Origin of the sequence: Sphingopyxis chilensis (genome assembly GCF_035930445.1) — a bacterium.
In the GTDB taxonomy this organism is placed as follows: Bacteria; Pseudomonadota; Alphaproteobacteria; order Sphingomonadales; family Sphingomonadaceae; genus Sphingopyxis; species Sphingopyxis chilensis.
In genome coordinates this window covers 3,450,000-3,501,883 of sequence record NZ_CP142394.1, presented here as the reverse complement: position 1 = coordinate 3,501,883, position 51,884 = coordinate 3,450,000, and the positions used below count along the sequence as shown (strand labels likewise).

The following is a 51,884-nucleotide window of genomic DNA, read 5'->3' as shown; positions in this document are numbered from 1 at the left end:
CGCTTCGACCCTGCCGGGCCGGGCGGGCGGCTCGTTACGCGCTTCGACGATGGCGAGGAGTGGGAGATTGGCGCGGTGCGCCACTGGCTGCCGGGCGAACGGCTGGCCTTCGCCTGGCGCTTGCCGAGTTTCCAGAAGGGCCAGCTAACCGAGGTCGATGTGCGGTTCGAGGCGGTGGACGGCGAAACGCGCGTGACGGTCGAGCATCGCGGCTGGGATACCATCCCCCCAAGCCATGTCGCGCGGCACGGCTTTGAGCTGATGTTGTTTCAGCGGCGGCTGGGCGAATTTTGGCGGGGGTTACTGAAGCGAATGAGCGCGCAGCCTTGAATGACTATCGGCTATGGGGTGGAGCGCGGGCCCAACTGTGGGATCAGCCTACGCACGCCCTGGGTCCCCGCTTTTCGCGGGGATGACGAAAGTAGGAGGGTGTGCGACGGCTAACGCTCGCTTTCAGCCCCGACCCATATTCAATGCGCGCGATGCTCGCCCTTGACCCAGCGTACCGTGCCCGACGAGGCGCGCATCACGACCGTTTCGGTGGTCATCACGCCGTCGCGCCGCCGCTTGACGCCGCGCAGCAGCGAGCCGTCGGTGACGCCGGTCGCGGCAAAGATCACGTCGCCGCTGGCGAGGTCTTCGAGGTCATAGACGCGGTCGAGATCCTCGATGCCCCATTTCTTGGCGCGCCGCCGCTCGTCGTCGTTGCGGAAGAGGAGGCGGCCCTTGAACTGGCCGCCGACGCAGCGCAGCGCCGCCGCGGCGAGAACGCCCTCGGGCGCGCCGCCCGATCCCATGTAAATATCGATGTTGGTTTCAGGGTTGGTCGTCGCGATCACGCCCGCAACGTCGCCGTCGGGGATCAGCGCGACGCCGCAGCCGATCGCGCGCAGTTCGGCGATGATAGCCTCGTGGCGCGGGCGGTCGAGCACGCAGACGATGATCTGTTCGGGCTTGCAGCCCTTTTCGCGCGCTACCGCCTCGACATTCTCGCGCACGCTGTTGTCGAAATTGACGATGTTCGGCGAATAGCCCGCGCCGACCGCGAGCTTGTCCATATAGACGTCGGGGGCGTTGAGCAGACAGCCTTCCTCGGCGATCGCGAGCACTGCGAGCGCGTTCGGGCCGGCCTTCGCCGTGATCGTCGTGCCTTCGAGCGGGTCGACCGCGATGTCAATCTTCGGGCCCTTGCCCGGCGCATTGCCGACCTTTTCGCCGATATAAAGCATCGGTGCCTCGTCGCGTTCGCCTTCGCCGATGACGATCGTGCCGTCCATGTAAAGGGTGTTGAACGCGGTCCGCATCGCCTCGACCGCTGCGGCGTCGGCGGCCTTCTCGTCGCCGCGGCCGATCAGCTTCGCGGCGGCGATCGCCGCGGCTTCGGTGACGCGCACCATCTCGAGCACGAGCACCCGGTCGAGGTTGCTGCTATTCGTCATGTCCGCCACTCTCCGTCTTTACTTGTTCCGCCCGGTCGGCATGGTGGGCGCCATATGGTCGCCCGCGCCACTTGTCGAGAACGCTTCGCCCGATTCGGTGCCGCTTTCGCCATGAGCTGTGTCATCGCGATGACCGGCGCGATAACCGCGATGGTCCCTGCGGCCGCGCAGGTGCAGGGGCCGCCCGCGCCCCCGACGGCGCGCGACGCCGAAACCGCCGCGGCCCGGGCGAAGGAGATGGTCGATCCGATCCGGCGCTGTAAACCCGCCGAAGACGGGTCGATCAATGTGTGCGGTACGGACACCGAACGCCACCGCCTGACGCCCGAACTGCGCGCGATCGCGGGCGTCGGCCGCGAGGCGCCGCCCAAGCTGCCGCGCGCCGAGGCGCGCGCGATGAGCCTCGACAAGCTGCCCTATAACTGGATCTCGATCGGCGGCGGCTATCCGCCGGGCCCTGAATATAATGCGCTCTATGAAATGGCGAAGCGCGCGACCGATCCCGAAACGGGCAATCCGCCGCCGGCGGAAGAGGAACCTTAAAGCGCGAGGATCGGCATGTGCATCGGCGCGCCGACGACATGGTCCGACGCGCCGAGCACGCCGAGCGCCGCGTGGATTGCGCGCGCGGGGCCTTCGTGCGTCACGAGCACGATGACGACGCCCTCGCCGTCCTCGCTGCCGCGCTGGATCAGGCTTTCGATCGACACGCCCGCATCGCGCATCGCTGCGGCGATTTCGGCGAGGACGCCGATGCGGTCCTCGACGATCAGGCGGACATAATGTTTTCCGACGCGCGCCCCGGCATCGGCGGCGGGCGCGGCGTCGAGCGAGTCGACGGGCATCGCGAAGGCGGGGCCATATTCGTCGCGCGCGATGTCGATGATGTCGGCGACGATCGCGGAGGCGGTCGGCCCCGCGCCCGCGCCCGCGCCCTCGAAGAACAGGCGGCCGACAAAATTGCCCTCGGCGACGACAGCGTTCAATGCGCCGGGGACATAAGCGAGCGGGTGGTCGGCGGGGACAAGGCACGGCTGGACATGCTGGTAGAGGCCGCCCCCGTTTTCGGCGCTGTCGCGCTCGGCCATGCCGATCAGGCGGACGCGGTGGCCGAGTGCCTCGGCCTCGCGGATGTCGGCGGCGATCAGCCCGCGAATCCCGTCGGCGGTCACCGCGCCGATGTCGAGCCGGGTGCCGAAGCAGAGCGCGGCGAGGATCGACAATTTATGCGCGGCGTCGATGCCGTCGACGTCGAAGCTCGGATCGGCTTCGGCGTAACCCTCGGCCTGCGCAGCAGCGAGCGCGTCGGCGAAGCTCGCGCCGTTCCGCTCCATCTGCGTCAGGATATAATTGCAGGTACCGTTGAGGATGCCATAGACGCGCGCGATTTCGTTCGCCGACGCACCTTCGCGGATCGCCTTGATCACCGGGATGCCGCCCGCGACCGCAGCTTCATATTTCAGCGGCGTGTCCTTCGCCTCGGCGAGCTTCGCCAAGTCGAGCCCGTGATGCGCGATCATCGCCTTGTTCGCGGTGACGAGCGCCTTGCCCGCGCCGAGCGCGTGGCGCGCAAGGGTCAGCGCCGATCCGTCGGCGCCGCCGATCATCTCGACGACGACATCGACATCGTCGGCCGCGACGATCGCGTCCATGTCGTCTTCCCAGCGATAGGGGGACAGGTCGACGCCGCGGTCCTTGTGGCGGTCGCGTGCCGACACCGCGACGATTTCGATCGGGCGGCCCGCGCGCCGGGCGATCAGTTCGCGGTTCGCCTCGAGCAACCGCACGACGCCGCCGCCGACGACGCCGATTCCCGCGAGCGCGACGCGGAGCGGCGGGCGGGGAGCGGTCGGGGCGGAATAGGGCGACATGCGGGAACTCCATAAAAGCGCGGAGCCTCGCCCCGTCATCGCGAGCGCCCTATCGGCTTTTCCCGCCGAAACAAGGAAGCTTTTCTGTTTCCACGACGCGGAAACATACGGCACCGCCTGCTCCCGGCCTCCCCAGGTTGCTATCGTTGGGAGGGCGGGAGGGAGCGAGCCGGTGCCGCTTACGACGTCAGGCGGAGATAATCGATCAATCTACCGGCGGCTTGCGCGTCCGCGTGCATTCGCCGAGCGCGCCGAGGATGACGCCATAGTCCGATGCCGCCTTGCGCCGATCCTCGGGCGGGGTCCCCGCGAGCTTGTTCAGCGGGAGCTGGCGCGGCAAGCCGCAGGCGAGGCGGTACCAGGCGAGCGTATCGCGCGCGGGCACCGCCGCCGATCCATCGACGATCTCGCCGAACGCCGCCGCCCAGCGCCGTGACCCGTCGGCAGCGGTCAGCACGGTGAGCGACACGGGGTCGCCGGTTTCGGTGCTCAGGAACAATTGCGTCTCGCCTTCGCCGGGAAGCGTGCCCGGGACGTGAAAGCCGTTGGCGATGCCGGTGATCGCCGGCGGCGCGCCCGGCTTGACCAGCTCGGTGAGGATCGCGCGTAATTGCGCCTCGGTCGCCGGGTCCCACGGGAGCTGCGCGTCGGGGGCGATCAGGCGGACGCTTCCCGTGTTGTTCGTCCCTGCGCTTGCGCCCGCGACGGGGCGGGCAAAGAGCAGGACGGGCTGTTTCTTCTTCAGCTTCGGCGGCTTGCCCTTCGCATCGACTGGCAGGTCGACGAGATAGGAGATTCGCGCGGCGAGCGGGCCGCTACCGCGAATCAGGCTGACGACGTCGGCTTCGACGTAGATTCGGACATGACCCGCCGCGACTCCGGGCGCGCGCTCGGGTTTCAGGACCGTCGCCTCGCGGATACGCGCGTGCAACGCAATCGGCGCCTCGGTCGCCAGGTCGGCGATATCGGCATAGGTGTAAGGGCCTGCCGTCGCGGCGGTGGCCGGCGCCTGCATTGCAGAAACGCTTGGGATTCCAAAGCTCAAGGTCAATATGCCGGCGATAGCGGCCGGGTGAGGGAGGCGCATGATCGATCTACTTTCCATCATCTGTGACACCGGTATCGGCGCCTGAATCCCCATCATGGGACAAGGCACATTAACCCCTGATAAAGGGTTTGCGAATGTGCCGCCACCGCGATAGGACGGGCCGCGAAGCGTCCGGCGAAAACATAATAAGCCGGATGCAGCGCCGTCGGGTCTGTGGAAACGCATCGGAAATCATCCGGGCATTTGGCAACCGTCCCGAGGGTTGGGAATTGGTGTCAGGATGATCTAGCAAGGAGCGTCGTCCCTGAATGGCTTATGGTGATAATGTCGACCCTAAAAACAGGGTAGTGGCGATTGTCTTGGTTGGTCTGTTTACGGCAGTTCTGGGCTATGGCCTGGTGAACGGCCTGAATATCAGTATCGTCAAGAAGATCGCCGAAAAATTGGATGTGGTGGACGTCGAAGAGCCGCCGCCGCCGGAGGAGCCCCCGCCGCCGCCGCCGCCGGACAACAAGCTGCCGCCGCCGCCGCCGGTTGTGACGCCGCCGTCTCCGATTCCGCCGCCGGTGACGACCAACACGGTCCAGTCGGTGCCGAAAGCGCCGCCGACGCCGCCGCCGCCCGTCTTCACGCCGCCGGCTCCGCCGGCTCCGCCTCCGACGCCCGACCTCAGTCAAGCCGGTACGCCGCGTGGCAACCCGGGACGTTGGGCGACGAACGACGACTATCCGGCGCGTGCCATGCGTGAAGAACGCGAAGGCACGACGGGTTTCCGCGTGACCTATAATGCCGAGGGCCGCGTGACCTCTTGCGACGTCACGTCGTCGAGCGGCCACGCCGACCTCGATGCCGAAACCTGCAAGCTTATCCAGCGCCGCGGCCGGTTCAATCCGGGCAAGGACCGTGCGGGTAATCCGACGGGCGGCACTTACAGCAATCGTATCCGTTGGCAGATTCCGCGCTGATCGGCGCCGGACCACCTGTTTTCGATTTTGAATATTTTGAGAGGGAATTTCCTATATGTTTAATCTGATCGCAAATGCCGCCGCTGCGGCGCCGGCTGCCGCTCACGACGCAGGCATGAGCCTGATGCCCGCATCGATGTGCGTGAAGGAAGAAGGCACGAACCCCTACGGTCTCGTTCCCGCGCTCTGCGAAGGCGGTATCGTCTCGCAGGTCACCTTTCTTGTCCTGCTCATCATGTTCATCGGCACGCTTTACATCCTGTTCACCAAGCTCTTCGAACAGAATAAGGTGATCAACCAGGGCAAGGCGGTTGACGCCAACTTCTGGCGCGCGCCGACGCTCGCCGACGGCGCGTCGAAGCTTGAAAAGAACAGCGCCTATCGCCAGGTCGTCGAAGACGGCCTGCGCGCCAACGAAGAGCATAACAAGCTGACCGACCCCGTCGAAGCCCACGACTGGATGCACGGCACGCTCGAGCGTTCGCAGAACCACATCAACTCGAAGCTGAATTCGGGCCTCGCCTTCCTCGCGACCGTCGGTTCGACCGCGCCGTTCGTCGGTCTGTTCGGTACCGTTATCGGTATTCTTCGCGCCCTTGTGAAGATCGGTGCGTCGGGTCAGGCCTCGATCGACACCGTCGCCGGTCCGGTCGGTGAAGCGCTGATCATGACCGCTATCGGTCTGATCGTGGCGGTTCCCGCGGTGCTCGCGTTCAACTGGCTGCAGAGCCGCAACAAGTCGATCGCCCGTCGCCTGTCGACCTTCTCGAACGACGTGCTCGGCTCGATCATGTCGAACGGCCAGGTGAAGCCGGCGTCGCTCGCTCCGGCGAAGGCGACCGCTCCGGCCGCAGCGCCGAAGAAGGCCTGATTGGTTCCTGGATCCCGGCCTTCGCTATGCGGCGAAGGCCGGGTCCGCTGGACCGGGCGCAGCGCCGGTGGCGCGACCACCCAAGGGTCCATGACAGTAATTTTGTGACAGGATGCTAATCCTATGGCGATGAGTGTAGGCGACAAGGGCGGCGAAGACGCCCCGATGTCCGAAATCAACACGACCCCGCTCGTGGACATCATGCTTGTGTTGCTCATCATCTTCCTCATCACGGTTCCCGTGGTGCTGGAGACGGTGAACCTCAAGCTGCCCGACGTGGTCTTCGAGCCGACGACGACAAAGCCTGAAAATGTGCTGCTGTCGATCCGTTCGGCCGATACCGACGGTGATGGCGAGCCTAATGCGGACAGCAGCGCGTGCGAAGTTTACTGGGGCCAGACCCCGGTCGATTCGCGGCAACTGCTCGAGCGCGGACAGCAGAAGCTTGAAAAGCTGCTCGAAGATATCGGCGGGCCGCAGAACATCACCGAAGAGAACTTCCCCGAAGTGCATATCCGCGGCGACGTGAATACGCCGTACCAGTGCATCGGCGGCGTGATCTATACGATGCAATATGCCGGCTTCCAGAAGATCGGGTTCATTTCCGAACCGGCTCCTGGCTCGGGCACGGTGGGTCGCCTTTAAGGGCGGTCTTCCGTTTAGGAACGAAGGAATAATCGCATGTCCATGGCAGTTGGAGATCGGGACGAAAACGAACCGATGATGGACATGAACACGACGCCGCTTATCGACGTCATGCTCGTGCTCCTCATCATGTTCATCATCACCATCCCGGTCCAGACCCACGCGGTGAAGATCGACCTGCCGGTCCCGACCGACAGCCAGAGCAATGTCGACCCCGAAAAGAACAAGGTAATGATCGATCCCGCCGGGACGATCACCTGGAACGGGACGCCGGTCGATCTCGCTCAGCTGGCGCAGTATCTGGAACAGACCAAGGCGCTGCCGGTCGAACCCGAGCTGCAGGTCCAGCCCGATCCCTATGCGCGCTATATCGTCGTCGACAACGTTATGGCGGTGATCAAGCGTAGCGGCGTCGGCAAGCTCGGCTTCGTCGGCAACGAACAATATGCCCGCGTCTTCTGATTTCTGATCAGAGTCGTCAGGCAAAAATAGATGGGGCCGCGAAGCGATTCGCGGCCCTTTTCTTTTGCGCGCGATAGGCAGAAACCGCCGGGAACCGCCGCTGGCTGCTTCCTGCCCCAAAACCCACGTGGGGCGGCTGGCATACGATTGTCAGCTTGACGGGGCGCGCCGGTCGCAGCATCTCTCATCATCATGCCCCGGCTTTACAAGAGTTTCGCCGAATTCTGGCCCTTCTACCTGCGCGAGCACAGCAAGGCATCGACGCGTGCGCTGCATTATGTCGGGACCAGTCTGGTTATGCTGATCGGGATCGCGGCGGTGCTGAGTGGGCGCTGGGGCTGGCTCGTGGCGCTGCCGGTCGCCGGCTATTTCTTTGCCTGGGTCGCGCATTTTGCGGTCGAGAAAAACCGGCCGGCGACCTTCACCTATCCACTGTGGAGCCTCGCCGCGGACTTCAAGATGTGGGCGATGTGGTTTGGCGGGCGGCTCGGGCCCGAACTCGATCGCGCGGGAGTATCGCGGGAAAATCGATAAGACTGAGCGAAAGCACTCTCTGGCACTTGTTGCGAACCATTCTTAATTTGAAAGAGTTCGCCGCTGCTGGAGACGGGCCATGCCGACCGACCTGATCAAGACCTTCACCTATCTCTCGATCCATCTGACCATCGGATTCAGCGTCGCTTATGTGTTGACCGGATCGGTCGCGCTGGCGGGCGGGATCGCGATCATCGAGCCGTGCATCAATGCGGTCGCATTCTTCTTCCATGAAAAGGCGTGGAAGCGTTTTGCTACGCGGCGTAAGCTGCTTGCCGCCTGAGGACTCCGAGTCTTCGGCGCCGTTTCCGTCTCGCCCCCTCGAAGGAGATATGAGCATGACCGTCAATCGCGCATCCGCCCGCTACGAAGGTTTCGGCAAGGAGGGCAAGGGATCGATCACGACGAAGTCGGGCGTCCTGAATGCTCAGCCCTATGGTTTCGGCACGCGCTTTGAGGGCCAGCCGGGAACCAATCCCGAGGAGCTGATCGCGGCGGCGCACGCCGCCTGCTTCACCATGGCGCTGTCATTCGGGCTCGCGCGCGCGGGTTATTCGGGCGACTCCCTCGAGACGAGCGCCGCGGTGACGCTCGAGCAGCAGGACGGTGGCTTCACGATCACCAAGTCGGCGCTGACGCTGACCGGCAAGGTGCCGGGAATCGATGCCGACGAATTCGCGAAGATCGCTGAAGAGGCCGAGAAGAACTGTCCGGTGTCGAAGCTGCTCGACTGCGAGATAACGCTCGAACATAGCCTCGAAGGCTAAGCCGCATGGCGCAGCAGCGGCGGTAGCGCGTCGTCCATGAAGTCGAACGCGCCCTGCGCAGATGCAGGCAGTCGCCAGCGCTGGAGGACGCGGTGACGGCTGTGACCGATATGGCTTTCGATCAAGACTAGTTCGCGCGGGGTCCAGTTCCACGCGACCCGTACCGGGTCGAACAGATGCTTGCCATAGCCGAGCGTGACATGCGGGCGGAGTCCCGACCGGCGATACCAGGGTGCGATCCCGTGCGGCGCGAGCAACGCGACGAGCTCGTCATAAAGCTGGCGAACAGCGGCAACGCTTCCGACCGTGACGAGCTCGGCGCCCGCCCCCCTGCTGACGATCCGGCCAAAGGGTATGGAACTGGCTGCGGGCAAGCCGGCTTCGAATGCCCTGGCGACGTGTTGGCGCAGGAAGGGATTGGGAACCGACGTTTCATCGATCGTGCAGAGCGTGAGGTGATAATATTGCGGTTTCAGTCCTGCGAAGAGATCGCCCGAAACCGGCGGCAGTTGGCGAGCGAGCCAACCGGCGCGGTCGGGGGCAAGCTGAAAGCCCAGGAAATAGCGGAACATTGGCGACATGGCGATCCCTCCGAATCAGATCAATGTTCCTATTATGTTCTCATGTGTGCGGAGAGTCGAATCGTTCCCGCTATTCCTGTTCGATCGTCATCCGGGTGACGTGGATATAGGCTACCTGCCAGCTATCGCCGTGACGCCGGAATATGTCAGTGAAGCGGATACGGACGCGGAAGGGCTTGCCTGCCGAACGGCCCGACAGGATTGTCTCGGCGCTTGCAAGGCCCGCATCCTCGCCGAGCGGCAGCACGATCCTGTCCTTCAACATCACCGGATCATAATCATCGTCGGGCCCGGTCCAGCCGTCGATGAAGAAAGCCTTGCCATAGCGTTTACCGCTCCCGTCGATGAAGACGAGGTCGTCGGCGACCATGCGCTCGAGCGCGGCGCGATCCTGCGCGATCTGCGCGGCGTCGAAGGCATCGGCAAAACTGGCGAGATCGGCACCGGTGCCCACGGGCGCTTCGGCGGCGATGGCGGGCGGCGCCATGACGATAGCCAACAATATTGCCGTTGCGCCCCGCATAAAGTCCTCCGAACGTGCCGCAGCCAATATCCCGACATGATGTGCGCCGGCATAGGCGCGCCCGCAAGGGCCAAGTTGCGGACAGCACGATCTTTGCGGGGTGTTGGTTGCCGGGCGAAGATTCGGGCTTGATCTCAACTGTGGTTGAGCTTTCATAAGGCGGGCAGTTGATTTGCGAACGGAGCATTATTGCATGTTGCACTATCCCGCTGCCCCCACCGATTCCGGCGAAGCGTCCTTCGCCGCCGCCGCCGGGTTCCTCCCGCGCTACTTTGCGCGCATCGGCTATAGCGGCGCCGTGGCGCCGACATGGGAGGTGCTCGCTGCGCTGCAAGCCGCCCATATCGCCGCGATCCCGTTCGAGGCGATCGACGCGCTGACCGGTGCGGGGGTCGATATCGGCGCCGACGCGATCGATGCGAAGCTGATCGGCCAGCGGCGCGGCGGATATTGCTTCGAGCAGAACGGGCTTTTCCTTCGCGTCTTGCAGGCGATCGGCTTCGCTGCCGAAGGGTTGATTGGGCGCGTGCGCTGGATGCTCCCCGACGATGCGCCGCCGACGCCGCGCACGCATATGGTCGTGCGGGTGACGATCGAGGGCAGGTCGTGGCTCGTCGATGCCGGCTTCGGCGCGGCGGTGCCGCCGCAGCCGCTGGCGATGGACAGCGAAGACCCCCAGCCGACGCGACACGAAAGCTATCGCGTCGTGCGGCATGGCGCCGAATGGCAGGTCGCTGCGTTGATCGAGGAGGAATGGCGGACGCTCTACCGGATCGAGAATGTGGTGCCGCCCGCGATCGATTATGAAATCGGCAACTGGTACACCTCGGCGCATCCGGATTCGCATTTCCGTCACCAGCTGATCGCGGCGCGTACGACCGCCGAGGCGCGTTATGGCCTGCGCGACAACCGCCTGACGACGCGGCTTGCCGATGGGCGTCTCGACCGCCGCTATCTGGGTGCAGACGAGATCGAACGCGTTCTGGGCGAAATCTTCCTGCTGCCGGCGCGGCCGCACTGGCGCCCGGCGATCGAACGGGCGGCGACCGCGGAGATCGCCGCTAGTCGCACCGCGGCTTGACTCGCCGCCGCCAGGGCTCTCTCATGCTCCGACAACAAAACAGCAGGAGCGGAAGCCATGACCCTTGTTGCAGCGCAGCGGGTGTTCGAGCGCGTGAAGGTCGCGCCCCTGACGCCATCGATCGGTGCCGAGATTTCCGGGATCGATCTCGCCGACGAACAGGATGATGCGACGATCGCCGAAATCCGCGCGGCGCTGCTCGCGTACAAGGTGATCTTCTTTCGCGACCAGTTCATCACGCCCGAACAGCATATCGTCTTTGCGCGGCGCTTTGGGCCGCTCGAAATCCATCCCGCGACGCCGAAGGAGCAGCCGAACCCCGAAGTGCTGCATATCGCGCACGGGCCCGAGTCGCGCGGGCGGGAGAATTTCTGGCATTCGGACGTCACCTGGCGCGCAGAACCGTCGCTGGGGTCGATCCTGCGCGCGATTGAAGTGCCCGAGGTCGGCGGCGACACGCTGTTCGCCGACATGGCGGCGGCGTTCCGCGGCCTGTCGCCCGCGATGCAGGACTGGTGCCGCTCGCTGAGCGCGGTGCACGATATCGCGCGCGTCTTCGCCAAAAGGCTGGGGAAGAGCGCCCACGAATTGCACGAGCAATATCCGCCGCAGCTTCATCCGCTGGTGCGAACGCACCCCGAGACGGGCGAACAGGCGCTGTACGTCAACACCGCCTTCACCAGCCATATCGAAGGTGTGTCGGCGAAGGAAAGCGAGTGGCTGCTCGCGCATCTTTATGCGCAGGCGGCGGTGCCCGAAATCCAGTGCCGTTTCCGCTGGCGCGCGGGGTCGGTCGCCTTCTGGGACAATCGCGCCGCGCAGCATTATGCCGCGTCGGATTATTTTCCCGCGGTGCGGCGGATGGAACGGGTGACGATCGCGGGCGACCGGCCCTTCTATCGCGACGAACGCTGACGCGAGGATTTGATGAGCGAAAAGAAGGTCGTGCTGCTGTCCGGCGGCAATCCCCAGATCGCCAAAGGCTATGGCGACGCGCCGGTGCAGGCCTATATTGCCGCGATGCCGGGGTGGAAGTCGGCCGCCTGGGCGCGGCTCGACAAGTTGATCGAGAAGACGGTCCCGGGGGTCGCGAAAGCCGTCAAATGGAATTCGCCCTTCTATGGCCCGCCGGGGCAGGGCGAGGAGCCGACGCACTGGTTCATGAGCATCCATTGCTTCGACCGCTATATCAAGGTCGCTTTCTTTCGCGGTCAGTCGCTCGATCCCGTGCCGCCGGTCGCATCGAAAAGCGGCGACACGCGCTATTTTCATATCCATGAAGACGATCAGGTCGACGAGGCGGCATTCGTCGACTGGGTGAAACAGGCCGCGGCGCTGCCCGGCGAGAAGATGTGAGGGAGACGATGGCGACGGATCTGATCGATGCGAAGATAGCCGGGCTCGGCGACTGGCGCGGCGAGATGCTGGCGAAGCTGCGCGCGCTGATCCACGCCGCCGACCCGGATGTCGAAGAGACCGTGAAGTGGCAGAAGCCGTCGAACCCGGCGGGCGTGCCGGTGTGGGAACATGCCGGAATCCTGTGTACGGGCGAGACATATAAGGACAAGGTCAAGCTGACCTTTACCAAGGGCGCGGTGCTTGCTGACCCAGCAAGCCTGTTCAATTCGAGTCTCGATGGCAACACGCGGCGCGCGATCGATCTGTTCGAGGGTGACGACGTCGACGCGGCGGCGTTCAAGGCGCTGGTCCGCGCCGCAGTCGCGGCGAACCTGGAAAAGCCCGCTCGCCCAAAAAAGGGCTAGTCGCAGCCCGTCCCCTCCTTGCGCGCTGCCCAGGCGATTGCGCCGTCGACGACCTTCAGATGCACGGGGTCGGCCCATGCCTCGGCCTTGTGGCCGAGCGCCGAGTAGAAGATGCGCGCGCGGCCTTCGCAGCGCCACCAGATAAGGGCGTGGTGGCCCATCTCGAGCTTGGGCGTCAGCCGCATCCCGGTCTCGTCGAGCGAGGCGAGGATATGCGCGTCGGCGGCGGGCGGGGCGTCCCAGCTGTAATATTCGTCGGTCCAGCGCCAGCGGGCGGGCAAGTGGTGCGTCGCGGGATGGTTATGGTCGGCGACGATGAGATCGGCGGGCTGGAACTGGTCGCCGCCGCCGGGATGGCCGGTGAAGTTACCGTTGCCGCGCATCTTCACGAACCAGTCGGGATGGCTGCCGTCGCCCGCGCTGTGGAGGCCGACGAAGCCGCCGCCGTTGGCGACCCACGCCTGAAACGCGGCGCGTTGGTCCGGGGTATAGATATCGCCGCTGGCATTGGCGAAGACGATGACATCGAATTTGGCGAGGTCCCGCGGATTGAACACCGCGGCATTTTCGGTCGCGAAGCTGCTCCAGCCGCGCGCCTCCACCACCGATTCGATCGCGGGCACCGCTTCGGCGATGCTGTCATGGCGGTAGCCGTTCGTCTTGCTGACGATCAGCACGGCGGGGCCGTCCAGCGCAGGCAACGCGGGCGGGATGCTGTCGAATGTCGGCGCCGGGCGCCGCGGGTCGGGTGCCGCCTGCGCGGCACCCAGCGTCAGCAACAGCGCGGCGGCCAGCGTGGCGGCGGTGATCATTTGGGCTCTCCCGATATTATCGGGCACAGACTAATGACACCGGTGAACCTCCGCAAGCCGCCGTGGCGTCGCGCCCGTTAGCGGCAGCGCACGTCGTCGTTGCCGCTGCGTTCGATCGCGCGCCCGGCGACCGCGCCGCCGACCGCGCCCAGCACGGTGCCGAGCGTCTTCGAATCGCCCGGCGCAATGACGTTGCCCGCGATGCCGCCGACGACGCCGCCGACGATCAGGCCGGTCGAGCCGTCGTTGCGGCGGCAATAATATTTGCCGTCGCGGCCGCGATAGACGCGGTCGTTGTTCGACAGGCGGCGTTCGCGGTAACGGCGGTCGTTGCGGTAATAATTGTCGGCATAATAGCCGTCATAGCGCGGGTCGGGCCGGGCCGTCAGTCGATGATCCCATCTTTCCCCTCGGCCTTCAGCTTCGCGAGGCCGTCCTTCATCGCCGCGAGCACCTCAGGCGCGTGCGGGGTCCAGCTGGCGACTTCGCCGATGATGCGCAAGGGGGCGCGGCTGCGGTAGCTGCGCGTCGGGTTGCCGGGGAATTTCTGATCGGTGAGGTTGGGGTCGTCGAACCAGTCGCCGGTGGGCTCGACGATATAGATGCGCTCGCGCCCCGCACCTGCCGCGAGCTCGCAGCCCCAGATTGCGGATTCGAGCGCGGCGGAAAAATAGATCCACGACAGCGGCTTTTCGGTGCCGTAATTGCTGTTCCAGCCGGCGGCGAGCAGGTCGCCGGCGGCGAGGTCGGCGCGCGTGCCGTGATAGAAGGTCGCGCCCGCGTCGGGGCCATTGGCGTCGGGGCCGGTGGGCGTGTCGGTCATCGGCGTGCCTTGGCTCAATATTCGTTGCGCGTCGTGCGCAGCACGGCCTTGCCGTCCTGCCAGTTCACCTCGGCGGCGGGCTCGTCGGCCTTGCCCGGCGCGAAGAGTTCATAGACGATCATGCCGTCGTTCTGCGTGCTTTCGATGACGCGCGCGGGGATGAAGGCATCGGTCGCGGCGGCGGCCACCGCGCGCACCTCGGCGGGGGCGTCGGCCCAGGCGATGTCGCGCTGCATCTCGACCACCGTGTAGGCGCCCGCTTCCTCGATCAGGTCGAGCTCGACGGGGCTGCCGTCGGGGCGCATCCCCTCGACATCATAGAAGATCCTGCCGCCCCGTTCCTTGCGCTCGGCCTCGGCAATTTTCATGCCGGGCACGCGGGCGAGCACGGCATCGCGCACCCCCTGCGGCAGGTCGGCCTCGGCAATCTCGTCGATCTCGGCGGCGGGGCCGTCGTCGAGCACCGACTTTTCGGGCGCCGCACTTTCGGGCGTTGCGGGCGCCTCTGCCTTGCCGCACCCCGTTAGCGCCAGCATCGCGCTCGCAATCAACCAGGCCTGTCCACGCATCATCACTCTCCCATGAAGGCAAGGGAGGTCAGCCTATCGGGGACCCGGCAACGTGTCGAGGCGGTCGCGGCGGGTGGAAGTTGTCAAACTTGTCATTCCCCTCCGGTAAAATGATACCCGTCGCTCAATAATCGTCATCCTCGTCCGCGTCTTCGGGGCGGAGGACGCGCGGGTCGATGCCGAGCGCGGCGGCGAGCAGCGCGGGATCGGGCGGCGCGGGGGTGCCGCGATCCTCGCCCATATAGGCGGCGTCCTCGGCGAGGCTGAGCAGCCGCGCGAGGATCAGCGCGGGGCCGTCGAAATGCTGCACCGCCTCACGCCCGTCGCGCCAGTCGCCGAAGCGCACGGGATCGCGGCGGCGGAGGATGAACTGGGTCAGCCGCTCGTCATAATAGCGCCGCTCGCCGATCTGTTCGCCCCGATAGAAGACGGGGCGCGACACGCCGTGGACCGCGCGCGACAGCGCGGCGTCGGCGAGCCGCCGCACCCCCATGTCGAGCGCCGCGTCCCACGCGAGGCGGAACGCCTGCGCCTCGGGCCGGCGGCGGAGGTTGTAGGCGGCGGTGGCCGAGACGCCGACCGCGGCGGCCGCCTGCACAACGCAGGCAGTTTCGGCGAGCGCCTCGATAAAGCCGACCTGCCGCTCGGGCGTCCAGCCGTCGTGGCGCGCGCGCAGCGCCACCGGGGCGAAGGCCGCGGGGGCGTGGGAAGGGGCCGGCGCGGCATCGTCGTGCGGCGCGGCGGGGCGAGGGGGGATTTTTTCCTGCTTCATCGGGCAGGATGAACCACGAACGGATAATGTAGGACAGCGATTTCGGCGCGGCGCCGTGCGAAATAGGATCGCGCCGCGCGCCTCACCCCCGCCCCGGCCGGAGCATCGGGGTCAGCACCGGCGAGGTTGCGGTGCGGATCTCGCCGGTGATTTCGAAACCGAAACGGCGGTAGAGCGGGATGTTGCGCGGGTTCGAGCTTTCCAGATAAGCGGCGCGGCCGTCGGCGTCGATCACCGCGATCGCCGCCTCCATCAGCGCGGTGCCGAGCCCGCGGCCGCGATACGCCGGATCAGCGGCGATCAGCGGCAGATACCAGACCGGCTCCTGGGGGTGAAAGCGGTCCATCTGTTCGACGAACGCGTCCAGTTCGGCCTTGCGGTGCGGCGGCGTCTGTTCATCCATGATCGCGGCCATGACCTCGCCGTCGGGCGCGACGCCGGGCGGCAGCCAGGTCGCGACCGCGGCGCCGTCGTCGGCGACGAACGCCGTTCCATGCGCGAACGCCGCCCCGCCGAAGGCGCCGAAGAATTCGTGACGGCGGCTCATATAGGTCGCGGCGTCGGGCGAGGCCCAGCGCGCCACCGGGTCGGCCGAAAAGCCGAGCACCAGCGTGTGGAGCAGCCGCGCCTTGTCCGCGGGTTTGCCGATCGTGATCGTCGCCATGTCTGCTCTCCTCTCTCGTCGGGGCGCCGCGCTCAGTCGCCGGGCGGCGTCAGCGCCCAGCGGCCGTGCTCGACATGCGTGGTCTTGCCGACAACGCTTTCCATCAGCAAGATTTCCCGCACCGTCCATGCGATCGGCGGCAGTTTCAGCGCGCCGAACGTCTGCGAACCCAGCCGGTCGCCGCGATAGTTGATCGTGATGTGCGGTTCGGGCGTGGTGCCGTCCATGATCGGCGCCTTTTGCGTCAGCAGATGGTTGACCAGCGCCTTCTGGAACGCCCGCGCCTCGGCCAGCGGATCCCGCGTGCGCAGCGTCACCGCCTTGCGGTTCTCGATCCGGTCGAAGTGGAGCGGGAAAGGCGGCGAGGCGAAGCTGTCCAGCGCGGCGATGGTCGCGGGCAGCCACTCGGGCGGCGCATAATGGAGGTCGTAGAGCGAGATGAGCGTGACATGGAGAAGATCGGGTCCGCGCCCGGGATCGTTGCGCGGCAGCGCGACGATCAGCGCCTGCACCTCCGGCGGCGGCTTGGCCATGACGTAGAGGGGGTTCCGGGCGCGCATGGGTGGGAGTGTAGCATGGTGTGGGCGTGGGGACGACGGCGCGGGCTCTTCATTCAAAGGCAACCCGGAATCTTTGCGTTAGTCACCACAATTCCGGTGATCTCGGTTAAACCAAGATTTGTTCTTCAACCCGCTTTATGCCGAGGGGAGAGATTTCTACCATCTTTGACTTATCATCATATTCCAAAAGCTTGGCTTTATGGGCTTTTCTGAGGACATCCCGTCGAAACACAGACGCATTGGAGTGCTCAATGTAGTCCACCAGCGTCGCCTCGGCCATTGGCTCAACTTCACTGTATAGCATGAGTAGCGCTTTATTGAGCATGGGTAGCCCAGGAATTAGAATCCGCTTTTTGTTACCCGTCTTCCAAACCACGTCGATATGCCTGTCGGTGAGAGATTCGACAATGCGTGTGGCTTCGTCAGTGGGAACTCCATGAAATATCCTAATAAACTCGCCAACGATCCATTTCGCCATATGGAGGACGCACACGGCGTCCATATGGGATGGGTCGACGTCCCCACCGATATGGCCCACGTTTCGCCCGTTTCTGATTTCGTAGAGCGCCACGATCATGCGCGGTATCTGAAGACGAACCGACCGGCCGAAGCTCACCGGCGCATTCTCTAGCTTCTGGCAATCTGGCAGCATCCTGTCCGGCTTTTTCGGTATGCTCGGATAAGTGCCGTCAACATGCCCTTTTAGGATTGCATAGCTGGCCTCGCATAGCTTTCCGCCATTCAACTCTGCGGGTTCCCATCGCCGCTCGCGAAAATTCCTCTCAATCTCTTTATACCGCTTAAAGAGCTCGTCCTCGTATGCATCGGGAACATTGAGAAGGAGCTTTTTCATGCGCCAGCGCCCATTTTGTGTTCGACGTAATTCTCTCCGCCAACAGCGACTTTGAGGTTGCTTTGATCAGAGGTGTCGAGCCAACCCTCTACGCCAGCCTTGCTAAGCGCATTTGCCAAGTTCGCTGGGACTTGCCAAGACAGGTGTTTGTAGAACGTATAAACTTGAGAAATGTTTACCGCTTCGATTTCAAGAATTTTGCTTATATAATATACTGCCACCAGCCCCTTTTCTAAATGATTTTTAGGGTTCTTCTTATTTGAGAAGTCTATAGCAGATTCTTTTCCATTCGGCATCAGGTTTAACTGTTTATCGATGGATATTACGGACTTAGCCTTCTTTGAGGGCTTTGGGCTACCACTCTTCTTCCCGCTCGAGTGTTTTGGTGGCGCCTCCGAAGGGGTTGCCGGTTTCGCGGCGGACGGATTTTGAGCGGGGGATTGTTTATTGAATTTCGAATTGGCCCAAGTCAAAACGCGCTGCTTGGCGTCCTCGGGTAGCGAAGCAAGGGCGGCATCAATTGCCTTCATGGCATCTATTTCATCCATACCTACTCTCCACAGTAGGCGCCTATTGATTAAGGCGCTCGACCAAATCTTTCGCAAATTTTCGTCCGGGAGCGGTTAGCTTTACGGTGTAATCGCCGCCCGGCTTTGGATCCATCACAACCTTTGGTTTCAAAGACTTGAGGTGAGCGGCAAAGTTTTTATTGTCGTAGCAGCCGTGGTCTATGCAAGTCTCTTTAATTCTCTCAGCAGAAACTTCTTCCGTGCCAGATAGGTGCTCTCCGTAAAGCAAGACAAGGGTGGTGTTCCGGGTTACCTCAGCTTTCGAGGAGCCAGGGATCTCTGCAATTACCTTTAATCGATCATTGTGCCTGGCAAAGACATTGTCATATTCACTGTCTGGGCCATTGCTCGAAAGGTGACTTGCGGGCTCGCTGGTCTTTTGTGCATTCCGGGAGGGGGGTGGATTAGCGCTTGTTGTAACCAGCAGGTGCTGCCAGCGATCAACAACGCTTTGAACGAAATCGGCGCCGCCCTCGGCTGCGACAACAGAGCCGCCAACTTCTAGATGAATTTTAACGGTCATCTACATCCCTCCATATCTCATAGGTAAAGTCGAAACTCGACTAGTTGACCTTAACTCGCTGTTTGTAACATTTTCAGATGCGTTAAGCGCGTTGTCAATATGAATCTTGCATGCCCAATTTATGTGGGATTTTTCCGAGATATCTGCACTCAATAGGTGTCGGTGAAACCATGCAAAGCTGGCGTCAGGTGGGCAGTACAAGTTTTTTTGGATAAAAAAGACCTAAAATCAATTATATAAAATTATCAACGTTTGACTGCGTATCGCCAGCGTTGCATGGTTTCGCCGACACCTAATGAAACGGGGCCCGATAGGGCCCCGTAGAATGCTGTAGTGGTGGATTTAGTAATGTCTAAATCGGAGACAAATTGCGATTAGAGGTGCGTGATTCTCAATCATGCTCCCGCCCACCCGCGCCCATATACAGCTCGCGCCCCGTGTCCTCATAGACTTGGCTCATTTCCGCCATGCCCTTCTCGGCCTCCTCCGCGGCGATGAAGCCGGCGCTGTCCTGATTTTGCAGCTTCGCGAAGTCGCGGACTTCCTGGCTGATCTTCATCGAGCAAAACTTAGGACCGCACATGCTGCAGAAATGCGCCGACTTGGCGCCCTCGGCGGGGAGCGTCTGGTCGTGGTATTGCTCGGCGGTGTCGGGGTCGAGCGACAGGTTGAACTGGTCGCGCCAGCGGAATTCGAAGCGCGCTTTCGATAGCGCGTCGTCGCGGACCTGGGCTGCGGGGTGGCCCTTGGCGAGGTCGGCGGCGTGCGCGGCGAGCTTGTAGGTGACGACGCCGACCTTCACATCGTCGCGGTCGGGCAGGCCCAGATGCTCCTTGGGGGTGACGTAGCAGAGCATCGCGGTGCCGTACCAGCCGATCTGCGCGGCGCCGATGCCGCTGGTGATATGGTCGTAGCCCGGCGCGATGTCGGTGGTGAGCGGCCCGAGCGTGTAGAAGGGCGCCTCGCCGCACGCTTCCAATTGCTTGTCCATATTCTCCTTGATCTTGTGCATCGGGACGTGGCCCGGGCCCTCGATCATCACCTGCACATCCTGTGCCCAGGCGCGCTTGGTGAGCTCGCCCAGCGTGTAGAGCTCGGCGAACTGCGCCTCGTCGTTCGCGTCATAGATGCTGCCGGGGCGGAGGCCGTCGCCGAGGCTGTAGGCGACGTCATAGGCCTTCATGATCTCGGTAATCTCGTCGAAGCGTTCGTAGAGGAAGCTTTCCTTGTGATGCGCGAGGCACCATTTCGCCATGATGCTGCCGCCGCGCGACACGATGCCGGTCATGCGCTTTGCCGCGAGGGGGACGTAGGGCAAACGAACACCCGCATGGATGGTGAAATAGTCGACTCCTTGCTCGGCCTGCTCGATCAGCGTGTCGGCAAAGATCTCCCAGGTCAGATCCTCGGCGATGCCGCCCACTTTCTCGAGCGCCTGATAGATGGGGACGGTGCCGATCGGGACGGGCGAATTGCGGATGATCCATTCGCGCGTGTCGTGGATGTTGCGGCCGGTCGACAGGTCCATGACGGTGTCGGCGCCCCAGCGGATCGACCAGACCATCTTGTCGACCTCGGCCGCGACGTCGCTGGCGACCGCGCTGTTGCCGATATTGGCGTTGATCTTGACGAGGAAGTTGCGGCCGATCGCCATCGGTTCGGATTCGGGGTGGTTGATGTTGCTGGGGATGATCGCGCGGCCGCGCGCAACCTCGTCGCGGACAAACTCAGGAGTGACATAGTCGGGGATGCTGGCGCCGAAGCTTTCGCCGTCGCGCTTATATTCGGCGAGGCGGGCGCGGCCGAGATTTTCGCGCTCGGCGACATATTCCATCTCGGGCGTGATGATGCCGCGGCGGGCATAGTGCATCTGACTGACGTTCTGACCCGGCTTGGCGCGGAGGACCTGGCGGCGGACATTGGGGAAGGCGGGGACTCCTCCAGAGCGATCCGGGCCGAGCTGGCCGTTGTCCTCGGGCTTCACCTCGCGCTGGGTGACTTCTTCGACGTCGCCGCGGCCGCGGATCCAGTCGGCGCGAATCTCGGGGAGGCCGGCGTTGATGTCGATCGTGGCGTTGGCGTCGGTGTAGGGTCCCGACGTGTCATAGACGCGGACGGGGGGCTCGCCCGAATGCGGGTCGAGGTCGATCTCGCGCATCGCGACGCGGATGCCGCTGCCGGTCTGCGTCGCGACGTGAATCTTGCGGCTGCCGCGGATGGGGCCGGTGGTGACGCCGATGGGGGTTGCGGCGCTCTTGTCGAGGCGGGAATCGATGTCGGCCATGTGCAGTCGCTCCATTTTTATCGGAGCGAGAATGGGATTCCGGCTTAGGAACGCCAACCCTCCCTCCGCCGGTATTAGCCGGATCAGGTTCAACGGGTCGCGGTCTATTCCGCTCTCAACCGGCCCTTGCAGACGCGGCTCCCCGGGGATGGAGGGGTTATAGGGGCCGGGGGATGCGCTGTCCATTGATGATGGGGATGGTGCGATGGTAATGAGCGGCGAGGGAGAGATTCATGCGGATCATGGCGGCGGTTCTATCGGTCCTGCTGGTGGCGGCGAGCCCGGCGGCGACGGTCGACGATCTCGGCTGGCTCGCCGGCGACTGGGTGAGCGAGGCGGACGGGCGCTGGACCGAGGAAAGCTGGGCGCCCGCGCGCGGCGGGGTGATGCTGGGGCACAGCCGCTCGGGGCGCGACGAGGCATTGCGCGAGTTCGAATTTCTGCGCATCGCGCGCGGCGACGACGGCGCGCTCGCCTATATCGCGATGCCGCAGGGCGGGGCGCCGGTCGTGTTCCGGCTGGTGCGGCAGGAGGGGACAAGCGCGACCTTCGAGAACGCCGCGCACGATTATCCGCAGCGCATCGCCTATGTTCGGGGCGGCGACACGCTGACCGCGACGATCTCGGCGATCGACGGGTCGAAGCCGCGTAGCTGGAGCTATCGGCGGCGCTGATGGACAAGACGGGACGGTTGTTCGCGATCATCGACGGGCTGCGCCGGCGGCGGCGGCCGGTGACGGCGGAGGTGCTGGCCGAGGAGCAGGGCGTGTCGGTGCGCACCCTCTATCGCGACATCCAGGCGCTGATCGCCCTGGGCGCGCCGATCGAGGGGGCGGCGGGGGTCGGCTATGTGCTGCGCCCCGGATTTTTCCTGCCGCCGCTGATGTTCACCGCCGACGAGCTGGAGGCGCTCGTGCTCGGCGCGCGCTGGGTCGAGGGGCGGCAGGACGGATCGCTGTCGCGCGCCGCGGGGCTGGCGCTCGCCAAGATCGCGGCGGCGAGCCCCGACGAACTCAAGCAGCGGATCGACGAGGCGGGGCTGTGGCCGGTGAACAGCCAGTGGCGCGAGAGCGATGCGCCCCTGCTCGCGACGGTGCGCGATGCGATGCGCGCGGAGAAGGTGCTGCACATCGACTATGCCGACGAGCGCGGCAAGGCGACGGCCCGCGCGATCTGGCCCGCGGCGCTCGCCTATTATGAGGAGAAGCAGATCATCGCGGCCTGGTGCCTGCTGCGGCAGGATTACCGCAGCTTTCGCATCGACCGCATCGTCGCGGCGCGGATCGGCGAGACCGGCTTCGGGCGGCGGCGCGCGGTGCTGATGGCCGATTGGTGGCGGCGCAACGGCTGGGACGACGCCTCCTGACATGATCCGTCAGGGGGGTGGGCTATCCCCTTCGGGAGAGCGGCGCCGGCGGACGGCGCGCACCCGACCGGAGGATAGGAAATGCTGAAAACCCATCATGGTTCGTGCCACTGCGGCGCCGTCAAGTTCGAGGCCGACATCGACCTCGAGGCGGGGACGGGCAAATGCAATTGTTCGATCTGTACCAAGAAGCGGGGCTGGAACGCGCAGATCAAGCCCGAGGCATTTCGCCTGCTGACCGATCCCGCGGCGCTGTCCGACTATCAGTTCGGGTCGAACAGCGCGCATCATGTCTTTTGCAAGGCGTGCGGGGTGTCGGCGTTCGGTCATGGCTATGTCGAGGAGATCGGCGGCGCCTATGTTTCGGTGTCGATCGCGTGCCTCGACGATCTGACTCCGGCCGAAATGGCGGCGCTGCCCGTGACCCATATGGACGGCGCGGGCAATAATTGGTGGAACCCGCCCGCCGTCACCGCGCATATGTGAGGGGGCGCGGCTGGTTTGCTGAAGCGTCGGCTTCGGGGTGGGGATCGTCGTTCCCGCTTTCGCGGGAATGACGAAGTAAGAAGTAGAACAGCAGCTTCCGGTCGATAACGGACACCCCGACGAAAAAGGGCGGCCCCGCGGGACCGCCCTTGTTTCGTTCGTCCTGGCTGAAAGCGTCAGGCTGCCTTGGGCAGCGCCGCCTTCGCCTGCGCGATGATCGCGGTGAATACGCCGCCTTCGTTCATCGCGAGGTCGGCCATGACCTTGCGGTCGAGTTCGATTCCGGCGAGCTTCACGCCGTGCATGAACTGCGAATAGGTCAGGCCTTCGGCGCGAACCGCGGCGTTGATGCGCTGGATCCACAGGGCGCGGAAGCTCCGCTTCTTTACCTTGCGGTCGCGGTAAGCATATTGGCCCGCCTTTTCGACGGCCTGCTTGGCGATGCGGATCGTGTTCTTGCGACGGCCATAATAGCCCTTCGCCTGATCCAATACGCGCTTGTGCTTGGCGCGCGTGGTGACGCCGCGTTTGATGCGTGACATGGTCTAGCGCTCCTTACTTCAGGCCGTAGGGCGCCCAGAGGCGCACATGGGCCGCGTCCGAATCGCTGAGCACGCTGGTGCCGCGGTTGGTGCGGATATATTTCGAGTTGTGCGACATCAGGCGGTGGCGCTTGCCGGCGACGCCGTGCTTCACCTTGCCCGAGGCGGTGAATTTGAAGCGTTTCTTCACACCGCTCTTGGTCTTCATCTTGGGCATTTTGGTCTCCTTTGAAGTCCGTTTGCGTATCGGCCTGGCAGCCCTTTCAGCCAGCCGACACAATCGGAAGCGGGGCGCTTAGGGGGATTCGCCCGGAAATGCAAGCTTGGAAGCCGATTAAAAGCTCGCGCCGTCGACCTTCTGGATCTGGAGCGCGTCGAGATCGGCATCGGGCACGCAGCGCAGGTTCACCGCGGCCATCTTTGCGCCGTCGGGGGCGATGCCGACCGAAAAACTCTGGCAGCCGCAGTCGGAGCAGAGTTGATGGTCGATATTATGCTTGTTGAACTTGTACGACGCGAGCTTGTCACTGCCGCTCTCCAGACGAAACCGGTCGATCGGCACGAAGGTCAGCAGGAAGCCCTTGCGCCGGCAATGCGAGCAGTTGCAACTCATCGCCGTGTCGGGAATGTCGCCCTCGACCGTATAGGTCACCGCGCCGCAATGGCAGCTGCCTTCATAAGCCATGTCCGTTCCTCCCCTTGTCAGTGGTGGCAGGCGAGTCCTTCGATCACATCCTCGAGCCGCGCCGGATCGCCCAGTGCGATGACATGGCCCGCGCTCTCGCTATGCAGCGGGTCGCCGTTCCAGTCGCACATCGTCCCGCCCGCACCCTCGACGATCGGCACGAGCGCGGCGAAGTCGTGGAGCTTCAGCCCCGCTTCGACGACGAGGTCGATATGGCCGCTCGCGAGCAGGCCATAGTTGTAGCAGTCGCCGCCGAAGAGCATCCGCTTGTGCGACGTCTTTGCCGCGAGCGCCATGAAATGCTCGCCGTCATGGTCGCTGAAATATTGCGGGCCGGTCGTCGCGAGAACGGCGTCGGACAGGCTGCGGCAGGCGCGCGTTGTCGCGGGCACGCCACTGAACAAGGTCGGATGCCCCGTTGCGCCGACCCAGCGCTCGCCCGAGATCGGCTGGTCGATGATCCCGATCAGCGGCCAGCCATCCTGCAGCAGCGCGATCAGCGTGCCGAAGATCGGGCGGCCGGCCATGAAGCTGACCGTGCCGTCGATCGGGTCGAGCACCCATTGGCGCGCGGCCTCGGGACGCTCGGCGCCATATTCCTCGCCGATGATGCCGTCGCGCGGCGCCTCGGCATCGAGCAGGCGGCGCATCGCGGCTTCGGCGGCGCGGTCGGCTTCGGTCACCGGGGACGCGTCAGCCTTGGCTTCGTGGGCCCAGTGCGAACGAAAAAGCGGGCGAATCGCTTCGCCCGCGGCGTCGGCGAGGCGGTTGGCGAGAGCAAGGTCAGAGGTAATCGACATCGCCCCCCGCTAGCCCAGCCCGGCCCGCGCCGCCAGTCCGCAGCGCACATATCGCGCCCTTCGGTACGTCATTATATCGATTTTACAATATTCATATAAACTGTAAAATCACGCCGATGCCGGGCGAGTTTCCTCTCGATGCGATCGTCGCGACCTTCGCGCGCTATGGGCTGCGCAAGGCATCGATGGAGGATATCGCCGCCGCGCTCGGCGTCTCGCGGCAGGCGCTTTATCTGCGCTACGGATCGAAGGGTGCGTTGATCGGCTGGGCGACGAAGGCGCTGATCGACGCGTCGCTCGCCGCCGCGCTCGCGAGCATCGAACAGCCGGCGAAAACGCTCGCCGACCGACTGGTCGATGCGCTCGACGCGTGGGTGGGGCGGCATATGGCGGCGCTCCATGCCTCGCCGCATGGCGCCGAGATCGTCGCCATGCTCCAGCGCGATCCGTCCGATGCGGTGCGCACCGCCGAACGCCGGCTGGTCGCCGCGATAGCCGAGGCGATCCGCCTGAGCGGCCCGGGATCGGCGGTCGCGCGCGCGGGCAGCATGGCGCAGGCCCTATGCTGGACGGCGCGCGGGCTCGTCCACGCCGTGCCCGACCATGCGAGTTTCCGGAGGCAGATGGAGCATATCGTCGGCGCGCTCGTCGCGCGCTGACGCATCAGTCGAAGAGCGAGGAGACGCTCGTTTCGTCGGCGATGCGCTTGATCGCTTCGCCGAGCAAGGGCGCGACGGTGAGCGCGCGGACCTTGCCGCTGTCGTTCACCGCGTCGGTCGGCTGGATCGAATCGGTGATGACGAGCTCGGTGAGTTCGCTCGCATCGACGCGCGCGACCGCGCCGCCCGACAGCACGCCGTGCGTGCAATAGGCGACAACACCCTCGGCGCCCGCGGCTTTCAGCGCGGCGGCGGCGTTGCAGAGCGTGCCCGCCGAATCGACGATATCGTCGATCAGGATGCAGAAGCGGCCCGAAACGTCACCGATGATGTTCATCACTTCCGATTCGCCCGCGCGCTCGCGGCGCTTGTCGACGATCGCGAGCGGGGCGTTGTCGAGGCGCTTCGCCAGCGCGCGTGCGCGCACCACGCCGCCGACGTCGGGCGAGACGACCATCAGATTCTTGCCGCCGAAGCGCGCCTGGATGTCGGCGCTCATCACCGGCGCAGCATAGAGATTGTCGGTCGGGATGTCGAAGAAGCCCTGGATCTGCCCGGCGTGAAGGTCGATCGCGAGGACGCGATCGGCACCCGAGGTGGTGATCAGGTTCGCGACGAGCTTCGCCGAGATCGGCGTGCGCGGGCCGGGCTTGCGGTCTTGGCGGGCATAGCCAAAATAGGGGACGACCGCGGTGATGCGCTTCGCCGAGGCGCGGCGCAGCGCGTCGTTGATGATGAGCAATTCCATCAGATTGTCGTTCGCGGGGAAGTTCGTCGGCTGGACGACGAAGACGTCCTGGCCGCGGACATTCTCGTGAATTTCGACGAACACCTCTTCGTCGGCGAAGCGGCGCACGCTCGTGTCGGTCAGCGGCAGTTCGAGATAGTCCGCGATCGCACGGGCCAGCGGCAGGTTGCTGTTGCCGGAGATGAGTTTCATGGCGTGCAAGGCCCTTTCGCGCGGGTGGGATTGCGCGCCCCTTAGCCACCCTGGGCGGAGAGGGGAAGGGTCTAGTTGCTTCGCCGCCATTGCCCCGGCGCCGCGGGCGGAATATGGGCAAGGCATGACCTCGCCCGAAACGCTTACCATCGTCCTTTCGCAGATGACGCAGGCGGTCGGCGATCTTGCCGCCAATGCCGATGCGATGCGTAGCGTTCGCGCGCGGCATAAGGACGCCGACCTGATCCTCTACCCCGAGTTCCAGCTGATCGGCTATCCGCCCGAGGATCTGGTGCTCAAACCCGCGCTCGCCGAGCGCGCGACGAAGCTGCTCGCCGATCTGGCGGCGGAAACCGCTGATGGGGGCCCGGCGATGCTCGTCGGGTCGGTCGAGCGGGAGGGGGAAGCGCTCTATAATATCGTCGCCTTGCTCGATGACGGCAAAATCGTCGCGACGCGGCGCAAGCATGAACTGCCCAATTACGGCACCTTCGACGAAAAGCGCATCTTCGCGCCGGGGCCGTTGCCCGACGTCGTCGAATGGCGCGGGGTGAAGCTCGGGCTGCCGATCTGCGAAGATGGCTGGCTGCCGAAGGTGAGCTCACATCTTGCCGCGCAGGGCGCCGAGCTGCTGATATCGGTCAACGGCAGCCCCTATGAGATCGACAAGGACGAGCGCCGCCTTGCCCAAGTCTTCGCGAGCCGCGTCGCCGAAACGAAGCTGCCGCTGATCTTCCTCAACCGCATCGGCGGGCAGGACGAGCTGGTGTTCGACGGCTGCTCCTTCGTCCTCAACGACGATGGATCGACCGCGCACCGGCTAACCGACTGGGAGAGCGAGGAGCGCGTCACGCGCTGGACGAATGCGGGCGACGGGCGCTGGACCTGCGAACCCGGTGCGATCGCCGAATGGGAAGCGCACCCCGCCGACATCTATAGCGCGATGATCCTCAGCTTGCGCGACTATGTCGAACGCAATCGCTTTCCCGGCGTGGTGCTCGGCCTGTCGGGCGGGATCGATTCGGCGATCTGCGCCGCGATCGCCGCCGATGCGCTGGGCCCCGACAAGGTCTGGTGCGTGATGCTGCCGAGTCGCTTTACCAGCGAAGAGAGCCTCGACGATGCGGCCGGATGCGCGCGCATGATCGGGTGCAGGCTCGACACGATCCCGATCGTTCCCGCAGTCGAGGCGTTCGACGTGATGCTTGCCGGCAGCTTCGCCGACAAGCAGGTCGACATCACCGAAGAGAATGTCCAGTCGCGCATCCGCGGTGTGACGCTGATGGCGCTCAGCAACAAATTCGGCCCGATGCTGCTGACAACGGGCAACAAGAGCGAGATGAGCGTCGGCTATGCGACCATCTATGGCGACATGGCGGGCGGCTACAACCCGCTGAAGGACGCGTACAAGATGACGGTCTTTGCGATCGCGAAGTGGCGCAACGAAAATGTCCCGCGCCTGTCGCGCAACCCGGTCACGCCGGTGATGCCCGACAATATCGTCACCAAGCCGCCGAGCGCCGAGTTGCGCCCCGACCAGAAGGACGAGGACAGCCTGCCGCCCTACGCCGATCTCGACCGGATGCTCCATATGCTCGTCGAAGAGGAAGCGAGCGTCGATGATGTCGTGGCGAAATATGGTTTCGATCGCGACGCCGTGGCGCGGATCGAGCGCCTCCTGATGCTCGCCGAATATAAGCGACGCCAGGCGCCGCCGGGGGTCAAATTGTCGACGCGCAATTTCGGGCGCGACCGGCGCTATCCGATCACGCACGGGTTTCGGACTGCATGATCGCCGCACTCTTGCTCCTGTTTCTGGCCGAGCCGGAAACCGCCCCCGAGCGCTCCTGCGAATATTGTGCAGCAATCTTCGCTGACGTTCGTCTCAATGCGATGATCGGGAACGGCAATGTGGAGGTGAGCACGGAGTGGGCCATGGGCCGTAACGGCGATGATGTCGTGATCCAGGTTGAGGATATGTCTTGCCCTGACGGACGAAAAAGCAAGACGTGCAGCTTCACGCTACGCCGAATGCTGACCCGCAACGGCGTCGCGGTAACCGATCCGGCCTTACCCGAACGCCTGCGTTGTATCGCCATATTGAAATGGGTGGAGGCTCGCGATGGAGCCGGATGGGGTGTCAAACATGATCCTCCGCGCCGCATCGGTCATTCGCGCACATCAATGACCTGCCGGCGCCCAAGAGAAACATCATGACCGTCGTTACCCGCTTCGCCCCCTCGCCGACCGGCAGCCTGCATGTCGGCAATGTCCGCACCGCGCTCCACAACTGGATGTGGGCGCGCAAGCATGGCGGGCGCTTCCTGCTGCGCATCGACGATACCGACCTCGAGCGGTCGAAGGAGGAATATGTCGAGGGCATCCGCGCCGACCTCGCGTGGCTGGGGCTCGATATCGACGGCGAGGAGCGGCAGTCGGCGCGCTTTGCGCTTTATGAGCGCGAGTTTGAAAAACTCAAATCGGACGGGCGCGTCTATGCCTGTTACGAGACGCCCGAGGAACTCGACATCCGGCGCAAGGTGCTGCTGTCGCGCGGGCTGCCGCCGGTTTACGAGCGCCGCCCCGAGGGGGCGCCGGTGCCCGAAGGCGTGGCGCCGCACTGGCGTTTCCGGCTCGACCATGATGCGCCGATCGAGTGGACCGACATGGTCCGCGGCCCGCAGCATTTCGAGCCGAAGACCATGTCCGACCCCGTCGTGCGCCGGGCCGACGGCAGCTGGCTCTATCTGCTGCCGAGCGTGATCGACGATATCGCGATGGGGATCACGCATGTCGTGCGCGGCGAGGACCATGTGTCGAACACCGCGGCGCAGATCCAGATGTTCGACGCGCTCGGGGCGAAGCCGCCCGAATTCGCGCACGAAGCGCTGCTCGTCGGGACCGAGGGCAAATTGTCGAAGCGGCTCGGCTCGCTCGGCATGGCGAGCCTGCGCGATGAGGGGATCGAGCCGATCGCGCTCGTCGCTTTGCTCGCGCGGCTCGGCACCAGCGATCCGGTCGAGCCGGTGACGACGCCCGCGCCGCTGATCGAGAGCATCGATTTTACGCGCTTCGGCCGCGCTCCCGCGCGCTTCGACGAAGCCGAGCTGGTGCTGCTGAACCAGAAGATCCTGCATCACACCGATCATTCCGCGGTCGCCGGGCGACTCCCCGCCGCGATCACCGAAGCGCGCTGGAACGCGATTCGCCCGAATGTGATGACGGTCGCCGAGGCGGCCGAGTGGCTGCCCGTGTTCGAGGGCCCCTTCGCACCACCGCCTGCCGAAGCGGCCGACCGCGCGGTGCTCGACGCGGCGGCGGCTGCCGTGCCGGATATCGACTGGACGAATGATCCCTGGCACGCGCTGACCGGCGCGGTGAAGGCGGCGACGGGCGCGAAGGGCCGCGCGCTGTTCCTGCCGCTGCGCCGCGCGCTGACGGCACGCGATCACGGGCCCGACATGGCCGAGCTGCTGCCGCTGATCGACAAGAGCGAGGCGTCCGCGCGGCTTTCGGCCGCATAGGCGCGAATCGCCCGGCCGATTGATTCTTGCTTACCGATCCGCTTGACAAGTGACGTGATGTTATAATATCACGTCATTCTGACCTGGCCGGAGACGACGGTCAGAACGCCGCGGGGCCGGGTCGACAGGCAAGGAGAGATGCCATGACCTTGATACCCTTGATTTCGGCGATTGTGGCCACGCCCGAGGCGGCGACGGTGCCGGCCGGTGCCCGTCAAGCCCTGCAACCACGCAACAGCTATGGCGCCGGCCAGAGTCACCGGCCGGTTGCCGCTTTGCTTGCCGTGGGATTGCCGGCGGCGCTCGTCGTCGCGGTTGCCTTGTCACCGATGGTCGTCGAGCCCGGACCGCGGAGCGTCCCGCTGATCGGCACGATTATCGACCTGCCGACGCCGCCCCCGCCGCCGCCCGAGGTGGTCGAGGATGCCAAGCCTACGCCGAAAACCTCCTCTGCCAGCGACACGGTCGAGCCGATCGTCAAGACGATCCCGCTTGGCGACGATCGCGTCGAGCCGGGGCCGGTGATCGTCGACCTGCCGCGCATAGATCCCGGCCCGCCCGTGCCGCCTGTCGATCCGCCCGCGCCGCCCAAGCTCGTGCTCGCCGACGTCGATCCGCGTTTTGCCGGCGCCTTCCAGCCCGATTATCCGGCGCGCGAGCAGCGCGGGGGGATCGAGGGTGTGGCGAAGGTCCGCGTGCTGATCGGTGCCGACGGGCGGGTCAAGGCGGTCGAGCTGATCAGCGCCGACAGTCCGGGCTTCTTTGAAGCGACGAAGCGGCGCGCGCTCGCCAAATGGCGTTTCAAACCCGCGACGCGCGGCGGGGTGCCCGAAGAAAGCTGGAAGGTGATGACCGTCCGCTTCGAGATAAAGAACGCCTGAACCCCTCCCGGGCGGGCGGCCGATCTTGCCGCCCGCCCTTCGCTTTCGCTTGACAGAAAGGCCGAATCCCGCCAAAGGCGCCCGGATATTGAGGGGCGGCGCGGCGTCGCGCGGCCCTTTCATGTTTTTCACACCAACGTCGGGGCCCATAGTCCCGCCGCATCCATCGGGCCTCCGGCGGATGTGCAGTCATTTCGAGGAACAGGGCCATGGCCAAGCCGACGACCGTCAAGATCAAGCTGGTGAGCACCGCCGACACGGGCTTTTTCTATGTCACGAAAAAGAACCCGCGCACGATGACCGAAAAAATGACGGTGCGGAAATACGACCCGCGTGCGCGCAAGCACGTCGAGTTCAAGGAAGCCAAGATCAAGTGAGGCGTTTCCCGCGCGGCTGAGCTGCGCGGTTTGAAATGCGTCATCCCGGCGATGACCGGGATCCGGGAGGGCGGCCGCGTGCCGCCCTTTTTTGCGTTTCGGATGGCGGCTTCGGGGTGGTGAGCTGCCGTTCCCTTGTTCGTCATCCCGGACTTGATCCGGGATCCACTGCGGCGCTGACGTCGTGGACCCCGGATCAAGTCTAACGAGCCACGCGTCTCGTTAGAGGTTGACGAGGGGAGAGAGAGAGAGCCGCTTCCGGTCGAAACTCGTCAGAATTGATAGGCGAGCCCGGCGCCGAAAAGCCATTGGTCGGCGCTGCCGACGTCGGCCACGATGGGCGATTTGGCGAAGCGCGAGCCGATTCGGCCATATTGTGCGCCGCCGATCAGCGTGAACCCCTTTCTGAGGTCACCCGACAGCGCATAGGCGCCCGCGATTCCAACCGTATATTTGCCCGCAGTCGCCTTGCGGCCCGCGCCGTCATAGACGGGAAGCCCGCTCGCGGCGCTGTCCGCTGCGTCGATGTCGTAATAATAGCGGCCGAAACCCTTGCCATAGAAATTGACCGACGCCGACACGCCGACATAGGCGCGTTTCGACAGCGGGGTACCATAATCGATCGTCGGCGATGCGGTCCAGCTGCCATGGCGGCCCGAGATATCCTTCGACGCCGACATGCGAAAGCTGACCTGATCATAGGCGCTGGTGATGACCCCGGTATGGCTGACGCCGGCGAACAGCCCCATTTCAACCGCGAGTTTGCGCTTGCCGAGCGCCGCGACCTGCGGGTCGTCGATCTTGCCGGTGCGGTCGCCGCGCAGGCTGATCGTCGGCCCGAATTTGAAATCGGTTTTTTGCCCGCGCCGCTGGCGGATCAAATCGACCTGGAAATTGGTGCCGCGCGTCGAGAAGGAATAGCCGCTGATCCGCCCGCGCAGGTAAAAGGCGGGCAGCGTGCGGCGATCGTCCGAGCCGTTATATTTGGGCGTGTTGAGCACCCCGGCGGCGATCGCGAAATAGTCGCGCGACCATGTGCGTTCGGGATCGTCGTCCTGCGGCCGCGCGGGAGGCAGCAGGATATTCTCGTCGATGTCGCTATCCTGGAGATAGCGAGCGGGCGCATCCTCGACGCCCGTCGCGAGCGCCGTGTCGGCCGCGGAGGCCGGGAGATCGTAAGAGAGCGGCACGTCTTCGGCGGCAGCGGGGACGGCGATGGCTGCGGCGATGAAAGGGATGAAGAGCGGAAACGAGCGCGTTATGCGAAGCAGCTTGGTCAAATCGGGCATAAGCGTCCGGTTCCTGTATATTTTGCCCCTCTTTACGGGGGTGTAAGTAAACAACGCATCATTGCAACGGCTTCGTCTTGCCGACCGCCGCATTTCGCCGCATGTGGCTTTCATGCCACGATGCTTCTTCGCCGCCTTGATATTCCTCCGCAGCGCCATTGGTTCCCTCCGGCGACCCCGGCGTGCGTGCGCATGAGCCGGATCCCGCGCCTGATCGGCTATGGCTTCATGGCCGCGGCCGCGTTGCTGGCGGCGGCGATGAAGAAGGAGGGGGTCGAGGCGATCGGTCCGCTGCCCGCGGTCGCGGTCGCGCTTTTCCTCGGCATGGTCGGGGTGATGCTGGTGTTTACCGACCTGATGGTGCGCGGGCTTTATGCGCAGGTCGATGCGGCGAAACGGCGCGAGGACGAGCGCGGCGACTGATCCCTTTTCGTTCGACACCCCATGCCGTTGCCAGTATGACGGCGTGATGACTGATCGCCCGCATACGCCGCTGCTCGACACGGTGGATGTCCCCGCCGACCTCCGCAAGCTGAAGCCCGAAGACCTCCGCCAGTTCGCCGACGAATTGCGCGCCGAGATGATTTCTGCGGTGGGCACGACGGGCGGGCATCTGGGTTCCGGCCTCGGCGTCGTCGAGCTGACCACCGCGCTCCATTATGTGTTCGACACCCCGCGCGACAAGATCGTGTGGGACGTCGGGCACCAATGCTATCCGCACAAGATCATCACCGGGCGGCGCGACCGCATCCGGACCTTGCGGACCGGCGGCGGCCTCAGCGGTTTTACCAAGCGCAGCGAGAGCGAGTACGACCCGTTCGGCGCGGCGCACAGCTCGACGTCGATCAGCGCGGCGCTGGGTTTCGCGGTCGCGAACAAGCTGACCGGCGCGCCTGGGCGCGCGATCGCGGTGATCGGCGACGGGTCGATGTCGGCGGGCATGGCCTATGAGGCGATGAACAATGCGAAGCAGGCGGGCAACCGGCTGATCGTCATCCTCAACGACAATGACATGTCGATCGCGCCGCCGGTCGGAGGGCTTTCGGCCTATCTGGCGAAGCTGGTGTCGTCGCGCCCGTTCGTCGAATTGCGCGAAATCGCGCGGCGCTTCGCGCGCAAGCTGCCCGAGCCGCTGCACAAGGCGGCGAAGAAGACCGACGAGTTCGCGCGCGGCATGGCGATGGGCGGGACGCTGTTCGAGGAGCTCGGCTTTTATTATGTCGGGCCGATCGACGGGCATAATCTCGAGCATCTGATCCCCGTGCTCGAAAATGTCCGCGACAGCGAGCATGGCCCGGTGCTGATCCACGCGGTGACCAAGAAGGGCAAGGGCTACGCCCCCGCCGAGGCCGCCGCCGACAAATATCATGGCGTCCAGAAATTCGACGTCATCACCGGCGAACAGGCGAAGGCGCCGCCGGGACCGCCCGCCTATCAAAATGTCTTCGGCGAAACGCTCGCCAAGCTTGCCGATACCGATCCGCGCATCGTCGCGATCACCGCGGCGATGCCGTCGGGCACCGGCGTCGACAAATTCGCGAAAGCGCATCCGACGCGCAGCTTCGACGTCGGCATCGCCGAGCAGCATGCGGTGACGTTCGCGGCGGGATTGGCGGCGCAGGGGATGCGGCCTTTCGCGGCGATTTATTCGACCTTCCTCCAGCGCGCCTATGACCAGGTCGTCCACGATGTTGCGATCCAGAACCTGCCGGTGCGCTTCGCGATCGACCGCGCGGGGCTGGTCGGCGCCGACGGATCGACACATGCGGGGTCGTTCGACGTCACCTATCTGGCGACGCTGCCCAATTTCGTTGTCATGGCGGCGGCGGACGAGGCCGAACTCGTCCATATGACCTATACCGCGGCCGAATATGACGCGGGCCCCATCGCCTTTCGCTATCCACGCGGCAACGGCACGGGCGTGGCGCTTCCCGCGCTTCCCGAGAAGCTGGAGATCGGCAAGGGCCGCGTCGTGCGCAGCGGCAAGACTGTCGCGATCCTGTCGCTCGGGACGCGGCTTGCCGAGGCGCTCAAGGCTGCCGACACGCTGGAAGCAAGGGGCCTGTCGACGAGCGTGATCGACCTGCGCTTCGCGAAACCGCTCGACGAGGAGCTGATCCGCAAGGCGCTTGCCGGCCATGAGGTCTGCGTGACGATCGAGGAAGGCAGCATCGGCGGGCTGGGCGCGCATGTGCTGACGCTCGCGAGCGATGAGGGGCTGATCGACGCCGGGCTGAAGCTGCGCACGATGCGCCTGCCCGACGTCTTTCAGGATCAGGACAAGCCCGAACTGCAATATGACGCGGCGGGGCTCAACGCGCCGCAGATCGTCGATACGGTGCTGAAAGCGCTGCGCCACAACAGCGCGGGGGTCGAGGAAGCGGGCGCGCGGGCCTAGGTTGGACGCCCGGTCGGGGCGGGGGGGCACGCCATGGATTTCCTGAAACTCATCCAGTCGCTCGACGAGCTGCTGTACGAGGTCATGTCGTGGCTGATCTTCTATCCGGTCACGCTGTGGCGCGCGCTGACGCGGCCGCTGAAGATGATGGATTATTCGGAGTCCGAGCTCTCCGACCCCGCCGAGCGCCAATATACCGACACGATGTCGCCGCCCTTGTTCCTGATGCTGACGCTTGCGCTGACGCACGCCGCCGAGCTGTCGATCGTCGGGCAGAGCGAGACGGTGCTGCAAAAGACGGGGCTGGGCGGGCTGGTCAACGACGATTCGAGCCTGATCGTGATGCGCGTCGCCTTTTTCAGCATCTTTCCGCTGGCCATGGCGGCGCGGCTCGTGCGCGCGCGCAATGTGAAGCTCGACCGCGGCCCGTTGAAGCCGCCCTTTTACAGCCAATGCTATGTCGCCGCGCCCTTTTCGGCGATGGTCGGCATTTCGGGCATCCTGATGCAGCTGAAGCCGCTCGCCCCCCAGCTTGGCGGGATCGCGCTGCTCGCCTTCGCGCTGCTGTGGTTCGGGACCCTGCAGATATTCTGGTTCGCGCAGCACCTCAGGATCAGCTATTGGCGCGCTGCGGGCCATGCCTCGATCGCGATGGTCGAGGCGCTCGCGGCCTTCACCCTCTTTTCGCTGATGTTCCTGTGACCCTCAGGCAGCTTCGCGCGACGGGTCGGCGACATGCGCCGCCTCGATCGCGGCGCAGGTGAGGCAGGTGGCCGCTTCGTGTACGGCCGCCACCGGCGCGGCGTCCACCGCAACCGGCACGATCGTCGCCTGCGCGATCGCGCAGCGGCGCGGTTCCTCGCCGTCGCTTTCGGCCCAGACGTCGGCGCGGACGATTGCCTGGCGCTTGCCCGCCTTGATCACGCTGCCCTTCGCGCGCAGCCGGCTGCCCTTCGCAGGCGCGAGGAAGTTGATCATATAGCTGCCCGTCACCACGTCGCCGACGACGCTGCTCGCCGCCCATGCGCAGGCATTGTCGGCCATCAGCCCCACGATCGCGCCGTGCGCAAAACCGTGATGCTGGGTCATGTCGGGGCGGAGCGCGAGCAGCAGTTCGGATTCGCCGTCGAAGCAGCGCAGCGGTTCGACCCCGAGGAAGGCGGTGAAACCCGAGGCATCGACCGCGACGCGTTTCATATAGGCGACGGCCTCGTCGTTGCTCGCAAAGCGATGTCCGCGCATGGGGCGAATCCTGTTTAGTCTGGATTGCAGACATTATCGCCGCTTGCGCCGCTTCGCGTCAAGTCTTAAATCCAGACTATGAAGGATTATACGCCATCGCGGTCGCCGTGCGCGGTCGGCCGCGCCTCGCGCCTGCTTGGCGATCGCTGGGTGCTGCTGATCCTGCGCGAGGCGTTCTTGGGGGTCGACCGCTTCGAGGATTTTATCGCGCGGCTCGACATTTCGCGCGCGGCGTTGACGTCGCGGCTCGGCTGGCTGGTCGAAGCGGGCGTGATGGAACGCGTGCCGCCCGAGGGCAAGCGCGCCGTTTACCGGCTGACCGCGGCCGGATTGGCGCTGCGCCCGACCTATGATGCGATCAAGGCATGGGGCGACACATGGCTGCCGCGCGGAGCGGCGCTTGGCTGAGGTCGGTTAGCGGCCGCTTGCGGACATATAATTCGCCGTCACCCGGGCTTGACCCGGGGCCCATGACCGCGGCGCCGCAGTGGATCCCCGATCAGGTCCGGGATGACGAGGCTGGGTGGAGCGCCTTACGCGCCCGGGATCGCCGCCTGTGCGTCGCGGCCGTCGCCTTCGGGGGCGGCGAGGATGTCGCGGACGACGAGGCCCTTGTCGACGACCTGCGTGCCGGGGCTGCCGACTGCGCTGCGGATGCCCGGATCGGCGCGAGTGCCGTCGGCGGCGCCGATGATCTGCGTCTCGCTCGCGCTACGCTGCGACGCGCCGCCGAAGAGCGCGCGCAGCGTCTGTTCGGCGGTCGATTCGCCGCCGGGCCGCGCGGTGCCGGGCGCGGGCGGGGTCAGCGCGAAATCGGGCGGCACGACGAGCGGCGCCTGACGCGACACCATCATCTCGTCGGGGCGGTCGCGGCTGAACAGGCTGTTCGACCCGCAGGCCGACAGGGTGGTGGCGACGATCGAGGCAGCCAGGATGGCGGTGGTCCGGTTCACTTTAAACATACTCCCAATGCGCCCCGTTTACTCGGCGGACGGCTTGGCGTCCGCGTTCCCGGCCTTTTCGCCCAAGAGCAGCGCGCGCGCAACCAGCAAAAGCACGCCGAGCGTGATGCACGCATCGGCGACGTTGAAGATCATGAAAGGGCGGAAATCGCCGATATGCAGGTCGGCGAAGTCGACGACATAGCCGAAGCGCACGCGATCGACGATATTGCCGAGCGCGCCGCCGAGGATCATCGCGAGCGCGATCACGTCGCCCTTCGCCTGCTCGCGCGTCATCCAGAAGGCAACCGCGGCGGCGACGATCCCGGTCACCGCAACGAGCGTCCAGCGCGTCGTGTCGGTGCAGCTAGCGAACATCGACAGTGAAATGCCGCAATTTTCCGCCCAGGTCAGGTTGAAGAAGCCCGTGATCTCGATCTGCCCCTTGGGTTCCAGCGACAGCGGGACGGTGACGACCCATTTAGCGATCTGGTCGAGGATGAAGGCGGCGGCGGCGAAAATAAGGCCGAAGCGCAGATAGGGCGAACGTTGGCTGCTCATGCCGCGGTCAATACCGTGTCGCAGCGATTGCACAAGGCGCCGTCGGCGGTGACTTCGGGCAGGTGGCGCCAGCAGCGGCCGCATTTGTGGTTTTCGGTCGCCTTGATCGTGATGCCGTCATGCCCCGGCACAAGATGCACCGCTCCAGAAATGAAGGTTTCTGCCAAATAAGCCGGATCAAGGTCCCGGAGGATGGTGTCGAGATCGCTCATCGTTACTTCAGCTTCGAGGCTGGAACGCACGATCTTGTCACGACGCAAAGGTTCGATGGCTTCGGTGACTCGTGCGCGGACTTCGCGCAGTTCGGTATTCCGAACGACGAGATCCTTGTCACGCTCGAACGACGGTAGTGCCGGCCACTCCAGCAAATGCACGCTGCCCGCATCGGGATAGCGCGTACCCCACACTTCCTCAGCCGTGAACACCAGCACCGGCGCCGCGTAGCGGACGAGCGCGTGGAAGAGCGTGTCGAGCACGCTGCGATACGCGCGGCGGGTGTCGGTGCCGAGTGGGGCGGCGGGGCCGAGGTCGCAGTAGAGGACGTCCTTGCGGATGTCGAAATAGAAGGCCGAGAGGTCCTCGTTGCAGAAATCGGCGAGCAGGCGCGTGTAGGTATTGAAGTCGAAGTCATCGACCGCCTGATGCATCTTGGCGTCGAGATCGGCGAGAAGCGAGAGCATGTAGCGCTCAAGCTCGGGCATCGCCGCGACGTCGGTGACGCGTTCCTCTTCGGTGAAGCCGTCGAGCGCGCCGAGCAGGTAGCGGAACGTATTGCGCAGCTTGCGATACTGGTCGGCGACGCCCTTGAGGATTTCGTCGCCGATGCGATGGTCCTCGGTGAAGTCGACGCTCAGCGCCCACAGGCGGATGATGTCGGCGCCGTTGGTCTGCATCACCTTGACGGGATCGGTCGTGTTGCCGAGCGATTTCGACTGTTTGAAGCCCTTGCTGTCCATCGTGAAGCCGTGGGTCAGCACCGCCTTGTACGGCGCCTGTCCGCGCGTGCCGCAGCTTTCGAGCAAGGACGACTGGAACCAGCCGCGATGCTGGTCGCTGCCTTCGAGATAGAGGTCGGCGCTGTGGGTGCCGCCGTCGTGGCGGACGAGCGCGGGCCAGCGGCCGCTTTCGAGGACGAAGGCGTGGGTGCAGCCCGAATCGAACCAGACGTCGAGGATGTCCACGATGCGCTCGTAATCGGCGGCGTCATAAGCGTCGCCCAGATATTCCTGCGCGCGCGCGTCGCTCCATGCGTCGACGCCGCCCGCCTTCACCGCCGCGACGATGCGGTCGTTGACGGCGGGGTCGCTCAGATACTGGCCGGTCTTGCGGTCGACGAAGAGCGTGATCGGTACGCCCCAGGCGCGCTGGCGGCTGAGCACCCAGTCGGGGCGGTCCTTGACCATCGACCCGATGCGGTTGCGGCCCTTTTCGGGGACGAAGCGCGTGCGGTCGATCGCGTGCATCGCGGCCTGCCGCAGCGTCGGCGCGGCGCACAGATCCTCTTCGGCGGGGTTGATCGCGCCGCCTTCGGATTCCCAGCGCTGCTCGCGCGGCGCCTTGGGCTCGATATGCGTCATCACCCGGTCCATCGGCACGAACCATTGCGGGGTGCAGCGATAGATGACCTTGGCTTTCGAGCGCCAGCTGTGCGGATAGCTGTGCTTGTAATCTGCGCTGGCCGCGAGCAGCCCGCCGGCGTCGCGCAGGTCGGTGCAGATCGGGCCGTCGGGGGCGTTGAACTTCGGGTTGATGACGCTGCCCTGACCGCCGAGCCAGCCCCAGTCGTCGCGATATTTGCCGTCGCCCTCAACCGCGAACACGGGGTCGATGCCGTTCGCCTTGCACAGGTCGAAATCATCCTCGCCATGGTCGGGCGACATATGGACAAGCCCGGTGCCGCTGTCGGTGGTGACGAAATCGCCCGCAAGGAAGGGACGCGGGCGCGCGAAGAAGCCGCCGAGATGGTGCATCGGGTGGCGGGCGATGGTGCCGGCGAGGTCGGAGCCTCTGAAGATCTTCCGCTCTTCAAGTCCTAGCATGAAACGAGCGCCATCATCTGTGGTCCCGAGAGTCGCCTGAATTCTGTCCTCAACCTGCTTCAAGAGCGGTCGCGCGATCAGGATTCGGCCCCCCACAAGATGGCGTAGCGGGTGTGTTTGAACGGCAATATCGAGCCGTTGATCGCCAACTGTCGAACCACCCACCATCGGCTCAACCAGCACATACTCAACCTCTGGCCCGTAGGCGATCGCCTGATTGACCGGGATCGTCCAAGGCGTCGTCGTCCAGATCACCGCATGTGCGCCGACCAGCTCCGCGATCGGGCTCTCGACGATCTCGAACGCCACATCGATCTGCGTCGAGACGATATCCTCATATTCGATCTCGGCTTCGGCGAGCGCGGTCTTTTCGACCGGCGACCACATCACCGGCTTGGCGCCGCGATAGAGCATGTCGTTCGCCGCGAATTTGAGCAATTCGCGGACGATGGTGGCTTCGGCCTCATAATCCATCGTGAGGTACGGATGGTCCCAGTCGCCGCCGATACCGAGGCGCTTCAATTGCTCGCGCTGCGTGTCGACCCAATGCTGCGCATAGGCGCGGCATTCGGCGCGGAATTCTTCGACCGGAACCTCGTCCTTGTTGAGCTTTTTCTTGCGATACTGCTCCTCGACCTTCCACTCGATCGGCAGGCCGTGGCAATCCCAGCCGGGCACGTAAGGCGCGTCCTTGCCCTTCAGCGTCTGGGTGCGGACGACCATGTCCTTCAGGATATGGTTTAGCGCATGGCCGATGTGCATATCGCCATTGGCGTAGGGCGGGCCGTCGTGGAGGATAAACTGCTCGCGGCCCTTGCGGGCTTCGCGAATCTGGCCTTCGAGATTGCCCTCGAGCCATTTGGCGAGAATCGCCGGTTCCTTCTGCGGCAGGCCGGCCTTCATCGGAAAGTCGGTCTTGGGCAGGAAGACGGTGTCGCGGTAATCGCCAGTATCTTTGGCGCGCTGTTCGGCGGGTGCGGGCGTGTCGGTCATGGTGGCGGCGCTTAGCGCAGATTTGCGTGGGAGCAAAGGGAATGGGCGCGGAACGATGACCGCTTCGTCAACCCGGATCAAGTCCGGGATGACGAGGAGTGATAAGCTCGCCCTTACCTCTGCCGCGGCCGCAGCGCCGGGCCGACTTCGCGAATATCCTCGACCCAGATATGGCCATTGAAGCTCGCGGGAATTTTCGCGAGTTGCTGCGGGGTCGAAACGCCTTCGTTCGACTTGCCCTTTTCATAGGGGCCGAACACGATCACGCGCGCGCCGACGCTGTCCATGCGGGCGATCAGCCGGTCGGGCCAGCCCCAATAGGCCCATTGATAGTTGATCGGGATCGCGATCACGCCGTTCCGGCAGCTTTCGGGGACGACGCCGGTCCAGCCCCAGGCGACATAATCCTTTGTGCAGGCCTTCGCGCCGCCCTTGAGGTCGAAGGACCAATTGTCCGGCAACAATTCGCGCATCCGCTTCACCGGCGCTGCGCCGCCGTAGAAAGCGTCGCCGATCTTAACGCTGTCGCGGCCCGAGGCTTTCAGGATCGCGAACAGCTGGTCGGCCTCGCGCGCGTCTTTCGACTTGAAGTTGAACAGGATCGGATGGACGGGGAGCGCCGCGAGGCCTTCCTCGACCGTCGGCATCTTGCCGATGCCCTTGCCGCGCAGCGGAAAGGTCTTGCCGCCGTCGGCGGTGTAACCAAAGCCGATGTCGAGCGCCTTGAGCTGGGCGAGTGTCAGGTCGCGTGTTTCGCCCTTGCCATCGGTGCGGCAGTCGACGGACCAGTCGTGGAACAGCACCATGCGTCCATCCCTGGTCGGCGCGACATCGACCTCGACCATCGCGGCGCCGTTGCCGACCGCCCAGCGCATCGATTCGGGGGTGTTTTCGAACACCTCATGCTCGGGCGCGAAGATATGCCGCGCGGTGCAGGTGTCGCGCCCCGTCGCGGCGCGCTTGTCGTAGAGGTGATAGACGCCGCGATGCGCGATCAGCTTCGGCTTGCCCTTGGGATCGGGGGCGAGGAAGCTCGCGTTCGACAGGGTGAACCAGGCGACAAGGGCAGCGAAAAGCCAGAGCAGGATTTTTGTGCGCCGCTTCATCGGCTTTTTCTTCGGGCCTTCGAGCGCTGCGGCCCAATCTTCGCTGTCGGTCATCATTCCCCCAATCCGTCATGCCGGACTTGATCCGGCATCCGTTCCTGCCTCGCCTCATGGGTCCCCGATCAAGTCCGGGGTGATAAAAATCAAAGATGGGCGAGCAGCCTCTTGGCCTCGTCGCAGTCCTCGGCGATCTGCGCCATCAACGCGTCCATATCGTCGAACCTGGCTTCGGGCCGGATGAAGGCGTGGAAGGCGACGTCGATCTCCTGCCCGTAAAGATCCTCGGCGAAGTCGAAGAAATGCGGTTCGAGCAACTCCTTCGGCGGATCGAAGGTCGGGCGGATGCCAAGGTTTGCGGCGCCCTTCAGGATACGCCCGTCGGGCAGGCGGCCGGTGACGGCATAGATGCCGTAGCGCGGGCGGAGATACTGCCCCATTTCGATATTCGCGGTCGGAAAGCCGAGCAGGCGGCCATTCTTGTCGCCGTGCTGCACCCGCCCGCGCACCGTGAAGGGGCGGGTGAGCAGGCGCGTTGCGGCGGCGCAGTCGCCCGCCTGGAGCGCCTCGCGGATGCGGCTCGACGAGATGACCTCCTCGGCGTCGTCGACCGGCGCGACCATTTCGGTGAAGAAGCCGTGCGTGCGCGCATGTTCGGCGAGCGTGACGACATCGCCGCCGCGGCCCTTGCCGAAGACGAAGTCGCTGCCGGTGACGACGCCCGCGGCGCCGTAGCGATCGAGCAAGAGCGTGGAGATGAAATCCTGTGCCGTCGTGCCTGCGAGCGCGGCGTCGAAGGGCAGGACAAGCATCGCGTCGGCGCCCGCGGCGGCAAACAGCTCCTGCCTTTGGTCGAGCGTGGTGAGGCGGAAGGGCGGGACGTCGGGCTTGAAGAAGCGCACCGGATGCGGATCGAAGGTCGCGACGATCGCCGGGCGGCCATCGTCCTTTGCATGGTGGACCGCGCGGCCGACGACCGCCTGGTGCCCGGCGTGGAATCCGTCGAAATTGCCGAGCGCGATCACCCCGCCGCGCAAGGGCTCGTCGATACGGGCGTGGCCGTCGAGGCGGATCATGGGGCTGGCGGGGTCAGGGGCACCAGCCCCGCCTTGAGTATGCGGATCGCGTTGCCGCCCATCGCGGCGCGAATCTCGTCGTCGGAAAAGCCCGCGTCGATCAGCGCCTGCGTCACCTGCGCGAGCTTCGAGGTATCGAAGCGCACGGTGGTGGCGCCGTCATAATCGCTGCCGAGCGCGACATATTGAATGCCGACAAGGTCGCGGACATGCTTCATCGCCTTGGCGATGCTCGAGGGGGATGTGTCGCAGACGGCGGCGTCCCAATAGCCGATGCCGACGACCCCGCCGGTCGCGGCCACGCCCTTGATCTGTTCGTCGCTGAGGTTGCGGTTGACCTGGCACGTCGCCTGCACGCCGCCGTGGCTGGACACGACCGGGCGGCGCGCGATCTTGAGGATGTCCGCGACGCAGGCTTTCGAGCAATGCGCGATGTCGACGATCATGCCCTTCGCCTCCATCGTCTCGACGACCTGCCGTCCGAGCGGGGTGAGCCCGCCCTTCTTCAGCCCGTGCATCGATCCGGCGAGCTCATTGTCGAAGAAATGGGTGAGCCCCGCCATGCGGAAGCCCGCGGCATATAGTTTGTCGAGATTGGTGAGCTTGCCTTCGAGGACGTGGAGCCCCTCGATGCTGAGCATCGCGCCGACGGGCGGAACCTTGCCGCGACGCGCGGCGAGCAGGGTGCCGATATCGTCGGGCGTATCGACCGCGCGCAGCTTGCCCGCCGATACGGCGACCGCACGGTGCAGCTTTTCCGCGTGCCAGAGCGAGCGTTCGAGCAGCGAGTTCCACGTCCGCACCGGCTGGAGCTGCGCGATCACCAGTGCGGTGATATTGTCGGTGTCGCCGCTGTTGGCGTCGTAATTCTGGCCCTTGGGCGACTTGGTCGTGCTCGCGAGGATTTGCAGCGCGACATTTCCGTCCTCGAGCCGCGGCAGGTCCATATGGCCGCGTGTCGCGCGATCGAGGATGTCGCGTTTCCACAGCAAAGTATCGCTGTGGAGGTCGACGATCGTGAGCGTCGAGTGCAGCGCTTTCGCGCGTTCGCTGACCGTCGGCAGCGGCTTGCCGTCGATCTTGTTCGTGCCGCGCTCGATGATCCCGGGGGCGAGCGCGAAAAAAGCCAGCGCGGCGACCGCAACGACGAGCAACAGGCCGGCCAGCCAGCGGCGCATCGGTTATTTCCTCACCAGCGTGACGAAGCTGTACGCCGGGCGGCCGGCGTCGTCGGCGGGATGATCCTCGCGCGCGGCTTCGCGCCAGTCGGCGACGGCTGGATAGTCGATGACCGCGTCGCCCTTGGGCTCGATCGCGACTTCGGTCAGTTCGACGCGGTCGGCCAGCGGCAGGAAAAGGCGATAGATTTCCGCTCCGCCGATCACCATGACGTGCGGCGCGTTGGCGAGCTTCAGCGCTTCCTCGATCGTCGCCACGGGCTCGGCGCCCTCGTCCTGCCAGTCGGGGTCGCGGGTGAGGACGATGTGGCGGCGGCCCTCCAGAATGGCGGGCAGGCTGTCGAAGGTCTTGCGCCCCATGATCATCGGGCGGCCCATGGTGAGCTGCTTGAAGCGGCGGAGGTCGGCGGGCAGATGCCAGGGCATCTTGCCGCCAGCGCCGATCACGCCGTTGGCCGCGCGGGCGAGGATCAGCGTGATTTCGGGGCGGTTCATGCGGGCGAGGCTCCAACCCAGGTGGCGTGGCCGAGTTTGCGTCCCTCGCGCACCGCGGTCTTGCTGTAATGATGGACGTGGCAATTTTCGTCGGCGAGCAGCGCGGGCACGGTTTCGATCCCGCCGCCGATCAGATTGTGCATGGTGACGGGGAGCGTCGCGGTTTCGGTGCTGCCGAGCGGCAGGCCGGCGACGGCGCGGATATGATTCGCGAACTGGCTGGCGACCGCACCCTCGATCGTCCAATGGCCGCTATTGTGGACGCGCGGCGCCATCTCGTTGAATACCGGCCCGTCTTCGGTGGCGAAGAATTCGCCGGTGAGGACGCCGGCATAATCGAGCTCGGCGGCGATTTTCGCCATCAGCGCGCGGGCTTCGTCCTGCTGGTCCAGGATGATCTGCGGCGGGGGCAGGCTCGAGGTCGCGAGGATGCCGTCTTCATGAACATTGACGGGCGAGTCCCAGAAGCGGACCTCGCCATCGATGCCGCGGACGAGGATCACCGAAAATTCGTGCGCGAAGGTCACGAAACCTTCGAGCACCGCGGCGTGGCGGCCGATCGCTTCCCATGCGGCGTCGGCATCTGCGGGCGCCACGATACGCGCCTGTCCCTTGCCGTCGTAGCCCATGCGCACCGTCTTGAGGATCGCGGGCGCGCCAAGCTCGGCCAGCGCGGCATCGAGCGCGGCGCGGTCGGGCACCGCCGCGAAGGGGGCGGGACGGCCGCCGAGGCCCGCGACGAAGGTCTTTTCTTCCAGCCGGTCCTGCGCGATCTTCAGGCCCGCCATGCCGGGGCGCACCGTGACATGCCCCGACAGGAAGCGCACCGTGTCGACGGGCACATTTTCGAATTCATAGGTGACGACGTCGCACGCCGCGGCGAAGGCGGCGAGGCGCGGTTCGTCGTCCCACGCCGCCTGGCTGTGGTGCGCGGTCACCTCGGCCGCGACGCTTTCGGCGTCGGGGGCGTAAATGTGAACCTTGTAGCCGAGCTGCGCCGCGGCAAGACCAAGCATCCGGCCGAGCTGGCCGCCGCCAAGGATGCCGATCGTCGAACCGGGTGCGAGCAAAAGGTCAGCCCTCGCGAACGGGAACGGGGGCGACGCCGTTCGTCTGCGCATCGCGCCAGCCATTCAGCTTGTCGGCGAGACCCGCATCCTCGTTCGCGAGCAGCGCGGCGGCGAACAGCCCGGCGTTGGTCGCGCCCGCCTTGCCGATTGCGAAGGTCGCGACGGGGACGCCGCCAGGCATCTGGACGATCGAATAGAGGCTATCGACGCCGCTCAATGCCGCCGACTGGACGGGAACGCCGAGCACCGGGACGCGCGTCATCGAGGCGACCATGCCGGGCAGGTGCGCGGCGCCGCCTGCGCCCGCGATGATCGCCTTGAGGCCGCGCTCCGCCGCGCTCTTGGCATAGGCGACGAGGCGGTCGGGGGTGCGGTGCGCCGAGACGATCTGGACGTCGTGGGCGATGCCGAATTCCTCGAGAATCTGGACCGCGTGCGCCATCGTCGGCCAGTCCGACTGGCTGCCCATGATCACACCGACTTGCGGCGCCCTATCGCCCATCACCCGATCCCTCCTGTTGGCCGCGATGAATCGCCGCCGCCTTCCCCCTAGCGACTGCGCAGCGCGCGGGCAACGCCGCGCAATTGATGTCGGGCGCGTTTACCGATTGGTATCAAGTCGCAGCTAATGTTGCCGCCTCATATCCGTCGGCATCCGGCCGGCGGAGGATAGGGCGCGCCGGGGACAAGGCATGGATAGCGTAGGGGGGGCACGGATCGCGGTCGACCATTTCGGGACCGTCGCCGTTGACTCCATTGAGGACCAGTTGCGTGAGATACGCCGGGAACGCGACGCGCTGCGCCGCGAGAATCGCGTATTGAAGATCGCCGTCGCCGAGCTCGAACGCGTGTCCGAGCGCGATACGCTGACGCCGTTGTTCAATCGCCGCTATTTCCTGACCGCGATCCATCACCGCATGGCGCGGTTCGAGCGCCATGCCGAACGCGCCGCGGTCGTGTTCATCGACGTCAACCAGCTCAAATATATCAACGACAATTTCGGTCATGCCGCAGGCGACTTCGCGCTGATGGAAATCGCCAAGCGGCTCGCGGGGTCGATCCGCGCGACCGACGTCGCGGCGCGCATCGGCGGCGACGAATTCGGGCTGATCCTCGACCAGTCGAGCGAGGAAGGCGCGCGCGCGCAAGTCGACAGGCTGTGCGGCGTGCTCGCCGCCGCCCCCGCCGACTATGACGGGCACGAGATTCCGCTTTCGGCCTGCTTCGGGGTCGCGATGCTGCAGACCGGAATGACCGAATCCGACATATTGGCCGCGGCCGACCGCGACATGTATCGCAGCAAGCAGAGCCTCGGCGGCCTGCCGGGCCACCGCTAACCCTGCCTTAACCAAAAGGGCGCATCGTCCGGGTCGGAACAGGGGGTGGATGATGCGGAACCAGACCGACCCATATCTCGACATTCAGGACCGGATCACCGGGCAGATCGGCGCGCTTGCCGAAGCCCTGCCGCGCTGCGCGCTCGCGCAGATCGTACAGGGAATCGACGATATCCGCTGCCTCGCGCGCGACAATGGCTTTGCCGCGGTCGAAACGCTGGCGAGCCGGCTCGAATCGGCGGTCGCGGGCGGCGGCTACCGCGCCGCGATCCTGACCTATCTCGACGCGATGAGCGACGCGGCGCACGCGCCGCGCGGACCGATGCCCGCGGCCGCGCACGAGGCGTGGCTGGCGTCGGTGGCGACGCGGCTCGGGCATTGACCCCGAGCGCCTGAAAATCCAGACCTGACGTCATGGACGCAATCATGCTCGCGCTGGTGGCGGTGCTGCTCGCCAATGCCGACGGGCGCAGCGGGATCGCGCTGTCGCGGCTCGTTGGCGTGCGCGGCGACCGGCGCGTTACCGTCGGCATCGCCTTTGGCGCTTTCATCGTCAATGCGGCTGTCGCCGCGACCGCCGGGGCCCTCGCGAACCAGATGATCGGGCAGGGCATCGCAGCCTTGCTCGTCACGCTCGCGATGCTGTCGGCCGCGGTCGCATTGCTGTGGCCGCTGAAGCCCGTTGGCGATGCGCGCGCCGACGACGCGTCGACGATCATGTTCGCGGGCCGGATGCTCGCGAACCAGTTCGGCGACCGCAGCCATTTCCTGATCGCGGCGCTCGCCGCGACCAGCGGTGCCGGACAGTGGGCGGCGGCGGGCGGGCTGATCGGCTGGACCTTGTCGATGCTGCCCTTCCTTGCCTTCGGACCCGCGCTGGCCGAGCGGCGAGCGGCGCGGAACCTGCGCTGGGCCGCGGCGATGATCCTGGTGCTTTGGGGTTTGCGCACCGCGCTCGGCGCTTTCGGATTAATCGGCTGATCGGGCGCGCGGGGAGTGTTTCATCGCTTTTATCGATGAAACTTACCCAAAGCTTCAATGGGAAAGCGTCATCGGGTTTCGCTATATTGGCGGGACAACAGAAAGGATGCTCCCATGTCCGAGAAGAACGCCAACACCCCCGCCGTCGCCGATGCGCTGAACGCACTGCTAGCCGACAGCTTCGCGCTGTATCTGAAGACCAAAAATTATCACTGGCACGTCCAGGGACCGCGCTTTCGCGAACTGCACCTGCTGTTCGACGAACAGGCGGGGCAGATTTTCGCGACCACCGACCTGATCGCCGAACGCGTGCGCAAAAACGGTGCATCGACGCTGCGTTCCATCGGCGATATCGGCCGCCGCGCCTCGATCCGCGACGATGATAGCGCGAACGCCGATGCCGAGGCGATGATCCGGCGCCTTGCCGAGGATAACAAGCTGCTGCTCGGCCAGTTGCGTGACGTGAAGGCCGCCGCGGAAGCCGATGGCGACATCGCGACGAGCGGGCTGGTCGACGGCTGGGCCGACGAGACGCAGCAGCGCATCTGGTTCCTCGAGGCGACGCTGGGCTATTGAGCCGGTCACTCGCCGCAACCGCTCGCGCATAAAACCGGCGCAGCAAACAAAAAGGGCGGCTCGCGAGCCGCCCTTCTTTTTTGGCTTGTCCGGCCGATCAGTCCTGATGCGGCTGGATGTTCACCGCCGCGAACTTGCCGCGGTCGTCGACTTCGATGTCGAAGGCGACGCGGTCGCCCTCGTCGAGGCCCGCCATGCCGGCGCGCTGCACCGCGCTGATGTGGACGAAGGCGTCGGCCTGTCCGTCGTCGCGCGCGATGAAGCCGAAGCCCTTCGTCGTGTTGAAGAATTTGACGGTGCCCGACGTGCGTTCACCGGTCAGCTGGCGACGGCCGCGGGCGCCGCCCGGACGGTCACCGCCAGCGCGATCGTCGCGGCGCGGAGCGAATTCCTCGACCGGCATCGGTTCGCCCTCGATCTTGAGGTCGATCGCCGAAACCTTGCCGTTGCGCTCCACGAGCGTGAAGCCGAGCGGCTGGCCCGAAGCGAGGCCCTGAAGACCCGCCTGTTCGACCGCGCTGATGTGAACGAACACATCTTCGCCGCCATCGTCGCGGGCGACGAAGCCGAAGCCCTTTGATGCGTTGAAGAATTTGACGGTGCCCTGGCCTTCGCCGACGACCTGCGCCGGCATGCCGCCACCGCGTCCGCCGCCGAAACCGCCACCACCGCCGCCGCCGCCGAAGCCGCCGCTGCGCTCACCGCCGCCGAAACCGCCACCACGATCGCCGCCGCCGAAGCCGCCGCGATCACGGTCGCCGAAGCCGCCACGGCCGCCGCCATAGCTGTCGCCGCTGTAGGGAGCCGGCTCGAAGCTGTCGAAATTGCCGAAATCATCGCGCTTGCCGCGTCCCCGATGGCCACGGCGATCCTTGTTGAAACTCATTGCTTAGTAGTCGCTTTCGGTCGTCCATACCCCATTCAACCGGCTCCTTGCGCCGGACGGGGACGCAGTTCACCACGGGCACAGACTCGCCCCATGCCATCAAGGACGCAAGATATAGCCTAATTATCCACAGGCTGCGAACAGAAAATTTCAGAAAGATGCTGCGGAATATTGCACGGTTTGCCGCGGGCTTCGGTGGCTATGGGGCGGGCCTGCAAACCAGCCATTGAGCGGCAGGGCCGCTTGGCCTAAGGCGACCTGATGACAGTCTATTTCCACGAAGAAGATTTGCCCGAGGGCGTGATCGGCCCCGGCGCGGTCGCGATCGATACCGAGACGATGGGCCTCAATCCGCTGCGCGACCGGCTGTGCCTCGTCCAGATCAGCGACGGGTCGGGCGACGAGCATCTGGTCCGTTTCAACCCCGGCAGCGCCTATGATGCGCCCGTGCTGAAGGGGATATTGACCGATCCGGGCCGGTTGAAGCTCTTTCATTTTGCCCGCTTCGACATCGCCGCGCTGCAGCAGGCGCTCGGCGTCGTGACCGCGCCCGTCTATTGCACCAAGATCGCCTCGAAGCTGGTGCGCACCTATACCGACCGGCACGGCCTCAAGGAACTGGTGCGCGAATTGCTCGGCCAGGAAGTGTCGAAGCAGCAGCAGTCGAGCGACTGGGGCGCCGCCGAGCTCAGCGACGCGCAGCGCGACTATGCGGCGAGTGACGTGCGTTTCCTGCACGCGATGAAGGCGATTCTCGATACGCGGCTGGCGCGCGAGGGGCGGGCCGAACTCGCGCAGGCCTGTTTCGATTTCCTGCCGACGCGCGCCGCGCTTGACCTCGCCGGTTGGCCCGAGGCCGATATTTTTGCGCACAGCTGACGAGCGATTCGCACGAAGGTCCTGATGAATGTCCGAACGCGCCGACCTTGACCGCACGATGCGCCAGATGTGGGCGCGAAGCGGCTCGAGCCACGACCGGGTGGTGCGCATCCTGCGCTTCGGCCTGCCGCTCGTCATCGGCGTCGTCGCGGCGGTGCTCGTCTTCTCCCCCTTCACTCAGCGTGCCGAGATCAGCTTCCTGCTCGCCAAGGACAAGGTCGACATGGCGAGCGAGCGGATGAAGGTGACGCGCGCCGAATATCGCGGGCAAGATGCGAAGGGGCAGCCTTTTGCGCTGCTCGCGGGCAGCGCGGTGCAGAAAAGCTCGGCCGAGCCGATCGTGCGGATGACCGACCTGTCGGGGGCGATCAAGCTCGCCGACGGCCCCGCGACGATCGTTGCGCGCGACGGTGCCTATAATATGGAAACCGAAAAGGTCGCGGTGCCCGGAACGGTGCAGGTCAAGAGCGCGAACGGCTATCATATCGACGCGAGCAATGTCGCGGTCGATTTGAAGACGCGCACCCTCACCGGCACGGGCGGCGTCAACGGCGCGTTGAACATCGGCCCGTTTTCGGCCAACCAGATTTCGGCCGACCTCGACAAGCGGATCGTGCGGCTGGAAGGCAATGCGCGGCTCAGGATCAATCAGGGAGTGCTCAAATGAACCGGCTTTGGACCATGAAGAGCATGGCGCTTGCTGGCGCGAGCTTTGCCCTGACCAGTCTCGCCGTCCTTTCCGCCGGCACTGCGGACCGGGCCGAGGCGCAGGCGCTCGCCAATCACAACAGCAACGCGCCCGTCGATTTCGCGGCGGGCAGCATCGAGGTGCAGGATCGCGCAGACCGCGTCGTGCTGGCGGGCAATGTCCGTGTGACGCAGGCGGGGCTGACGGTCACCGCGCCGCGGATGACCGTCGCCTATACGCGCTCGGGCGGCACCGACGTCAACCGGCTCGATGCGACGGGCGGCGTGACGGTGGTGAAGGGCGACGAGACGGCGAAGGGCAATGTCGCCATCTATGACCTCGACCGCCGCCTGATCACGATGGTCGGCAATGTAGAGCTGCGCCAGCGCGGCAACAATCTGCGCGGCGGGCGGCTCGTGATCGATCTCAACAGCGGCCGCGCGACGGTCGACGGGCGCGGCGCGTCGCGCGGTCCCGATGGCAACGCCGTCCAGGGCGGCACCGGCGGGCGCGTCACCGGCACCTTCACGGTACCGGAAAGAAAGCAGTAACCACGCCGCTTTACCGGGCTGCAACCATGCGGCTGCACCATGGGTGCCGGGACCAGATCATAGCGGAGCCGGGGGGCGCGCCGCGTCAGATTGAAGGCAGCCCCCATGCGCTTTTCCCCCCTCGTCCCGCCCCGCCGTCCGCTGTTCGGTCGGCGCCAGGAACCGCCCGCCGCGATCGTGCCGACCCCGACATCCGAAGAGCGGCGGCTGATCGACCGGATCATCCGCCACGCGGTGCCGCGCCAGAAAATATAGCTCTGCCGTCCCGATAATCGTCATGCCGGCCCGCGCCGGGATGCGGGAGCAGGGAAGCGAGCCGCTTGGCGTTGAGCTCCCGCGCCCCTACATGGGGCGTTCATGCC

General features: G+C 65.3%; 67 protein-coding genes, 1 pseudogene and 1 riboswitch (2 of these 69 cut by a window edge). Of the genes and pseudogenes, 35 read left to right on the top strand and 33 right to left on the bottom strand.

Annotated elements, in window-relative coordinates:
* Positions 1-330, top strand: partial view of an SRPBCC domain-containing protein gene (locus VSX79_RS16475; protein WP_326913885.1) — the 3' portion only. Its footprint begins 141 nt before the window's first position; 330 of the gene's 471 nt are visible here — the last part of the coding sequence; the start codon falls outside the window, past its left edge; the stop codon is at positions 328-330.
* A gap of 140 nt (positions 331-470) precedes the next feature.
* Here the strand turns inward: VSX79_RS16475 and glpX are convergent, their stop codons facing one another.
* On the bottom strand, positions 471-1,439 hold the full coding sequence (gene glpX / locus VSX79_RS16470) for a class II fructose-bisphosphatase (RefSeq protein WP_326913884.1): 969 nt from the start codon (positions 1,437-1,439) through the stop codon (positions 471-473).
* Positions 1,440-1,550: 111 nt separating this feature from the next.
* On the opposite strand from glpX, the gene VSX79_RS16465 reads away from it, so the two are divergent.
* Positions 1,551-1,982, top strand: coding sequence for a hypothetical protein (locus tag VSX79_RS16465; protein WP_257017961.1), 432 nt, complete (start codon positions 1,551-1,553; stop codon positions 1,980-1,982).
* On the opposite strand, the gene VSX79_RS16460 is transcribed toward VSX79_RS16465, so the two are convergent.
* Together VSX79_RS16460 and VSX79_RS16455 are read right to left on the bottom strand one after the other, a co-directional pair.
* Complete coding sequence (locus tag VSX79_RS16460; protein ID WP_179493458.1) at positions 1,979-3,310, bottom strand: homoserine dehydrogenase; 1,332 nt, start codon at positions 3,308-3,310, stop codon at positions 1,979-1,981. The two genes, VSX79_RS16465 and VSX79_RS16460, sit on opposite strands and share 4 nt — an antisense overlap.
* A 205-nt stretch (positions 3,311-3,515) precedes the next feature.
* Entirely contained in the window at positions 3,516-4,325 is an 810-nt protein-coding gene (locus VSX79_RS16455; RefSeq protein WP_326913883.1) for a hypothetical protein, read from the bottom strand.
* A 341-nt stretch (positions 4,326-4,666) separates the two neighbouring features.
* On the opposite strand from VSX79_RS16455, the gene VSX79_RS16450 reads away from it, so the two are divergent.
* The 7 genes from VSX79_RS16450 (at position 4,667) to VSX79_RS16420 (ending at position 8,602) form a co-directional block, all read left to right on the top strand.
* Complete coding sequence (locus VSX79_RS16450) at positions 4,667-5,323, top strand: energy transducer TonB (RefSeq protein WP_179493460.1); 657 nt, start codon at positions 4,667-4,669, stop codon at positions 5,321-5,323.
* 55 nt (positions 5,324-5,378) lie between these two features.
* Positions 5,379-6,194 (top strand): MotA/TolQ/ExbB proton channel family protein, encoded by an 816-nt coding sequence (locus tag VSX79_RS16445; RefSeq protein WP_257017963.1) that lies wholly within the window; start codon positions 5,379-5,381, stop codon positions 6,192-6,194.
* Positions 6,195-6,317: 123 nt separating this feature from the next.
* A complete protein-coding gene (locus tag VSX79_RS16440) occupies positions 6,318-6,839 on the top strand; it encodes an ExbD/TolR family protein (protein WP_179493461.1) in 522 nt (173 codons plus the stop codon).
* A gap of 36 nt (positions 6,840-6,875) precedes the next feature.
* Positions 6,876-7,301, top strand: a complete 426-nt coding sequence (locus VSX79_RS16435; protein ID WP_037555438.1) for an ExbD/TolR family protein — start codon at positions 6,876-6,878, stop codon at positions 7,299-7,301.
* A gap of 192 nt (positions 7,302-7,493) precedes the next feature.
* Positions 7,494-7,835, top strand: coding sequence for a DUF962 domain-containing protein (locus tag VSX79_RS16430; protein WP_179493462.1), 342 nt, complete (start codon positions 7,494-7,496; stop codon positions 7,833-7,835).
* 79 nt (positions 7,836-7,914) lie between these two features.
* Complete coding sequence (locus VSX79_RS16425) at positions 7,915-8,118, top strand: DUF2061 domain-containing protein (RefSeq protein ID WP_179493463.1); 204 nt, start codon at positions 7,915-7,917, stop codon at positions 8,116-8,118.
* A gap of 55 nt (positions 8,119-8,173) precedes the next feature.
* The gene (locus VSX79_RS16420; RefSeq protein WP_179493464.1) at positions 8,174-8,602 is read left to right on the top strand and encodes an OsmC family protein; all 429 of its coding nucleotides are present in this window, start codon (positions 8,174-8,176) and stop codon (positions 8,600-8,602) included.
* Here VSX79_RS16420 and VSX79_RS16415 read toward each other — a convergent pair.
* Together VSX79_RS16415 and VSX79_RS16410 are read right to left on the bottom strand one after the other, a co-directional pair.
* Positions 8,599-9,183, bottom strand: coding sequence for a 2'-5' RNA ligase family protein (locus VSX79_RS16415; protein WP_326913882.1), 585 nt, complete (start codon positions 9,181-9,183; stop codon positions 8,599-8,601). The two genes, VSX79_RS16420 and VSX79_RS16415, sit on opposite strands and share 4 nt — an antisense overlap.
* 70 nt (positions 9,184-9,253) lie before the next feature.
* The gene (locus VSX79_RS16410; protein ID WP_179493466.1) at positions 9,254-9,670 is read right to left on the bottom strand and encodes a nuclear transport factor 2 family protein; all 417 of its coding nucleotides are present in this window, start codon (positions 9,668-9,670) and stop codon (positions 9,254-9,256) included.
* Between the two features lie 229 nt (positions 9,671-9,899).
* Here VSX79_RS16410 and VSX79_RS16405 point away from each other — a divergent pair, with 229 nt between their 5' ends.
* From VSX79_RS16405 to VSX79_RS16390, 4 genes are read left to right on the top strand one after another with little or no spacing between them, the layout of a single operon-like run.
* Positions 9,900-10,787: an arylamine N-acetyltransferase family protein gene (locus tag VSX79_RS16405; RefSeq protein ID WP_179493467.1), complete on the top strand. Its 888-nt coding sequence runs from the start codon at positions 9,900-9,902 to the stop codon at positions 10,785-10,787.
* 57 nt (positions 10,788-10,844) lie between these two features.
* Positions 10,845-11,702 carry a TauD/TfdA dioxygenase family protein gene (locus tag VSX79_RS16400; protein WP_326913881.1) on the top strand — a complete coding sequence of 286 codons (858 nt, stop codon included), beginning with the start codon at positions 10,845-10,847 and terminating at the stop codon, positions 11,700-11,702.
* A 12-nt stretch (positions 11,703-11,714) separates the two neighbouring features.
* Positions 11,715-12,143 (top strand): DUF1801 domain-containing protein, encoded by a 429-nt coding sequence (locus VSX79_RS16395; protein WP_179493469.1) that lies wholly within the window; start codon positions 11,715-11,717, stop codon positions 12,141-12,143.
* An 8-nt stretch (positions 12,144-12,151) separates the two neighbouring features.
* Complete coding sequence (locus VSX79_RS16390) at positions 12,152-12,550, top strand: DUF1801 domain-containing protein (RefSeq protein ID WP_179493470.1); 399 nt, start codon at positions 12,152-12,154, stop codon at positions 12,548-12,550.
* On the opposite strand, the gene VSX79_RS16385 is transcribed toward VSX79_RS16390, so the two are convergent.
* The 11 genes and pseudogenes from VSX79_RS16385 to thiC form a co-directional block, all read right to left on the bottom strand.
* Entirely contained in the window at positions 12,547-13,362 is an 816-nt protein-coding gene (locus VSX79_RS16385) for a ThuA domain-containing protein (RefSeq protein WP_326913880.1), read from the bottom strand. The two genes, VSX79_RS16390 and VSX79_RS16385, sit on opposite strands and share 4 nt — an antisense overlap.
* A 77-nt stretch (positions 13,363-13,439) precedes the next feature.
* A pseudogene (locus tag VSX79_RS16380) lies at positions 13,440-13,742 on the bottom strand (glycine zipper 2TM domain-containing protein); the annotation flags it as partial.
* A gap of 5 nt (positions 13,743-13,747) precedes the next feature.
* Complete coding sequence (gene arr, locus VSX79_RS16375; protein ID WP_326913879.1) at positions 13,748-14,185, bottom strand: NAD(+)--rifampin ADP-ribosyltransferase; 438 nt, start codon at positions 14,183-14,185, stop codon at positions 13,748-13,750.
* 14 nt (positions 14,186-14,199) lie between these two features.
* Positions 14,200-14,754: a hypothetical protein gene (locus VSX79_RS16370; protein WP_326913878.1), complete on the bottom strand. Its 555-nt coding sequence runs from the start codon at positions 14,752-14,754 to the stop codon at positions 14,200-14,202.
* 124 nt (positions 14,755-14,878) lie between these two features.
* Complete coding sequence (locus tag VSX79_RS16365; protein ID WP_326913877.1) at positions 14,879-15,526, bottom strand: hypothetical protein; 648 nt, start codon at positions 15,524-15,526, stop codon at positions 14,879-14,881.
* 82 nt (positions 15,527-15,608) lie between these two features.
* A complete protein-coding gene (locus VSX79_RS16360) occupies positions 15,609-16,190 on the bottom strand; it encodes a GNAT family N-acetyltransferase (RefSeq protein ID WP_326913876.1) in 582 nt (193 codons plus the stop codon).
* Between the two features lie 32 nt (positions 16,191-16,222).
* Entirely contained in the window at positions 16,223-16,723 is a 501-nt protein-coding gene (locus VSX79_RS16355; RefSeq protein ID WP_326913875.1) for a 2'-5' RNA ligase family protein, read from the bottom strand.
* A gap of 133 nt (positions 16,724-16,856) precedes the next feature.
* Positions 16,857-17,603, bottom strand: a complete 747-nt coding sequence (locus tag VSX79_RS16350; protein ID WP_326913874.1) for a hypothetical protein — start codon at positions 17,601-17,603, stop codon at positions 16,857-16,859.
* Positions 17,600-18,151 (bottom strand): hypothetical protein, encoded by a 552-nt coding sequence (locus tag VSX79_RS16345; RefSeq protein WP_326913873.1) that lies wholly within the window; start codon positions 18,149-18,151, stop codon positions 17,600-17,602. The genes VSX79_RS16350 and VSX79_RS16345 overlap by 4 nt, the downstream gene beginning before the upstream one ends.
* A 22-nt stretch (positions 18,152-18,173) precedes the next feature.
* Positions 18,174-18,695, bottom strand: coding sequence for a hypothetical protein (locus VSX79_RS16340; RefSeq protein ID WP_326913872.1), 522 nt, complete (start codon positions 18,693-18,695; stop codon positions 18,174-18,176).
* Between the two features lie 391 nt (positions 18,696-19,086).
* Entirely contained in the window at positions 19,087-20,979 is a 1,893-nt protein-coding gene (gene thiC / locus VSX79_RS16335) for a phosphomethylpyrimidine synthase ThiC (protein ID WP_326913871.1), read from the bottom strand.
* 43 nt (positions 20,980-21,022) lie between these two features.
* Positions 21,023-21,134, bottom strand: a riboswitch (TPP riboswitch).
* Between the two features lie 78 nt (positions 21,135-21,212).
* Between thiC and VSX79_RS16330 the strand changes: the two genes are divergently transcribed.
* The 3 genes from VSX79_RS16330 to VSX79_RS16320 all read left to right on the top strand — a co-directional run bounded on the left by VSX79_RS16330 (position 21,213) and on the right by VSX79_RS16320 (position 22,831).
* A complete protein-coding gene (locus VSX79_RS16330; RefSeq protein ID WP_326913870.1) occupies positions 21,213-21,653 on the top strand; it encodes a DUF6265 family protein in 441 nt (146 codons plus the stop codon).
* Complete coding sequence (locus tag VSX79_RS16325; RefSeq protein WP_326913869.1) at positions 21,653-22,345, top strand: helix-turn-helix transcriptional regulator; 693 nt, start codon at positions 21,653-21,655, stop codon at positions 22,343-22,345. Before VSX79_RS16330 ends, VSX79_RS16325 begins: the two co-directional genes overlap by 1 nt.
* A gap of 81 nt (positions 22,346-22,426) precedes the next feature.
* Positions 22,427-22,831: a GFA family protein gene (locus VSX79_RS16320; RefSeq protein WP_179493482.1), complete on the top strand. Its 405-nt coding sequence runs from the start codon at positions 22,427-22,429 to the stop codon at positions 22,829-22,831.
* 176 nt (positions 22,832-23,007) lie between these two features.
* On the opposite strand, the gene rplT is transcribed toward VSX79_RS16320, so the two are convergent.
* The 4 genes from rplT to hisN all read right to left on the bottom strand — a co-directional run bounded on the left by rplT (position 23,008) and on the right by hisN (position 24,858).
* The gene (rplT, locus tag VSX79_RS16315) at positions 23,008-23,373 is read right to left on the bottom strand and encodes a 50S ribosomal protein L20 (RefSeq protein ID WP_167920066.1); all 366 of its coding nucleotides are present in this window, start codon (positions 23,371-23,373) and stop codon (positions 23,008-23,010) included.
* Between the two features lie 13 nt (positions 23,374-23,386).
* Positions 23,387-23,590 carry a 50S ribosomal protein L35 gene (gene rpmI / locus VSX79_RS16310; RefSeq protein ID WP_058803495.1) on the bottom strand — a complete coding sequence of 68 codons (204 nt, stop codon included), beginning with the start codon at positions 23,588-23,590 and terminating at the stop codon, positions 23,387-23,389.
* 117 nt (positions 23,591-23,707) lie between these two features.
* The gene (locus tag VSX79_RS16305) at positions 23,708-24,058 is read right to left on the bottom strand and encodes a GFA family protein (RefSeq protein WP_179493483.1); all 351 of its coding nucleotides are present in this window, start codon (positions 24,056-24,058) and stop codon (positions 23,708-23,710) included.
* 17 nt (positions 24,059-24,075) lie between these two features.
* Complete coding sequence (gene hisN / locus VSX79_RS16300) at positions 24,076-24,858, bottom strand: histidinol-phosphatase (RefSeq protein WP_179493484.1); 783 nt, start codon at positions 24,856-24,858, stop codon at positions 24,076-24,078.
* 116 nt (positions 24,859-24,974) lie between these two features.
* Between hisN and VSX79_RS16295 the strand changes: the two genes are divergently transcribed.
* The gene (locus VSX79_RS16295) at positions 24,975-25,517 is read left to right on the top strand and encodes a TetR/AcrR family transcriptional regulator (protein WP_179493485.1); all 543 of its coding nucleotides are present in this window, start codon (positions 24,975-24,977) and stop codon (positions 25,515-25,517) included.
* Between the two features lie 4 nt (positions 25,518-25,521).
* Here VSX79_RS16295 and VSX79_RS16290 read toward each other — a convergent pair whose 3' ends face one another.
* The gene (locus tag VSX79_RS16290; RefSeq protein WP_179493486.1) at positions 25,522-26,457 is read right to left on the bottom strand and encodes a ribose-phosphate pyrophosphokinase; all 936 of its coding nucleotides are present in this window, start codon (positions 26,455-26,457) and stop codon (positions 25,522-25,524) included.
* Between the two features lie 124 nt (positions 26,458-26,581).
* Between VSX79_RS16290 and VSX79_RS16285 the strand changes: the two genes are divergently transcribed.
* From VSX79_RS16285 to rpmG, 5 genes are all read left to right on the top strand, one after another.
* Positions 26,582-28,249: an NAD+ synthase gene (locus VSX79_RS16285; RefSeq protein WP_326913868.1), complete on the top strand. Its 1,668-nt coding sequence runs from the start codon at positions 26,582-26,584 to the stop codon at positions 28,247-28,249.
* Positions 28,246-28,674, top strand: a complete 429-nt coding sequence (locus tag VSX79_RS16280) for a hypothetical protein (RefSeq protein WP_179493488.1) — start codon at positions 28,246-28,248, stop codon at positions 28,672-28,674. Before VSX79_RS16285 ends, VSX79_RS16280 begins: the two co-directional genes overlap by 4 nt.
* The gene (gene gltX, locus VSX79_RS16275; RefSeq protein ID WP_179493489.1) at positions 28,671-29,981 is read left to right on the top strand and encodes a glutamate--tRNA ligase; all 1,311 of its coding nucleotides are present in this window, start codon (positions 28,671-28,673) and stop codon (positions 29,979-29,981) included. The genes VSX79_RS16280 and gltX overlap by 4 nt, the downstream gene beginning before the upstream one ends.
* Positions 29,982-30,124: 143 nt before the next feature.
* Positions 30,125-30,862, top strand: a complete 738-nt coding sequence (locus VSX79_RS16270; RefSeq protein WP_326913867.1) for an energy transducer TonB — start codon at positions 30,125-30,127, stop codon at positions 30,860-30,862.
* 209 nt (positions 30,863-31,071) lie between these two features.
* Positions 31,072-31,239: a 50S ribosomal protein L33 gene (rpmG, locus tag VSX79_RS16265; protein ID WP_011543216.1), complete on the top strand. Its 168-nt coding sequence runs from the start codon at positions 31,072-31,074 to the stop codon at positions 31,237-31,239.
* Between the two features lie 272 nt (positions 31,240-31,511).
* Here rpmG and VSX79_RS16260 read toward each other — a convergent pair whose 3' ends face one another.
* Positions 31,512-32,528: a MipA/OmpV family protein gene (locus VSX79_RS16260; RefSeq protein ID WP_326913866.1), complete on the bottom strand. Its 1,017-nt coding sequence runs from the start codon at positions 32,526-32,528 to the stop codon at positions 31,512-31,514.
* 192 nt (positions 32,529-32,720) lie between these two features.
* Between VSX79_RS16260 and VSX79_RS16255 the strand changes: the two genes are divergently transcribed.
* From VSX79_RS16255 to VSX79_RS16245, 3 genes are read left to right on the top strand one after another with little or no spacing between them, the layout of a single operon-like run.
* Positions 32,721-32,951: a hypothetical protein gene (locus VSX79_RS16255; RefSeq protein WP_179493492.1), complete on the top strand. Its 231-nt coding sequence runs from the start codon at positions 32,721-32,723 to the stop codon at positions 32,949-32,951.
* A 46-nt stretch (positions 32,952-32,997) separates the two neighbouring features.
* Positions 32,998-34,926: a 1-deoxy-D-xylulose-5-phosphate synthase gene (dxs, locus tag VSX79_RS16250; protein WP_326913865.1), complete on the top strand. Its 1,929-nt coding sequence runs from the start codon at positions 32,998-33,000 to the stop codon at positions 34,924-34,926.
* Positions 34,927-34,959: 33 nt separating this feature from the next.
* The gene (locus tag VSX79_RS16245) at positions 34,960-35,628 is read left to right on the top strand and encodes a hypothetical protein (protein ID WP_179493494.1); all 669 of its coding nucleotides are present in this window, start codon (positions 34,960-34,962) and stop codon (positions 35,626-35,628) included.
* A gap of 3 nt (positions 35,629-35,631) precedes the next feature.
* On the opposite strand, the gene VSX79_RS16240 is transcribed toward VSX79_RS16245, so the two are convergent.
* Complete coding sequence (locus VSX79_RS16240) at positions 35,632-36,168, bottom strand: PaaI family thioesterase (protein WP_179493495.1); 537 nt, start codon at positions 36,166-36,168, stop codon at positions 35,632-35,634.
* Positions 36,169-36,246: 78 nt separating this feature from the next.
* Here VSX79_RS16240 and VSX79_RS16235 point away from each other — a divergent pair, with 78 nt between their 5' ends.
* Entirely contained in the window at positions 36,247-36,576 is a 330-nt protein-coding gene (locus tag VSX79_RS16235) for a winged helix-turn-helix transcriptional regulator (RefSeq protein WP_179493496.1), read from the top strand.
* Between the two features lie 125 nt (positions 36,577-36,701).
* On the opposite strand, the gene VSX79_RS16230 is transcribed toward VSX79_RS16235, so the two are convergent.
* The 9 genes from VSX79_RS16230 to purE all read right to left on the bottom strand — a co-directional run bounded on the left by VSX79_RS16230 (position 36,702) and on the right by purE (position 46,126).
* Entirely contained in the window at positions 36,702-37,121 is a 420-nt protein-coding gene (locus VSX79_RS16230; protein ID WP_326913864.1) for a DUF3035 domain-containing protein, read from the bottom strand.
* A 27-nt stretch (positions 37,122-37,148) separates the two neighbouring features.
* Positions 37,149-37,670 (bottom strand): signal peptidase II, encoded by a 522-nt coding sequence (lspA, locus tag VSX79_RS16225; protein WP_326913863.1) that lies wholly within the window; start codon positions 37,668-37,670, stop codon positions 37,149-37,151.
* Positions 37,667-40,702: an isoleucine--tRNA ligase gene (locus VSX79_RS16220; RefSeq protein ID WP_326913862.1), complete on the bottom strand. Its 3,036-nt coding sequence runs from the start codon at positions 40,700-40,702 to the stop codon at positions 37,667-37,669. Before VSX79_RS16220 ends, lspA begins: the two co-directional genes overlap by 4 nt.
* A 113-nt stretch (positions 40,703-40,815) precedes the next feature.
* Positions 40,816-41,865 carry a glycerophosphodiester phosphodiesterase family protein gene (locus VSX79_RS16215; RefSeq protein WP_179493500.1) on the bottom strand — a complete coding sequence of 350 codons (1,050 nt, stop codon included), beginning with the start codon at positions 41,863-41,865 and terminating at the stop codon, positions 40,816-40,818.
* A gap of 86 nt (positions 41,866-41,951) precedes the next feature.
* Complete coding sequence (locus VSX79_RS16210; protein WP_326913861.1) at positions 41,952-42,881, bottom strand: bifunctional riboflavin kinase/FAD synthetase; 930 nt, start codon at positions 42,879-42,881, stop codon at positions 41,952-41,954.
* On the bottom strand, positions 42,878-44,059 hold the full coding sequence (locus VSX79_RS16205; protein ID WP_326913860.1) for a dipeptidase: 1,182 nt from the start codon (positions 44,057-44,059) through the stop codon (positions 42,878-42,880). Before VSX79_RS16205 ends, VSX79_RS16210 begins: the two co-directional genes overlap by 4 nt.
* Positions 44,060-44,062: 3 nt before the next feature.
* On the bottom strand, positions 44,063-44,554 hold the full coding sequence (locus VSX79_RS16200; RefSeq protein ID WP_179493503.1) for a dihydrofolate reductase: 492 nt from the start codon (positions 44,552-44,554) through the stop codon (positions 44,063-44,065).
* On the bottom strand, positions 44,551-45,624 hold the full coding sequence (locus VSX79_RS16195; protein ID WP_326913859.1) for a 5-(carboxyamino)imidazole ribonucleotide synthase: 1,074 nt from the start codon (positions 45,622-45,624) through the stop codon (positions 44,551-44,553). The genes VSX79_RS16200 and VSX79_RS16195 overlap by 4 nt, the downstream gene beginning before the upstream one ends.
* Before the next feature lie 4 nt (positions 45,625-45,628).
* Positions 45,629-46,126: a 5-(carboxyamino)imidazole ribonucleotide mutase gene (gene purE, locus VSX79_RS16190; RefSeq protein ID WP_179493505.1), complete on the bottom strand. Its 498-nt coding sequence runs from the start codon at positions 46,124-46,126 to the stop codon at positions 45,629-45,631.
* Positions 46,127-46,316: 190 nt separating this feature from the next.
* Here purE and VSX79_RS16185 point away from each other — a divergent pair, with 190 nt between their 5' ends.
* From VSX79_RS16185 to VSX79_RS16170, 4 genes are all read left to right on the top strand, one after another.
* A complete protein-coding gene (locus tag VSX79_RS16185; protein WP_179493506.1) occupies positions 46,317-46,961 on the top strand; it encodes a GGDEF domain-containing protein in 645 nt (214 codons plus the stop codon).
* A gap of 52 nt (positions 46,962-47,013) precedes the next feature.
* On the top strand, positions 47,014-47,343 hold the full coding sequence (locus VSX79_RS16180; protein ID WP_179497087.1) for a hypothetical protein: 330 nt from the start codon (positions 47,014-47,016) through the stop codon (positions 47,341-47,343).
* Positions 47,344-47,387: 44 nt separating this feature from the next.
* A complete protein-coding gene (locus tag VSX79_RS16175) occupies positions 47,388-47,942 on the top strand; it encodes a hypothetical protein (protein WP_326913858.1) in 555 nt (184 codons plus the stop codon).
* A 114-nt stretch (positions 47,943-48,056) separates the two neighbouring features.
* A complete protein-coding gene (locus VSX79_RS16170) occupies positions 48,057-48,518 on the top strand; it encodes a Dps family protein (RefSeq protein ID WP_179493508.1) in 462 nt (153 codons plus the stop codon).
* A gap of 97 nt (positions 48,519-48,615) precedes the next feature.
* Here VSX79_RS16170 and VSX79_RS16165 read toward each other — a convergent pair whose 3' ends face one another.
* Positions 48,616-49,404: a cold-shock protein gene (locus tag VSX79_RS16165; RefSeq protein ID WP_179493509.1), complete on the bottom strand. Its 789-nt coding sequence runs from the start codon at positions 49,402-49,404 to the stop codon at positions 48,616-48,618.
* 261 nt (positions 49,405-49,665) lie between these two features.
* Here VSX79_RS16165 and VSX79_RS16160 point away from each other — a divergent pair, with 261 nt between their 5' ends.
* The 5 genes from VSX79_RS16160 to VSX79_RS16140 form a co-directional block, all read left to right on the top strand.
* A complete protein-coding gene (locus VSX79_RS16160) occupies positions 49,666-50,283 on the top strand; it encodes a ribonuclease D (protein ID WP_179493510.1) in 618 nt (205 codons plus the stop codon).
* A 28-nt stretch (positions 50,284-50,311) separates the two neighbouring features.
* On the top strand, positions 50,312-50,950 hold the full coding sequence (gene lptC / locus VSX79_RS16155; protein WP_179493511.1) for an LPS export ABC transporter periplasmic protein LptC: 639 nt from the start codon (positions 50,312-50,314) through the stop codon (positions 50,948-50,950).
* Between the two features lie 14 nt (positions 50,951-50,964).
* Positions 50,965-51,522, top strand: a complete 558-nt coding sequence (locus VSX79_RS16150) for an LptA/OstA family protein (protein ID WP_373562789.1) — start codon at positions 50,965-50,967, stop codon at positions 51,520-51,522.
* Positions 51,523-51,627: 105 nt separating this feature from the next.
* Entirely contained in the window at positions 51,628-51,777 is a 150-nt protein-coding gene (locus tag VSX79_RS16145; protein WP_179493513.1) for a hypothetical protein, read from the top strand.
* A gap of 102 nt (positions 51,778-51,879) precedes the next feature.
* Positions 51,880-51,884 carry the beginning of an ABCB family ABC transporter ATP-binding protein/permease gene (locus VSX79_RS16140; RefSeq protein WP_326913857.1) on the top strand. Its footprint extends 1,816 nt past the window's final position, so 5 of the gene's 1,821 nt are visible here — the first part of the coding sequence; it begins with the start codon at positions 51,880-51,882; the stop codon falls past the right edge of the window.

Coding starts and splice junctions, on each gene's coding strand:
- glpX (WP_326913884.1), bottom strand. CDS start 1,439: ATGACGAATAGCAGCAACCTCGACCGGGTGCTCGTGCTCGAGATGGTG.
- VSX79_RS16465 (WP_257017961.1), top strand. CDS start 1,551: ATGAGCTGTGTCATCGCGATGACCGGCGCGATAACCGCGATGGTCCCT.
- VSX79_RS16460 (WP_179493458.1), bottom strand. CDS start 3,310: ATGTCGCCCTATTCCGCCCCGACCGCTCCCCGCCCGCCGCTCCGCGTC.
- VSX79_RS16455 (WP_326913883.1), bottom strand. CDS start 4,325: ATGCAGGCGCCGGCCACCGCCGCGACGGCAGGCCCTTACACCTATGCC.
- VSX79_RS16450 (WP_179493460.1), top strand. CDS start 4,667: ATGGCTTATGGTGATAATGTCGACCCTAAAAACAGGGTAGTGGCGATT.
- VSX79_RS16445 (WP_257017963.1), top strand. CDS start 5,379: ATGTTTAATCTGATCGCAAATGCCGCCGCTGCGGCGCCGGCTGCCGCT.
- VSX79_RS16440 (WP_179493461.1), top strand. CDS start 6,318: ATGGCGATGAGTGTAGGCGACAAGGGCGGCGAAGACGCCCCGATGTCC.
- VSX79_RS16435 (WP_037555438.1), top strand. CDS start 6,876: ATGTCCATGGCAGTTGGAGATCGGGACGAAAACGAACCGATGATGGAC.
- VSX79_RS16430 (WP_179493462.1), top strand. CDS start 7,494: ATGCCCCGGCTTTACAAGAGTTTCGCCGAATTCTGGCCCTTCTACCTG.
- VSX79_RS16425 (WP_179493463.1), top strand. CDS start 7,915: ATGCCGACCGACCTGATCAAGACCTTCACCTATCTCTCGATCCATCTG.
- VSX79_RS16420 (WP_179493464.1), top strand. CDS start 8,174: ATGACCGTCAATCGCGCATCCGCCCGCTACGAAGGTTTCGGCAAGGAG.
- VSX79_RS16415 (WP_326913882.1), bottom strand. CDS start 9,183: ATGTCGCCAATGTTCCGCTATTTCCTGGGCTTTCAGCTTGCCCCCGAC.
- VSX79_RS16410 (WP_179493466.1), bottom strand. CDS start 9,670: ATGGCGCCGCCCGCCATCGCCGCCGAAGCGCCCGTGGGCACCGGTGCC.
- VSX79_RS16405 (WP_179493467.1), top strand. CDS start 9,900: ATGTTGCACTATCCCGCTGCCCCCACCGATTCCGGCGAAGCGTCCTTC.
- VSX79_RS16400 (WP_326913881.1), top strand. CDS start 10,845: ATGACCCTTGTTGCAGCGCAGCGGGTGTTCGAGCGCGTGAAGGTCGCG.
- VSX79_RS16395 (WP_179493469.1), top strand. CDS start 11,715: ATGAGCGAAAAGAAGGTCGTGCTGCTGTCCGGCGGCAATCCCCAGATC.
- VSX79_RS16390 (WP_179493470.1), top strand. CDS start 12,152: ATGGCGACGGATCTGATCGATGCGAAGATAGCCGGGCTCGGCGACTGG.
- VSX79_RS16385 (WP_326913880.1), bottom strand. CDS start 13,362: ATGATCACCGCCGCCACGCTGGCCGCCGCGCTGTTGCTGACGCTGGGT.
- arr (WP_326913879.1), bottom strand. CDS start 14,185: ATGACCGACACGCCCACCGGCCCCGACGCCAATGGCCCCGACGCGGGC.
- VSX79_RS16370 (WP_326913878.1), bottom strand. CDS start 14,754: ATGCGTGGACAGGCCTGGTTGATTGCGAGCGCGATGCTGGCGCTAACG.
- VSX79_RS16365 (WP_326913877.1), bottom strand. CDS start 15,526: ATGAAGCAGGAAAAAATCCCCCCTCGCCCCGCCGCGCCGCACGACGAT.
- VSX79_RS16360 (WP_326913876.1), bottom strand. CDS start 16,190: ATGGCGACGATCACGATCGGCAAACCCGCGGACAAGGCGCGGCTGCTC.
- VSX79_RS16355 (WP_326913875.1), bottom strand. CDS start 16,723: ATGGCCAAGCCGCCGCCGGAGGTGCAGGCGCTGATCGTCGCGCTGCCG.
- VSX79_RS16350 (WP_326913874.1), bottom strand. CDS start 17,603: ATGAAAAAGCTCCTTCTCAATGTTCCCGATGCATACGAGGACGAGCTC.
- VSX79_RS16345 (WP_326913873.1), bottom strand. CDS start 18,151: ATGGATGAAATAGATGCCATGAAGGCAATTGATGCCGCCCTTGCTTCG.
- VSX79_RS16340 (WP_326913872.1), bottom strand. CDS start 18,695: ATGACCGTTAAAATTCATCTAGAAGTTGGCGGCTCTGTTGTCGCAGCC.
- thiC (WP_326913871.1), bottom strand. CDS start 20,979: ATGGCCGACATCGATTCCCGCCTCGACAAGAGCGCCGCAACCCCCATC.
- VSX79_RS16330 (WP_326913870.1), top strand. CDS start 21,213: ATGCGGATCATGGCGGCGGTTCTATCGGTCCTGCTGGTGGCGGCGAGC.
- VSX79_RS16325 (WP_326913869.1), top strand. CDS start 21,653: ATGGACAAGACGGGACGGTTGTTCGCGATCATCGACGGGCTGCGCCGG.
- VSX79_RS16320 (WP_179493482.1), top strand. CDS start 22,427: ATGCTGAAAACCCATCATGGTTCGTGCCACTGCGGCGCCGTCAAGTTC.
- rplT (WP_167920066.1), bottom strand. CDS start 23,373: ATGTCACGCATCAAACGCGGCGTCACCACGCGCGCCAAGCACAAGCGC.
- rpmI (WP_058803495.1), bottom strand. CDS start 23,590: ATGCCCAAGATGAAGACCAAGAGCGGTGTGAAGAAACGCTTCAAATTC.
- VSX79_RS16305 (WP_179493483.1), bottom strand. CDS start 24,058: ATGGCTTATGAAGGCAGCTGCCATTGCGGCGCGGTGACCTATACGGTC.
- hisN (WP_179493484.1), bottom strand. CDS start 24,858: ATGTCGATTACCTCTGACCTTGCTCTCGCCAACCGCCTCGCCGACGCC.
- VSX79_RS16295 (WP_179493485.1), top strand. CDS start 24,975: ATGCCGGGCGAGTTTCCTCTCGATGCGATCGTCGCGACCTTCGCGCGC.
- VSX79_RS16290 (WP_179493486.1), bottom strand. CDS start 26,457: ATGAAACTCATCTCCGGCAACAGCAACCTGCCGCTGGCCCGTGCGATC.
- VSX79_RS16285 (WP_326913868.1), top strand. CDS start 26,582: ATGACCTCGCCCGAAACGCTTACCATCGTCCTTTCGCAGATGACGCAG.
- VSX79_RS16280 (WP_179493488.1), top strand. CDS start 28,246: ATGATCGCCGCACTCTTGCTCCTGTTTCTGGCCGAGCCGGAAACCGCC.
- gltX (WP_179493489.1), top strand. CDS start 28,671: ATGACCGTCGTTACCCGCTTCGCCCCCTCGCCGACCGGCAGCCTGCAT.
- VSX79_RS16270 (WP_326913867.1), top strand. CDS start 30,125: ATGACCTTGATACCCTTGATTTCGGCGATTGTGGCCACGCCCGAGGCG.
- rpmG (WP_011543216.1), top strand. CDS start 31,072: ATGGCCAAGCCGACGACCGTCAAGATCAAGCTGGTGAGCACCGCCGAC.
- VSX79_RS16260 (WP_326913866.1), bottom strand. CDS start 32,528: ATGCCCGATTTGACCAAGCTGCTTCGCATAACGCGCTCGTTTCCGCTC.
- VSX79_RS16255 (WP_179493492.1), top strand. CDS start 32,721: ATGAGCCGGATCCCGCGCCTGATCGGCTATGGCTTCATGGCCGCGGCC.
- dxs (WP_326913865.1), top strand. CDS start 32,998: ATGACTGATCGCCCGCATACGCCGCTGCTCGACACGGTGGATGTCCCC.
- VSX79_RS16245 (WP_179493494.1), top strand. CDS start 34,960: ATGGATTTCCTGAAACTCATCCAGTCGCTCGACGAGCTGCTGTACGAG.
- VSX79_RS16240 (WP_179493495.1), bottom strand. CDS start 36,168: ATGCGCGGACATCGCTTTGCGAGCAACGACGAGGCCGTCGCCTATATG.
- VSX79_RS16235 (WP_179493496.1), top strand. CDS start 36,247: ATGAAGGATTATACGCCATCGCGGTCGCCGTGCGCGGTCGGCCGCGCC.
- lspA (WP_326913863.1), bottom strand. CDS start 37,670: ATGAGCAGCCAACGTTCGCCCTATCTGCGCTTCGGCCTTATTTTCGCC.
- VSX79_RS16220 (WP_326913862.1), bottom strand. CDS start 40,702: ATGACCGACACGCCCGCACCCGCCGAACAGCGCGCCAAAGATACTGGC.
- VSX79_RS16215 (WP_179493500.1), bottom strand. CDS start 41,865: ATGATGACCGACAGCGAAGATTGGGCCGCAGCGCTCGAAGGCCCGAAG.
- VSX79_RS16210 (WP_326913861.1), bottom strand. CDS start 42,881: ATGATCCGCCTCGACGGCCACGCCCGTATCGACGAGCCCTTGCGCGGC.
- VSX79_RS16205 (WP_326913860.1), bottom strand. CDS start 44,059: ATGCGCCGCTGGCTGGCCGGCCTGTTGCTCGTCGTTGCGGTCGCCGCG.
- VSX79_RS16200 (WP_179493503.1), bottom strand. CDS start 44,554: ATGAACCGCCCCGAAATCACGCTGATCCTCGCCCGCGCGGCCAACGGC.
- purE (WP_179493505.1), bottom strand. CDS start 46,126: ATGGGCGATAGGGCGCCGCAAGTCGGTGTGATCATGGGCAGCCAGTCG.
- VSX79_RS16185 (WP_179493506.1), top strand. CDS start 46,317: ATGGATAGCGTAGGGGGGGCACGGATCGCGGTCGACCATTTCGGGACC.
- VSX79_RS16180 (WP_179497087.1), top strand. CDS start 47,014: ATGCGGAACCAGACCGACCCATATCTCGACATTCAGGACCGGATCACC.
- VSX79_RS16175 (WP_326913858.1), top strand. CDS start 47,388: ATGCTCGCGCTGGTGGCGGTGCTGCTCGCCAATGCCGACGGGCGCAGC.
- VSX79_RS16170 (WP_179493508.1), top strand. CDS start 48,057: ATGTCCGAGAAGAACGCCAACACCCCCGCCGTCGCCGATGCGCTGAAC.
- VSX79_RS16165 (WP_179493509.1), bottom strand. CDS start 49,404: ATGAGTTTCAACAAGGATCGCCGTGGCCATCGGGGACGCGGCAAGCGC.
- VSX79_RS16160 (WP_179493510.1), top strand. CDS start 49,666: ATGACAGTCTATTTCCACGAAGAAGATTTGCCCGAGGGCGTGATCGGC.
- lptC (WP_179493511.1), top strand. CDS start 50,312: ATGTCCGAACGCGCCGACCTTGACCGCACGATGCGCCAGATGTGGGCG.
- VSX79_RS16150 (WP_373562789.1), top strand. CDS start 50,965: ATGAAGAGCATGGCGCTTGCTGGCGCGAGCTTTGCCCTGACCAGTCTC.
- VSX79_RS16145 (WP_179493513.1), top strand. CDS start 51,628: ATGCGCTTTTCCCCCCTCGTCCCGCCCCGCCGTCCGCTGTTCGGTCGG.